The sequence below is a fragment of the Bradyrhizobium sp. BRP56 genome, assembly GCF_020194035.1.
GTDB lineage: Bacteria > Pseudomonadota > Alphaproteobacteria > Rhizobiales > Xanthobacteraceae > Bradyrhizobium > Bradyrhizobium australafricanum.
Window position 1 is genome coordinate 1 of the sequence record NZ_JADYVV010000016.1, and the last position, 56,816, is coordinate 56,816.

At 65.1% G+C, this 56,816-nt stretch carries 51 protein-coding genes and 1 pseudogene (1 of these 52 running past the window's edge); 23 read left to right on the forward strand and 29 right to left on the reverse strand.

All coding sequences use genetic code 11. From position 1 onward, the window contains the following. Positions 1–215: 215 nt before the first annotated feature. Both I6F38_RS13680 and I6F38_RS13685 read right to left on the reverse strand, forming a co-directional pair. Positions 216–689 carry a GFA family protein gene (locus I6F38_RS13680; RefSeq protein WP_225160701.1) on the reverse strand — a complete coding sequence of 158 codons (474 nt, stop codon included), beginning with the start codon at positions 687–689 and terminating at the stop codon, positions 216–218. Positions 690–709: 20 nt separating this feature from the next. Further along, entirely contained in the window at positions 710–1,984 is a 1,275-nt protein-coding gene (locus I6F38_RS13685) for an acyl-CoA dehydrogenase family protein (RefSeq protein WP_225160702.1), read from the reverse strand. Positions 1,985–2,204: 220 nt separating this feature from the next. On the opposite strand from I6F38_RS13685, the gene I6F38_RS13690 reads away from it, so the two are divergent. Next, on the forward strand, positions 2,205–2,984 hold the full coding sequence (locus tag I6F38_RS13690; protein ID WP_225160703.1) for an enoyl-CoA hydratase-related protein: 780 nt from the start codon (positions 2,205–2,207) through the stop codon (positions 2,982–2,984). 178 nt (positions 2,985–3,162) lie between these two features. Here I6F38_RS13690 and I6F38_RS13695 read toward each other — a convergent pair whose 3' ends face one another. From I6F38_RS13695 to I6F38_RS13705, 3 genes are read right to left on the reverse strand one after another with little or no spacing between them, the layout of a single operon-like run. Beyond that, positions 3,163–3,537 carry a DUF6285 domain-containing protein gene (locus tag I6F38_RS13695; RefSeq protein ID WP_225160704.1) on the reverse strand — a complete coding sequence of 125 codons (375 nt, stop codon included), beginning with the start codon at positions 3,535–3,537 and terminating at the stop codon, positions 3,163–3,165. Between the two features lie 60 nt (positions 3,538–3,597). After that, positions 3,598–4,581, reverse strand: a complete 984-nt coding sequence (locus tag I6F38_RS13700; RefSeq protein ID WP_225160705.1) for a phosphotransferase family protein — start codon at positions 4,579–4,581, stop codon at positions 3,598–3,600. Next, the gene (locus I6F38_RS13705; protein ID WP_018270541.1) at positions 4,578–5,369 is read right to left on the reverse strand and encodes an enoyl-CoA hydratase/isomerase; all 792 of its coding nucleotides are present in this window, start codon (positions 5,367–5,369) and stop codon (positions 4,578–4,580) included. Before I6F38_RS13705 ends, I6F38_RS13700 begins: the two co-directional genes overlap by 4 nt. A 163-nt stretch (positions 5,370–5,532) precedes the next feature. On the opposite strand from I6F38_RS13705, the gene I6F38_RS13710 reads away from it, so the two are divergent. From I6F38_RS13710 to I6F38_RS13730, 5 genes are all read left to right on the forward strand, one after another. Further along, on the forward strand, positions 5,533–6,315 hold the full coding sequence (locus I6F38_RS13710) for an SDR family oxidoreductase (RefSeq protein ID WP_016845858.1): 783 nt from the start codon (positions 5,533–5,535) through the stop codon (positions 6,313–6,315). Positions 6,316–6,762: 447 nt separating this feature from the next. Beyond that, positions 6,763–7,140, forward strand: coding sequence for a VOC family protein (locus I6F38_RS13715; RefSeq protein WP_225160706.1), 378 nt, complete (start codon positions 6,763–6,765; stop codon positions 7,138–7,140). 174 nt (positions 7,141–7,314) lie between these two features. After that, positions 7,315–8,589 carry an acyl-CoA dehydrogenase family protein gene (locus I6F38_RS13720; RefSeq protein WP_076827195.1) on the forward strand — a complete coding sequence of 425 codons (1,275 nt, stop codon included), beginning with the start codon at positions 7,315–7,317 and terminating at the stop codon, positions 8,587–8,589. 293 nt (positions 8,590–8,882) lie between these two features. Next, positions 8,883–9,497, forward strand: coding sequence for a flavin reductase family protein (locus tag I6F38_RS13725; protein ID WP_225160707.1), 615 nt, complete (start codon positions 8,883–8,885; stop codon positions 9,495–9,497). A gap of 11 nt (positions 9,498–9,508) precedes the next feature. Continuing rightward, positions 9,509–9,784 carry a GNAT family N-acetyltransferase gene (locus I6F38_RS13730; RefSeq protein WP_069276199.1) on the forward strand — a complete coding sequence of 92 codons (276 nt, stop codon included), beginning with the start codon at positions 9,509–9,511 and terminating at the stop codon, positions 9,782–9,784. A 68-nt stretch (positions 9,785–9,852) separates the two neighbouring features. On the opposite strand, the gene yghU is transcribed toward I6F38_RS13730, so the two are convergent. Then, positions 9,853–10,731 carry a glutathione-dependent disulfide-bond oxidoreductase gene (gene yghU / locus I6F38_RS13735; protein WP_076827192.1) on the reverse strand — a complete coding sequence of 293 codons (879 nt, stop codon included), beginning with the start codon at positions 10,729–10,731 and terminating at the stop codon, positions 9,853–9,855. 278 nt (positions 10,732–11,009) lie between these two features. Between yghU and I6F38_RS13740 the strand changes: the two genes are divergently transcribed. Then, the gene (locus tag I6F38_RS13740; RefSeq protein WP_225160708.1) at positions 11,010–12,143 is read left to right on the forward strand and encodes a nitronate monooxygenase; all 1,134 of its coding nucleotides are present in this window, start codon (positions 11,010–11,012) and stop codon (positions 12,141–12,143) included. Between the two features lie 144 nt (positions 12,144–12,287). After that, positions 12,288–13,799 (forward strand): acetyl-CoA acetyltransferase, encoded by a 1,512-nt coding sequence (locus I6F38_RS13745; RefSeq protein WP_225160709.1) that lies wholly within the window; start codon positions 12,288–12,290, stop codon positions 13,797–13,799. Between the two features lie 123 nt (positions 13,800–13,922). Here the strand turns inward: I6F38_RS13745 and I6F38_RS13750 are convergent, their stop codons facing one another. From I6F38_RS13750 to ltnD, 6 genes are all read right to left on the reverse strand, one after another. Continuing rightward, positions 13,923–15,125 carry an efflux RND transporter periplasmic adaptor subunit gene (locus I6F38_RS13750; RefSeq protein WP_057017653.1) on the reverse strand — a complete coding sequence of 401 codons (1,203 nt, stop codon included), beginning with the start codon at positions 15,123–15,125 and terminating at the stop codon, positions 13,923–13,925. Beyond that, positions 15,112–18,291 carry an efflux RND transporter permease subunit gene (locus I6F38_RS13755; protein ID WP_225160710.1) on the reverse strand — a complete coding sequence of 1,060 codons (3,180 nt, stop codon included), beginning with the start codon at positions 18,289–18,291 and terminating at the stop codon, positions 15,112–15,114. The genes I6F38_RS13750 and I6F38_RS13755 overlap by 14 nt, the downstream gene beginning before the upstream one ends. Before the next feature lie 384 nt (positions 18,292–18,675). After that, a complete protein-coding gene (locus I6F38_RS13760) occupies positions 18,676–20,367 on the reverse strand; it encodes a methyl-accepting chemotaxis protein (protein WP_225160711.1) in 1,692 nt (563 codons plus the stop codon). A 170-nt stretch (positions 20,368–20,537) separates the two neighbouring features. Beyond that, a complete protein-coding gene (gene otnK, locus I6F38_RS13765) occupies positions 20,538–21,827 on the reverse strand; it encodes a 3-oxo-tetronate kinase (RefSeq protein ID WP_225160712.1) in 1,290 nt (429 codons plus the stop codon). Then, the gene (otnI, locus tag I6F38_RS13770; protein WP_225160713.1) at positions 21,824–22,606 is read right to left on the reverse strand and encodes a 2-oxo-tetronate isomerase; all 783 of its coding nucleotides are present in this window, start codon (positions 22,604–22,606) and stop codon (positions 21,824–21,826) included. Before otnI ends, otnK begins: the two co-directional genes overlap by 4 nt. 12 nt (positions 22,607–22,618) lie before the next feature. Then, positions 22,619–23,548 (reverse strand): L-threonate dehydrogenase, encoded by a 930-nt coding sequence (gene ltnD / locus I6F38_RS13775; protein ID WP_225160788.1) that lies wholly within the window; start codon positions 23,546–23,548, stop codon positions 22,619–22,621. Positions 23,549–23,726: 178 nt separating this feature from the next. Between ltnD and I6F38_RS13780 the strand changes: the two genes are divergently transcribed. Both I6F38_RS13780 and I6F38_RS13785 read left to right on the forward strand, forming a co-directional pair. After that, the gene (locus I6F38_RS13780; RefSeq protein WP_225160714.1) at positions 23,727–24,383 is read left to right on the forward strand and encodes an aldolase; all 657 of its coding nucleotides are present in this window, start codon (positions 23,727–23,729) and stop codon (positions 24,381–24,383) included. A gap of 33 nt (positions 24,384–24,416) precedes the next feature. Continuing rightward, the gene (locus tag I6F38_RS13785) at positions 24,417–24,692 is read left to right on the forward strand and encodes a hypothetical protein (protein WP_225160715.1); all 276 of its coding nucleotides are present in this window, start codon (positions 24,417–24,419) and stop codon (positions 24,690–24,692) included. 263 nt (positions 24,693–24,955) lie between these two features. Here the strand turns inward: I6F38_RS13785 and I6F38_RS13790 are convergent, their stop codons facing one another. From I6F38_RS13790 to I6F38_RS13815, 6 genes are all read right to left on the reverse strand, one after another. Beyond that, a complete protein-coding gene (locus I6F38_RS13790) occupies positions 24,956–25,660 on the reverse strand; it encodes an ABC transporter ATP-binding protein (protein WP_018270525.1) in 705 nt (234 codons plus the stop codon). Continuing rightward, a complete protein-coding gene (locus I6F38_RS13795) occupies positions 25,644–26,375 on the reverse strand; it encodes an ABC transporter ATP-binding protein (protein ID WP_225160716.1) in 732 nt (243 codons plus the stop codon). The genes I6F38_RS13790 and I6F38_RS13795 overlap by 17 nt, the downstream gene beginning before the upstream one ends. Then, positions 26,372–27,349, reverse strand: coding sequence for a branched-chain amino acid ABC transporter permease (locus tag I6F38_RS13800; RefSeq protein ID WP_016842863.1), 978 nt, complete (start codon positions 27,347–27,349; stop codon positions 26,372–26,374). Before I6F38_RS13800 ends, I6F38_RS13795 begins: the two co-directional genes overlap by 4 nt. Next, positions 27,349–28,227, reverse strand: coding sequence for a branched-chain amino acid ABC transporter permease (locus I6F38_RS13805; protein ID WP_026192487.1), 879 nt, complete (start codon positions 28,225–28,227; stop codon positions 27,349–27,351). The genes I6F38_RS13800 and I6F38_RS13805 overlap by 1 nt, the downstream gene beginning before the upstream one ends. A gap of 191 nt (positions 28,228–28,418) precedes the next feature. After that, entirely contained in the window at positions 28,419–29,666 is a 1,248-nt protein-coding gene (locus I6F38_RS13810; RefSeq protein WP_076827180.1) for an ABC transporter substrate-binding protein, read from the reverse strand. Positions 29,667–29,753: 87 nt separating this feature from the next. Then, positions 29,754–30,572, reverse strand: coding sequence for a putative hydro-lyase (locus tag I6F38_RS13815; RefSeq protein ID WP_225160717.1), 819 nt, complete (start codon positions 30,570–30,572; stop codon positions 29,754–29,756). 120 nt (positions 30,573–30,692) lie between these two features. Between I6F38_RS13815 and I6F38_RS13820 the strand changes: the two genes are divergently transcribed. The 3 genes from I6F38_RS13820 to I6F38_RS13830 all read left to right on the forward strand — a co-directional run bounded on the left by I6F38_RS13820 (position 30,693) and on the right by I6F38_RS13830 (position 33,929). Continuing rightward, entirely contained in the window at positions 30,693–31,610 is a 918-nt protein-coding gene (locus I6F38_RS13820) for a LysR family transcriptional regulator (RefSeq protein WP_057017643.1), read from the forward strand. 125 nt (positions 31,611–31,735) lie between these two features. Then, positions 31,736–32,986 carry a Zn-dependent hydrolase gene (locus I6F38_RS13825; RefSeq protein ID WP_225160718.1) on the forward strand — a complete coding sequence of 417 codons (1,251 nt, stop codon included), beginning with the start codon at positions 31,736–31,738 and terminating at the stop codon, positions 32,984–32,986. A gap of 31 nt (positions 32,987–33,017) precedes the next feature. Continuing rightward, positions 33,018–33,929, forward strand: a complete 912-nt coding sequence (locus tag I6F38_RS13830) for an NAD(P)-dependent oxidoreductase (protein ID WP_225160719.1) — start codon at positions 33,018–33,020, stop codon at positions 33,927–33,929. Positions 33,930–34,318: 389 nt separating this feature from the next. Here the strand turns inward: I6F38_RS13830 and I6F38_RS13835 are convergent, their stop codons facing one another. Continuing rightward, positions 34,319–35,398, reverse strand: coding sequence for a tartrate dehydrogenase (locus I6F38_RS13835; RefSeq protein ID WP_225160720.1), 1,080 nt, complete (start codon positions 35,396–35,398; stop codon positions 34,319–34,321). Between the two features lie 167 nt (positions 35,399–35,565). Between I6F38_RS13835 and I6F38_RS13840 the strand changes: the two genes are divergently transcribed. After that, a complete protein-coding gene (locus I6F38_RS13840) occupies positions 35,566–36,342 on the forward strand; it encodes an SDR family oxidoreductase (protein WP_225160721.1) in 777 nt (258 codons plus the stop codon). 102 nt (positions 36,343–36,444) lie between these two features. Here the strand turns inward: I6F38_RS13840 and I6F38_RS13845 are convergent, their stop codons facing one another. Next, positions 36,445–37,296, reverse strand: a complete 852-nt coding sequence (locus I6F38_RS13845; RefSeq protein ID WP_225160722.1) for an alpha/beta hydrolase — start codon at positions 37,294–37,296, stop codon at positions 36,445–36,447. 88 nt (positions 37,297–37,384) lie between these two features. Here I6F38_RS13845 and I6F38_RS13850 point away from each other — a divergent pair, with 88 nt between their 5' ends. Then, positions 37,385–38,809: an amidase family protein gene (locus tag I6F38_RS13850; protein ID WP_225160723.1), complete on the forward strand. Its 1,425-nt coding sequence runs from the start codon at positions 37,385–37,387 to the stop codon at positions 38,807–38,809. A 203-nt stretch (positions 38,810–39,012) separates the two neighbouring features. Here the strand turns inward: I6F38_RS13850 and I6F38_RS13855 are convergent, their stop codons facing one another. Next, positions 39,013–39,645: a TetR/AcrR family transcriptional regulator gene (locus tag I6F38_RS13855; RefSeq protein ID WP_092083280.1), complete on the reverse strand. Its 633-nt coding sequence runs from the start codon at positions 39,643–39,645 to the stop codon at positions 39,013–39,015. 207 nt (positions 39,646–39,852) lie between these two features. Between I6F38_RS13855 and I6F38_RS13860 the strand changes: the two genes are divergently transcribed. The 5 genes and pseudogenes from I6F38_RS13860 to I6F38_RS13880 form a co-directional block, all read left to right on the forward strand. Continuing rightward, complete coding sequence (locus I6F38_RS13860; RefSeq protein ID WP_016842874.1) at positions 39,853–40,059, forward strand: ferredoxin; 207 nt, start codon at positions 39,853–39,855, stop codon at positions 40,057–40,059. A gap of 74 nt (positions 40,060–40,133) precedes the next feature. Further along, positions 40,134–41,360, forward strand: a complete 1,227-nt coding sequence (locus I6F38_RS13865) for a cytochrome P450 (protein WP_225160724.1) — start codon at positions 40,134–40,136, stop codon at positions 41,358–41,360. Positions 41,361–41,441: 81 nt separating this feature from the next. Beyond that, positions 41,442–42,764 (forward strand): MFS transporter, encoded by a 1,323-nt coding sequence (locus I6F38_RS13870; RefSeq protein ID WP_225160725.1) that lies wholly within the window; start codon positions 41,442–41,444, stop codon positions 42,762–42,764. 12 nt (positions 42,765–42,776) lie between these two features. After that, positions 42,777–43,439 carry a sulfite oxidase-like oxidoreductase gene (locus I6F38_RS13875; protein WP_225160726.1) on the forward strand — a complete coding sequence of 221 codons (663 nt, stop codon included), beginning with the start codon at positions 42,777–42,779 and terminating at the stop codon, positions 43,437–43,439. A 28-nt stretch (positions 43,440–43,467) separates the two neighbouring features. Then, positions 43,468–44,355, forward strand: a pseudogene (locus I6F38_RS13880) (alpha/beta hydrolase); the annotation flags it as partial. A 75-nt stretch (positions 44,356–44,430) separates the two neighbouring features. On the opposite strand, the gene I6F38_RS13885 reads toward I6F38_RS13880, so the two are convergent. Next, the gene (locus I6F38_RS13885; RefSeq protein ID WP_225160727.1) at positions 44,431–45,888 is read right to left on the reverse strand and encodes a PLP-dependent aminotransferase family protein; all 1,458 of its coding nucleotides are present in this window, start codon (positions 45,886–45,888) and stop codon (positions 44,431–44,433) included. A gap of 47 nt (positions 45,889–45,935) precedes the next feature. On the opposite strand from I6F38_RS13885, the gene I6F38_RS13890 reads away from it, so the two are divergent. The 3 genes from I6F38_RS13890 (at position 45,936) to I6F38_RS13900 (ending at position 49,230) form a co-directional block, all read left to right on the forward strand. After that, positions 45,936–46,877 carry a DMT family transporter gene (locus I6F38_RS13890; protein ID WP_225160728.1) on the forward strand — a complete coding sequence of 314 codons (942 nt, stop codon included), beginning with the start codon at positions 45,936–45,938 and terminating at the stop codon, positions 46,875–46,877. Between the two features lie 455 nt (positions 46,878–47,332). Beyond that, positions 47,333–48,046 carry a Bax inhibitor-1/YccA family protein gene (locus tag I6F38_RS13895; protein ID WP_225160729.1) on the forward strand — a complete coding sequence of 238 codons (714 nt, stop codon included), beginning with the start codon at positions 47,333–47,335 and terminating at the stop codon, positions 48,044–48,046. A gap of 341 nt (positions 48,047–48,387) precedes the next feature. Continuing rightward, positions 48,388–49,230 carry a metal-dependent phosphohydrolase gene (locus tag I6F38_RS13900; protein WP_225160730.1) on the forward strand — a complete coding sequence of 281 codons (843 nt, stop codon included), beginning with the start codon at positions 48,388–48,390 and terminating at the stop codon, positions 49,228–49,230. Between the two features lie 164 nt (positions 49,231–49,394). Here I6F38_RS13900 and I6F38_RS13905 read toward each other — a convergent pair whose 3' ends face one another. The 7 genes from I6F38_RS13905 to paaD form a co-directional block, all read right to left on the reverse strand. Next, positions 49,395–50,450: a YeeE/YedE family protein gene (locus I6F38_RS13905; RefSeq protein ID WP_225160731.1), complete on the reverse strand. Its 1,056-nt coding sequence runs from the start codon at positions 50,448–50,450 to the stop codon at positions 49,395–49,397. Positions 50,451–50,595: 145 nt separating this feature from the next. Then, positions 50,596–51,609 (reverse strand): zinc-binding alcohol dehydrogenase family protein, encoded by a 1,014-nt coding sequence (locus tag I6F38_RS13910; protein ID WP_225160789.1) that lies wholly within the window; start codon positions 51,607–51,609, stop codon positions 50,596–50,598. A 123-nt stretch (positions 51,610–51,732) separates the two neighbouring features. Further along, a complete protein-coding gene (gene iaaH, locus I6F38_RS13915; protein WP_225160732.1) occupies positions 51,733–53,163 on the reverse strand; it encodes an indoleacetamide hydrolase in 1,431 nt (476 codons plus the stop codon). A gap of 32 nt (positions 53,164–53,195) precedes the next feature. Next, on the reverse strand, positions 53,196–54,527 hold the full coding sequence (gene paaK / locus I6F38_RS13920; protein WP_225160733.1) for a phenylacetate--CoA ligase PaaK: 1,332 nt from the start codon (positions 54,525–54,527) through the stop codon (positions 53,196–53,198). Positions 54,528–54,546: 19 nt separating this feature from the next. Then, entirely contained in the window at positions 54,547–55,002 is a 456-nt protein-coding gene (gene paaI / locus I6F38_RS13925; protein WP_225160734.1) for a hydroxyphenylacetyl-CoA thioesterase PaaI, read from the reverse strand. 138 nt (positions 55,003–55,140) lie between these two features. Further along, complete coding sequence (gene paaE / locus I6F38_RS13930) at positions 55,141–56,220, reverse strand: 1,2-phenylacetyl-CoA epoxidase subunit PaaE (protein WP_225160735.1); 1,080 nt, start codon at positions 56,218–56,220, stop codon at positions 55,141–55,143. A 128-nt stretch (positions 56,221–56,348) separates the two neighbouring features. Further along, on the reverse strand, positions 56,349–56,816 hold the 3' portion of the coding sequence (gene paaD / locus I6F38_RS13935) for a 1,2-phenylacetyl-CoA epoxidase subunit PaaD (protein ID WP_225160736.1). It continues 36 nt past the right edge of the window; only the last 468 of its 504 coding nucleotides appear in the window; its start codon lies beyond the right edge, outside the window — the gene reads right to left on this strand; the stop codon is at positions 56,349–56,351.

Consider the following 56,816-nt stretch of genomic DNA (forward strand, 5'->3'; position numbering starts at 1 on the left):
CCATCGGCAGGATGCGCCGCTTTATTCCCCGCAAGACGGATCTCGTAACCCTCTCGACCGCCAGATTCCGCCAGTTCATCGCCGCCTACAACAACACCCCGCGCAAATGCCTTGACTACCGCACGCCCGCCGAGTCCTTTGCTCAAGTGTTGCACTTCGAATGTGAATCCACCTCCCCGCTTTCGCAGGGACGACGGTGGAGGGAGTGTCGCACTTCACTTGTTCCCCGTCCTCTCCCGCAGCACGCTCCAGCGCTCCTGCGCCTCTTTCGGCCAGACCTCTTTCCGATCGTAATACTCGGCGAACACTTTTGCGCCCGGCGGGAACGTCACCCAGGGCTGCTTCGACGAGGTGAAGATGTGCGCATCCGGCGGGCACTGGCTCGGATCGTCCAGCGTGCCGACGCGGACGAAGCGTACCGCCGGTCCCGCGCCCGGATAATTGCTCCACACCGCGACCTTGCAGATGGGGCAGCGCGCGATCTTCTGCCCCTTGCCGCTCGCCAAGGGCGTGTCGACGATCTCGGGCTCGGCCGCGATATGCTCGACCCGCTCGGCCTCGTACAACGCGTTGAGCGCGTGCACCGTGCCGGTCTCGCGCTGGCACCAGGTGCAGTGGCAGGCGTGCACGATCAGCGGCCTGCCGGTCAGGCGGTAGCGGACGTTTCTGCAGGTGCATCCACCTTCCATGTCGTGCCGCCTCCTCTGCGTTAGTGCTTGCCGGCCCCCATGTAGCCGAACAGGAAGCCCGCCACCTTGCGCTTCTGGATTTCCTCGCTGCCTTCCGTGATGCGATAGCGGCGGTGATGGCGGTAGATGTGCTCGAACGGCTTGTGGCGCGAATAGCCCATGCCGCCATGCACCTGCATCGCGCGGTCGGCCGCCTCGCAGCACAGACGGTTTGCCCAGAAATTGCACATCGAGACCCGGTCGGACAGCGTGTGCTCGACCTGGGCCTGGGTCAGTTGATCCATCTCCCAGGCGGTCTTGCGGATCAACAGCCGCAGCATCTCGGCCTGGGTCGCAAGCTCGACCAGCGGCCACTGGATCGCCTGGTTCTCCGCCAGCGCCTTGCCGAACGGCTTGCGCTCGCGGGCATATTTCACGCTCTCATTGATGCAGTACACCGCAGCGCCGAGCGAGCTCGCCGCCTGGCGGATGCGGTTCTCGTGCACGAAGCATTGCGCCAGCGACAGCCCGCGGCCGACCTCGCCGAACTGCGCATCCCCAGGCACGAACACATCGGTGAAGCTGACCCGCGGATGGTCGGTCGGCATGTTGAAGGTCCACATATACTCCTCGACCTTCACCCCCGCCGATTTCGCCGGCACCAGGAAGCAGCTGATGCCGCGCGCGTCGCCGTCATTGCCCGAGGTGCGGGCAAACAGCGCGCAGTGCGTGGCGACATGCATGCCTGTCGTCCACATCTTCTCGCCGTTGATGATCCAGCCCTTGACGTTGTCGCGCGTGGCCTGAACCGCTTTGGTTTCCATATGGGTGGCGTCGGAGCCGTGCTCGGGCTCGGTCAGACCGAACGTGATGCGGTACTTGCCAGTGATCGAGCCGTCGATCATCGCCTTCTGCTCGTCGGTTCCGTAGCGGTCGAGCATGGTCACGATCGGCAGATTGCCGACGATCGAGTGCTCGTTCTGCAGGTCGTTGTGCAAACCGAGACCCTTTGAGGCAAAATGTTCACGGATCACGGCCATCCACAGGTTGGAGCCGTCCTTGCCGCCATAGCGCTTCGGGATCGCGAAGCGCAGATGGCCGGCGGCATCGGCCAGGTTCTTGGCCTTGCGCAGCAGGAGCTCCCATTCATGGCGCGGCAGGCCGCCCTTGTCGAAATCGGTGCGCGCCCATTCACGGCGATGGTCGAAGAAGCGGATGTTGTCGTCAGCCTCTTCCAGCGGCTTGATCTCGCGTTCGATGAAGCGATCGAGCTCGGCGAGATAGGCTGTCAGGTCAGCCGGCAGATTGAAATCCAAGGCGGTCTCTCCCGGAAATATTGTTGATTCTGATTTTGCGTCTAGACGCTGTCGCGCATCCGCGTTCGGATTGATTAAGGTGAGAAGCCTGTCGCCAAGTCAAGCAGGCGAGCGAGGCTTGCACGCGCGGTCGCCTTGCGTAATTGGATGGCACGGAACGACGCGCAGGCGCTAGGATATCAGCAATATTCTTCGCCGCAGAAAATCGACGGGAGCAAACATGGATCTGAAATTCTCCAAGGTGACGCGCAAGGGTCCCATCACCATCGTGACGCTGTCGCGGCCCGAGGTCTACAACGCGCTGCATATCGACGCGCATTTCGAGCTCAACAAGGTGTTCGACGAGTTCTCCGCCGATCCCGAGCAGTGGGTGGCGATCGTCACCGGCGCCGGCGACAAGGCGTTCTGCGCCGGCAACGACCTGAAATGGCAGGCCGCCGGCGGCAAGCGCGGCTGGGACAAGGGCGGCTTCGCCGGCCTCACCACCCGCTTCGACTGCGACAAGCCAATCATCGCCGCCGTCAACGGAGTCGCGATGGGCGGCGGCTTCGAGATCGCATTGGCATGCGACCTGATCATCGCTTCCGAGAATGCGACCTTCGCCCTGCCCGAGCCGCGCGTCGGCCTCGCAGCGCTGGCCGGCGGCCTGCACCGGCTGCCGCGCCAGATCGGGCTGAAGCGCGCCATGGGCATGATCCTGACCGCGCGCCATGTCAGCGCCGAGGAAGGCCTCGAGCTCGGCTTCGTCAACGAGGTGGTGCCGCAGGGCGAGGCGCTGGCAGCCGCCGAGCGCTGGGCCGAGACCATCACCAAGAACTCGCCGATGTCGATCCGCGCCTCCAAGCAGACGATCCAGAAGGGCCTCGAAGTGTCGCTGGAGCAGGCGCTGGCCGAGCAGCGCGACTATCCGGCGGTGAAGGCGATGGCCGCCTCGCAGGATTACATCGAGGGCCCGAAGGCGTTTTCGGAGAAGCGCTCGCCGAAGTGGCTCGGGCGGTAAAGCCATCTTCGTCATTGCGAGCGAAGCGAAGCAATCCATCTCACAGCTTGCGGAGATATGGATTGCTTCGTCGCTTCGCTCCTCGCAATGACGGCCCTCTTGTAGGATGGGTAGAGCGTAGCGAAACCCATCGACGCTTGCCGCGTGTCGTGATGGGTCTCGCTTCGCTCTACCCATCCTACTTGGTTTCCAGCTCCCGCTTGTAGGACGCGTAGTTCGGCTGGTCGACGGCGAGCTTGTCCATCGTGGTCTGCCAGAGATGCTCCGATAGCCCCGGCGTTTTCAGATCGACCTCGCCACCTGCGATCTTCTCCGACAGCACGCGGTTCAGCTCGATCAGCGTCCCGTCGGTGCCCAGCAATTGCTTCAGCCGCGCGGCCTCGGTCGCATCGCCGGCCTCCGCGAGCGCGAGCTGCCGCGTCACCAGGTCGAGCGCGTTGATGCCGACGCGCAGCTTGAAGCCGTTGTGCCCCTTGATCGCGGGCGCGATCTCGCTGCGCAGGAAATCGGCGACGGCCTTGATCAGTTCGGTGGGTGTCGGTTCGTCCTGCATCTCACTTGCTCTCTTTCTTGCGCATGATCGATTCCGAAGACCGGTCTCCACGTTTCGGGATCATGCGCGCGGCGCCAGCAACCGCAGCAGATCGATCTCGGTCTCCGACGCGCGCCGCCCGATCATGGCGCGCTCCATCGAGTGATCCGGGCCGCTTCGGAAACGCTGCATCATGCCGCAACACATCACGCCCCAGCGCAGCGTGCCCATCACTTCCCAGAACATCACGCGCTCGGGGTCGGCCTTGCGGCCGGCTTCCTCATAGCCCGCGAACAGATCCTCGCGTGTGCCGAAGCCGCCGACCGGCTTGTCGATCTCGCCGAAGCGCCATGAGTTGACGCAGATCCATCCGAGATCCTCCATCGGATCGCCGGTATGCGCGAGCTCCCAGTCGAGCACCGCGCGCACCCCGTCGGGACCGATGATCAGATTGCCGTGGCGGAAATCGCCATGCACCAGCGTCGTCTCCGACGACGGACCGGGATCGTGATCGCGCAGCCAGCGCAGCGCCAATTCGAACACCGGCCGCGGCCAGTTGAAGCTGTGATACTCGCGGGCGAGATCCTCGATCTCCCTGGTCGCGGTCAGGCTGCGCAGCTTCGGCAGCTTGGCCTTCGGCAGGCCATGGATGCCGGCGATGACGCGGCCGAGCTGGCGAGCGAGGATCGGCCGCGCGCCGGCAAATTCCTCGTCGCGCAAAATTTTCCGCGCGATGGTCTCGCCTTCGACCCGCGCCATGATGAAGCCGCGGCCAAGGCCGTCCTCCGGCCTCAAGACATGCATCACCTTCGGCGACGGCAGGCCCGCGTCATGCGCGAGCTGCATCAGCGTCGCCTCGGCATCGAGGCCGGCGGCGCGGCCCGGCGCGGCACCGTAGCCCGGCGGCGCGCGGCGCAGGATCGCGCCGACAGTGCCGTTCGGGTGCACGATGTCGAACGACCAGGTCTCCTGGCTGGCGCCGCCGGAGAGTTTTGCCGCGCCGGTGACGCCGGTTGCGCCTGGATGAAACGAGGCGACGCAGCGGGTGAGCTCGGTCTCGATCATTTGCCCTTGAACTTCGCCGGCCGCTTCTCGAGGAATGCGGTGACACCTTCCTTGAAATCCTCCGCGCTACCGGCAAGGCGCTGCGACTCGAATTCCAGATTGAGCTGATCCTCGAGGGTATTTTCCGGGCTGTCCCAATAGAGCTTGCGGATCAGCGACAACGCCACCGTCGGGCCGTTGGCGAGATCGTGCGCGAGCTTCATGGTTTCTTCCATCAGCGCGGCGTCGTCATAGACGCGGTTGACGAGACCCCACTCCAGCGCCTTCTCGGCCGGCAGCCGCTCGCCGAGCAGCGACAGCTCGACCGAGCGCGCCTTGCCGATCAGCCGCGGCAACAGCCAGGTCGAGCCGCAATCCGGCACCAGACCGATGCGGCGGAACGCCTGCAGGAAATAGGACGAGCGCGCGCACAGGATGAGGTCGCCCATCAGGGCGAAGCTCATGCCGGCGCCGGCGGCCGGGCCGTTCACCGCCGTCACGATCGGACAGTGCAGCTTACGCAATCGGCGCAGGAACGGATGGAACGCGGTCTCCAGCGCCGCGCCGGCATTGCTCTTGCCGGGCTTCTGCTGGTTGCGGCCCTGCAGATTGGCGCCGGTGCAGAAGGCACGGCCCGCGCCCGTGATCACCAGGCAGCGCACCTCGTCGCGCTTGTCGTCGATCGCATCGAGTGCCTCGGCAAGCCCGCCCAGCATGTCGATCGAGACCGCGTTCATGACTTCCTGGTGGTCGAGCCTGAGGATCGCGACCGATCCGTCGAAGTCGAGCGTGACGTGTTTGAACTGCATGGTTTCCTCTTCACCTTGTTTCGGCGGTGGGTACCGCGGTAGGTCGATGGGTCGACCTATATTTGGACCCATATTTGATTTTTGTGCCGGGCTTGTCCATGGTCGGCGGCAAGCCCATCCGTGAACGCGTGATTAGCGCGCACCAAACCAAATGGAAACCCCAATGAGTGGCATCTTCGATCTCACCGGCCGCGTCGCTGTCATCACCGGCGGCAATGGCGGCATCGGCCTCGGCATCGCGCAGGCGCTGAACGCCGCCGGCTGCAACGTCTCGATCTGGGGCCGCAACGCGGAAAAAAATGCCAACGCCGCGGCCTCGATGAAGGCCGGCCCAGGCAAGGTCGCGACGCAATTCTGCGACGTCAGCGATCCCGGCTCGGTCAAGACCGCGATGAAGGCGACGCTGGACACCTTCGGCCGCGTCGACGGCTGCTTCGCCAACGCCGGCATCGGCGGCGGCGGACGTAGAGCCTTCATCGACCGCACCGAGGAGGAATGGCGCAAGATGTTCGCGACCAATCTCGACGGCGTGTTTCACGTATTCCAGGCTGCGGCACGCCACATGACCGACCGCGCCGAGGCCGGCGACAAGTTCGGCCGGCTGGTCGCGACCTCGAGCCTCGCCTCGCTGTTCGGCACCGCGCGCAACGAGCACTATGCCGGCACCAAGGCGGCGCTGAATGCGCTGTGCCGCGCGCTCGGCGTCGAGCTCGCGCGCCACGGCGTCACCGCGAACGCGATCCTGCCGGGCTGGATCAAGAGCGACATGACCGCCGGCATCATGGCCAACGACAAGTTCGTCGCCAATGTGATGCCGCGCATCCCCCTGCGCCGCTTCGGCGAGCCGAGCGATTTCGGCGGCATCGCCGTCTACATCATGAGCAAGGCGTCGTCCTATCATACGGCGGATTGCTTTGTGATCGACGGCGGGTACACGGCGTTCTAGCCCGGCTCTTGCCGCAACACTGATGTCGTCCCTGCGAAAGCAGGGACCCATAACCCCAGGACGCGGTTGTCGAACCAGGCTGGGGCCATAGCGTCGTCACCCAAGGAGCAACGGTGGTTATGGGTCCCGGGTCGCGCTGCGCTTGCCCGGGACGACAGCGAGAATGTGGCGCGAGCTTGAGTCATACATCCGCATCCTCGCGGCACTGCTGCGTCCGAGTCTTGCGTTTACTTGTCTCCTCCAAAGCAGAGGGCGCAGGGAAAGCCCGGTGCCGATCGCAGCATCGCGCGGGGTGCGCAGTTGCGTGGCGCGGAATGACGACCGGAGAGTGGCGGGTAGAACAACGCGCGACGCAGCGTCGCTTCCGTCGTGGCAAAACTGCTGCTAGCGTTTGAGCCGCAAGGGACGCAATAAGGCGGCTTTTAACAAGCAGGGAGGATATTTCAGATGTTTTCACACGTGATGGTTGGCACCAACGATCTGGACAAGGCCAAGGCGTTCTATGATGCGCTGCTCGGCACGCTCGATGTCCGGCCGGCCCGGGTTGACGGTCACCGCATCATGTACCTCACCAAGGCCGGCATTTTCATGGTGTCCAAGCCGATCAACGGCGAACCGGCGACGCATGCCAATGGCGGCACGATCGGCTTTGCCTGCTCTTCGCCGGAGCAGGTCCATGCCTGGCACGCGGCCGGCGTCGCCAATGGCGGCACGCCTTGCGAGGACCCGCCGGGCGTACGGGAAGGTTCTGGCGTGAAGCTCTATCTCGCCTATCTGCGCGACCTCGACGGCAACAAGATCTGCGCGATGCACCGGATGAGCTAACCGGCGTCCGCCGGAATCTTTCACGCTGCACGCGGCGGCGTTCAAACAACGTTTGAAACGCCGTCGCTAAATTCCGCGATGCGGTAGAGGTGATCGGAAAATCGGTACTCGCGCTTGGCGTCGCACGCGTCTATTGTCCGCCGCGAAACGCGCCTTCGCGAGGGAGAAAAGACAGTGAAACATGCCTATGTGCCGCGCACCACGAACTACACGCTCAGTCCGGGCGACGAGCTCAATGACCTACGCATGTCGGACAAGGTCCGCCCGCTCTACGACCATGTGAAGCAGTTCATCCGCGACACGGTCGACCCGATGTCGGTCGAGTTCTATCGCGCCGGCGAGAAGAAGACCAACCGCTGGAGCTTCACGGACGAGCAGCTCGCGATCCTGCAGAAGGCCAAGGACAAGGCCAAGGAAGTCGGCCTCTGGAACTTCTTCCTGCCCGATGCAGAAACCGGCGAAGGCCTCAACAACCTCGACTACGCCTACATCGCCGCCGAGCTCGGGAAGAGCCCGCTGGCCTCCGAGACCATGAACTGCTCGGCGCCCGACACCGGCAACATGGAGGTGCTGGAGCGCGTCGGCACCAAGGCGCAGAAGGAGAAGTGGCTGAAGCCGCTGCTCAATGGCGAGATCCGCTCGGCCTATGCGATGACCGAGCCGAACGTCGCCTCCTCCGACGCCAAGAACATCTCGACCACCGCAAAGCTCGTCGGCGACGAGTGGGTGATCAACGGCGAGAAGTATTACATCTCCGGCGCCGGCGATCCGCGCTGCAAGATCATGATCGTGATGGTGAAGACCAATCCCGATGCCGCGCCGAGCAAGCAGCAGTCGCAGATCCTGGTGCCGATCGACACCCCCGGCGTCGAGATCCTCGGGCCCATGCATGTGTTCGGCCACGACCACGCGCCGCGCGGCCACATGCATCTGCGCTTCAACAATTGCAAGGTGCCGAAGGAAAACATGCTGCTCGGCGAAGGCCGCGGCTTCGAGATCTCGCAGGTCCGCCTCGGACCGGGCCGCATCCATCACTGCATGCGCACCATCGGCAAGGCCGAGAAGGCGCTCGACATGATGGTGCAGCGTGGCCTGACCCGCGAAGCGTTCGGCAAGAAGATCGCCCACCTCGGCGGCAACATGCAGATCATCGCCCAGGCGCGCTGCGAGATCGAGGCGATGCGGCTGATGGTGCTGAAGGCGGCCAAGGCGATGGACGTACTCGGCAACAAGGAAGCCCGCGTCTGGGTCTCGATGGTCAAGGCCATGGTGCCCGAGCGCGCCTGCAAGGTGATCGACCAGGCGATCCAGATGCATGGCGCCACCGGCATCTCGCAGTGGTCGCCGCTCGGCGAAATGTACCAGGACGTCCGCCATCTCCGCTTCGCCGACGGTCCGGACGAGGTGCACTGGATGGTGGTCGGCCGCCACGAACTGAGCATGCCGTAGTCGCTTCTTCTCCTTCTCCCCGCTCTTGCGGGGAGAAGGCCGGGATGAGGGGCTGCCTCCGCAAGCACGGTGAGAGATAGTCTCGCGGAGAATCCCCCCTCACCCGGATCGCATCTGACGATGCGATCCGACCTCTCCCCGCAGGCGGGGCGAGGTAAGGGAAGAGCGCTCCAAGGAACAAACAAGCAAGTCTGCAAGGCGGGTTCGCGCGAGCGTAACCCGCCTTTTGCTTTGCGGTCCGCTCGCGGCGGGTTACCCTTTGCTAACCCGCCCCACGAACTTCCGGACATCCCATGGAATATTCCCCAAGCGACCTCACCCAGCGCGAACGCTACAAGGTGCTGACCTCCTTCGTGCTGCCGCGGCCGATCGCCTGGGTGACGAGCACGAGCGCGGACGGCGTGGTCAATGCGGCGCCGTTCTCGTTCTTCAATGTGTTCTGCGAGGATCCGCCGCTCTGCATGTTCGCGGTCAACCGCAGGCCCGACGGCCGCGAGAAGGACACCCTGGTCAACATCCAGCGTCTCGGCGAATTCGTGGTCAACCTGACCGACGAGCCGCTGGCGCGCGCGATGCATGAGACCTCCGGCGACTTCCCGCCCGAGGTCGGCGAGCCTGATTATCTCGGCCTGAAGCTCGCGTCATCGAGCAAGATCGCGGTGCCCCGGCTTGCGGATGCGCCTTTCGCGATGGAGTGCAAGACCTGGAAGCTGATCGACGTCAATGGCGACCGCCAGCTCATCATGGGCGAAGGCATCCATTTCCACATCCGCGACGAATTGTGGGACCGCGAGGCGATGCGCGTCCACATGGAGCGCTACCACCCGATCGGCCGCATGTTCGCCGACCGCTACTGCCGCACCGACGACCGCGTGGTGTTTCCCGCGGCCGAGGGCGCAAAGAAATAGAGGATCAGACAATGAGCGAAACATTCCGCGACAACGAAGCGCAGAGCCGGTTCGAGCTCGCCGTCGACGGCTCAACCGCTTTCGTGGTCTACCGCAAGACGCCAGACACGATCACGCTGGTTCACACCGAGGTGCCGGCGGAGCTCGGCGGCCGCGGCATCGGCTCCAAGCTCGCACGCGCCACGCTCGACGCCGTCCGAGCGCAGGGCATCAAGCTCGTCGTGAAATGCGAATTCATCCAGGGCTTCATGAAGAAGCACCCGGAGTATGATGATCTGTTGGGGTGATCGCAGGGCGGGTTGGCAAAGCTGTCATTTCGTCATGGCCGGACTTGTCCCGGCCATGACGCGTTTCGTCACGACGCCACCGGCTCGCCGATCTTGTCCTGCGTCTTCGTTTCGAAATCGCTGGCGTCGTGGCGCTCATGGAGCTGGCTCGACGGCTCGCCCCAGGTGCGGTTGACCATGCGGCCGCGCTTCACCGCGGGCCGTGCCGCGATCGCATCGGTCCAGCGCTGCACGTTCTTGTAGTCCTGCACCGAGAGGAATTCGCCGCCGCCGTAAAGCAGCCCCTTGGCAAGGCTGCCGTACCACGGCCACACCGCCATGTCGGCGATGGTGTAGACATCGCCCGCGAGATACTCGTTGTCGGCGAGCCGGCGGTCGAGCACGTCGAGCTGGCGCTTCACCTCCATCGCGAAGCGGTCGATGGCGTATTCGATCTTGGTCGGCGCATAGGCATAGAAATGCCCGAAGCCGCCGCCGAGATAGGGCGCAGCGCCCATCTGCCAGAACAGCCAGGAGAAGGTTTCGGCACGGGTCTTGACGTCGGTCGGCAGGAACGCGCCGAATTTTTCCGCCAGGTAAACCAGGATCGAGCCCGACTCGAAAACCCTGATCGGCTCCTTCCCGCTGCGGTCCATCAGCGCCGGGATCTTCGAGTTCGGATTGACCGCGACGAAGCCGCTGCCGAACTGGTTGCCGTCGATCTTGATCAGCCAGGCGTCGTATTCCGCGCCCTTGTGACCCGCCGCCAGCAGCTCTTCCAGCATCACGGTGACCTTGACGCCGTTCGGCGTCGCCAGCGAGTAGAGTTGCAGCGGATGGCGGCCGACCGGCAGTTCCTTGTCGTGGGTGGGACCGGCGATCGGCCGGTTGATGCTGGCGAAGCGCCCACCACTCTCCTTGTTCCAAGTCCAGACTTTCGGCGGCTCGTAGGCAGGAATGTCATTCACGTCGTTGGCTCCCGATTCATGTTCTTGCCGGGTGGCGCGGCGGCCGCCGTGCCCATCCCATGTCCGCACTAGATGGTGCGCAGGCTGCACTTTGCCCACCCCGCGCGATCGCATTTTCTATCCAGCGGAATGCACCGCGAGGGATGCAGCGGGAGCAGCGCCTGCACGCAAGATCGCCGTGGCCGAAACCCGCTTGGCTTCGCTAACCGTGATGCGCTAGCGTTGCAGGGGCTGATGTCAACAAGCACAAGAAGCAGCCGCCGGGAGAGAACCAGTCCATGAAATCACCGATCTGCGACATGCTGGGGATAGACTTCCCCCTGCTCGCTTTCAGCCATTGCCGCGACGTGGTGGCGGCGGTCAGCCGCGCCGGCGGCTTCGGCGTGCTCGGCGCGACCGCGCATTCGCCGGAGACGCTGGAGCAGGAGTTGAAGTGGATCGACGCGCATGTCGACGGCAAGCCCTATGGCATCGACGTGCTGATCCCGGAAAACATCTCGACCGCCGGCGAGAAGAACGTCACCTGGAAAAGCCTCGAGGCGCGGGTCTCGCAGGAGCATCGCGACTTCACCCGCAATCTCTTGAAGAAATACGACATCGAGCTGACCGGCCGGAACGTCGCCGACAACCAGCCGCAGCCGTTCGACGCCGAGACCGCGCTGCAACTGCTCGAGGTCTCGTTCCGGCATCCGATCAGGCTGATCGCGAATGCGCTCGGCGTGCCGCCGAAGGCGATGATCGAGATGGGCCGCAAGCATGGTGTGCCGGTGGCGGCATTGGTCGGCTCCAAGGAGCACGCGTTGCGCCAAGTCGCGGCCGGCGTCGATATCCTGGTTGCGCAGGGCACCGAGGCCGGCGGCCATTGCGGCGAGGTCTCGACCATGGTGCTGGTGCCCGAGGTGATCAAGGCGGTCAAAAAGATCCGCGACGTGCCGGTGCTCGCCGCCGGCGGCATCATGACCGGTAGCCAGATGGCGGCCTGCATGGCGATGGGCGCGGCCGGCGCCTGGACCGGCTCGGTGTGGCTGGCCACGGTGGAATCGGAGACCTCGGAGATCTTCCGCGAGAAGATGATCGCGGCCTCCTCGCGCGACGCGATCCGCTCCAAGGGCCGCACCGGCAAGCCGGCGCGGCAGCTCCGCTCGGTCTGGACCGACGCCTGGGATCGCTCGCCGGAGAGTCCCGGCGCGCTGCCGATGCCGCTGCAAAGCATCATCAGCCGCGACGCTTTCAACGCGATCGACCGCGCCGCCGCTGGCGGTAACGAGAAGGCCCGCGATCTCGTCAGCTATTTCGTCGGCCAAGGCGTCGGCCTGATCGACAGCGTCAAATCCGCCGGCGCCGTGGTGCAGGAGTTCAAGGAAGAATTTGTCGAGGCCGTCGAGCACATGAACGCGCTGGTGGCGGAGTGACGATCCCTCCCCGCCGTCACTGCGAGGAGCGAAGCGACGAAGCAATCCACCTTTCCCCGTGTCGGAACATGGATTGCTTCGCTTCGCTCGCAATGACGCCCATAACAACCATCGAGTCCAAGACCGCAGAGTGAACAAACAAGAATGTCGAACAGCATCCCCGAAGACCGCATTCCCGTCATCGTCGGCGTCGGCGAAATTGTCGATCGTCCGAAGGACATCGCCGCCGGCCTCGAGCCGCTCACGCTGCTGGAGGAGGCGCTGAAGCGCGCCGAGGCCGACAGCGGCGCCAGGCTGCTCTCCGCCGTGCAGTCGCTCGACGTCGTCAACTTCCTGAGCTGGCGCTACCGCGATCCCGAGAAGCAGCTGGCGCAGCGGCTCGGCATTGCGCCCGCGCATCTCTATTACGGCCCGGTCGGCGGCGAGAGTCCGATCCGCTATCTGCATGAGGCTGCGCAACGCATTGCGCGCGGCGAATGCAGCGTTGCCGCAGTCTGCGGCGCGGAGGCGCAGTCGACCGCGACCAAGGCGCAGCGCGCCGGCGTCGAGCTGCCGTGGACGCCGTTCGCGCACGACGTGGAGGAGCCGAAGCGCGGCGCCGCGTTCCAGAAGCCGATGGCCGTGAGCCTCGGCGTGTTCCGGCCGATCACGGTCTATCCGCTCTACGAGTCCGCAACATCTGCGCATTGGGGCCAGACGCCGCGCGACGCGCTGAAGGAATCGGGCGAGCTATGGTCGACCTATGCGCGCGTCGCCGCCGACAATCCGAACTCGTGGCTGAAGAAGACGTTCACCGGCGACGAGATCACCACGGCCACGCCCGACAACCGGATGATCGCCTGGCCGTATACAAAGCTGATGGTGGCGAACCCGACGGTGAACATGGGCGGCGCGCTGATCCTGACCAGCCTCACAAAAGCGCGCGCGGCCGGCGTGCCGGAGGACAAGCTGATCTATCCGCTCGGCGGCGCCTCGGCGGAAGAGCCGCGCGACTATCTGATCCGCGATCAGTTCGTCGAAAGCCACGCGCAGACCGCGGTGCTGAAGGCGGTGATGGATCTCGTCGGCGGCGACGGCAAGAAGTTCGACGCGATCGAGCTCTATAGCTGCTTCCCCTGCGTGCCCAAGATGGCGCGCCGGACGCTCGGCCTCGGTGCCGACGTGCAGCCGACCGTGACGGGTGGTCTGACGTTCTTCGGCGCGCCGCTCAACACCTACATGACGCACTCGGCCTGCGCGATGGTGCGCAAGCTCCGAAGCGGCGGCACGCTCGGCCTGCTCTATGGCCAGGGCGGCTTCGTCACCAAGCATCATGGCCTCGTGCTGTCGCGCGCGGCGCCGAACGTTGCGCTCAAGCAGGACACGTCCGTGCAGGCGGAGGCCGACCGCAACAGGCGCAACGTGCCCGACTTCACCGCCGAGGCTGCGGGAAAGGGCAAGGTCGAGGCCTTCACCGTGATCTATCGCGCCAATGGCGAAGTCGAGCATGGCGTCACCATGCTGCGCACCGAGGACGGCCGCCGCACGCTCGGCCGCATCCCGGCAAGCGACACGGCGACGCTGGCCTATCTGCAGGACATGGACCGCACGCCGGTCGGCACCACCGGCAACATCGTCACCGCCGGCGATGGCATGCTGGAATGGCGGGTGGGCTGACCTACCGACGCTGTCATGGCCGGGCTTGTCCCGGCCATCCACGTCTTTGCCTCGTGAAAGAAAGTAATACGTGGATGCCCGGGCCAAGCCCGGGCATGACGAAGTAAAGGGGCGGCTTCTGCCCTACCCCTTCACGTCCTGCTTTTCGGATGCCGTGGTCGGCTTGCCCTTGGCGCCGGCACCGGTGACGCGGACATGATCGCCGTCGGCGAGGCCGTCCGGCGGGGCGGTGATGATGCGGTCGTCGGGCGCGAGGCCGGTGGCGATCTCGATCTCCTTGCCGAGATCGCGGCCGATCTTCACGGTCTTGAACAGCACCTTGTCGTCAGGACCGACGGTTGCGACCCGCAGGCCGCTGCTGTTGAAGATCAGCGCGCTGGCGGGAATGCTGAGCGGCGTGGACTCGCGCTGCAGATTGAGCTTCACGCTGGCATAGCTGCCCGGCATCAATTCGCCGGAGGAGTTGTCGAGCCCGAGTTGCATTCGCGTCGTGCCGGAGGCGACATCGACCGCCTGCGAGGAGGCTTCAACCGTCGCCTGGAAGGTCCGGTTCGGGTAGTCCGGCAGTGCCAGCGTCGCCTTGGCGCCGATCTTGATCGCCGGGACGTAATTCTGCGGCACGTTGACATAGACGCGCAGCTTGGTGATGTCCGAGATCGTGAACATCGCCGGGCCCGAGTTGCCGCCGGCGTTGATCAGCGCGCCGACGTCGGTGTCGCGCGAGGTCACCACGCCGTCGAACGGCGCCGTGATCTTCTTGTATCCGGCGAGCGCTTCCAGCCGCTCGACATTGGCTTGGCCGGCCTTGACCGCGCCGTTCTTGTTGGAAAGGTCGGCGGTGCGCTCGTCGATCTCCTGGGCGGAGACGAAGTTCGAGGCCACCAGCGTCTTGCGCCGGTTCAGCGTGGCCTCGGAGAGCTTGGCCGAGGCCTGGGCGCTGGCGAGATCGGCGCGCGCCTGCAGCAATTGCTGGTCGAGGTCGGGCGCCTCGATCTCGGCGATCACCTGGCCGGCCTTGACGCGGGCGCCGATGTCGGCGTCCCAGTTCTTCAGGTAGCCCGACACCCGGGCATAGATCGGCGCGCGGGAATAGGCCTCGAGCCGGCCCGGCAGGTCGATCGTGGGGCTCAGCGCCTTCGCATTGGGCAGCGCCACCGCAACGGTCGGAATGGCCTGGTCGTCGGTCCATTCCTTCAGCCGCGTGTCCTGTTCCTCACGGGCGCGGATCCCGGTGCCGACGATCAGGCCCGCCCCGACCAGGGCCACCACGCCGAAGATGCCCAGCTTCCGGCGTGAGACCGGGGGGCGCTTTTCAGTGGGCGGCATGCGGAATCTCCGATGAGGCGGCGGCTTTGGCGCCTTGCTTCTTGTGTACCATACTGAATACCACGGGAACAAACATCAGCGTCGCGAAGGTGGCGAAGATCAGGCCGCCGATCACGGCCCGGCCCAGGGGCGCGTTCTGCTCGCCGCCCTCGCCCAGCCCCAGCGCCATCGGCGCCATGCCGATGATCATGGCGAGCGCCGTCATCAGCACCGGGCGGAACCGAACGAAGCCGGCTTCCAGGGCGGCCGCGACGGGATCGCCGAGTTCCTCATAGCGCTCGCGGGCGAAGCTGATCACGAGCACGCTGTTGGCAGTCGCCACGCCCATGCACATGATGGCGCCCGTCAGCGCCGGAACCGACAGCGTGGTCTCCGTCGTGAACAGCATCCAGACGATGCCGGCGAGTGCGGCGGGCAACGCCGTGATGATCACGAACGGATCCGACCAGGACTGGAAGTTCACGACGATCAGGAAGTAGATCAGCACGACCGCGCCGAGCAGGCCGAACAAGAGGCCGGTGAAGGCCGAGTTCATGGTCTGCACCTGGCCGAGCAACACCACGGACGAGCCCTTCGGCACCTCCTTGGCGGTGTCGGCGATCAGCTTGCGCACGTCGGTCGCGACGCCGCCGAGATCGCGGCCTTGCGTCGTGGCGTAGATCTGCACCAGCGACTGGATGTCATATTGCGACACCACCGCGCTCGAGGTCGCACGCTTGATGTCGGCGATGCCGCCGAGGATCGGCGCCTGGGTGTTGCCGGTCGCGGTGATCGGCAGGGTCTGCAGCGCGCTCAGCGAGTCGATCTGGTATTGCGGCGTCTGCATCACGATCGAATACGACACGCCGTTATCGGGATTGAGATAGTAGGTCGGCGCCACCTGCGAGGAGCCGGCGAGGTTGACCACCAGCGAGTTGGTGACGTCACGCTCGGTCAGGCCGACATATTGCGCGCGGGTGCGGTCGACATCGATGTTGAAAGTCGGGTTGTTCGGCGACTGCTGGATCCGCGCATCGGCGATGCCGGGGATGCGTTTGATCCCGGCCAACAGCTTGTTGGCATAGGCGAAGTTGGCATCGAGATTGGCGCCGCGGATCTGCAGGTCGATCGGCGCCGGCGCGCCGAAGTTCAGAATCTGGCTGACGATGTCGGCCGGCAGGAACGCGAAGCTGGTGCCAGGAAACAGCCGTGGCAATTGCTCACGCAACGTGCGGACATGCTGCTCGGTCGGCTTGTGGCCTTCCTTCAGGCGGATCTGGATGTCGCCATCCTGCGGACCGATCACGCCGGTGTTGTTGTAGGTCATGTTGATGCCGGAGATCGGCATGCCGATGTTGTCGGTCATGGTCTCGATCTCGCCGGGCACCAGCTTGCGGATCGCCTTCTGGATGTCGGCGAGCTGGTTGGCGGTCTCCTCGACGCGGGTGCCGACCTGGGTGCGGACATGCATCAGGATGTTGCCGGCGTCGACCGACGGGAAGAAGTTGCGCCCCAGGAACGGCACCAGCAGGAAAGACGCCGCGACCACCGCGAGGAAGCAACTCACGAAGACCGTGCGATGACCGAGCGCCATCGCGAGCAGGCCGCGATAGCCGCTGCGGATGCGCTCGAACCGCGCCTCGAAGCCACGCTGGAACCAGACCAGGGGATTGCGCGACTTCGGCGGCGCGCCCTCATGATGCACATGCGCCTGCAGCAGATAGTTCGCCATGGTCGGCACCAGGGTGCGCGACAGGATGAACGACCAGATCATCGCGAACATCACCGCTTCGGCCATCGGCACGAACAGGAAGCGCGCCACGCCGGTGAGGAAGAACATCGGCACGAACACGATGCAGATACAGAGCAGCGAGACGAAGGCCGGCGTCACGATCTGGTTGGCGCCGTCGAGGATCGACTGCTCGACCGGTTTGCCCTGCTCGAGGTGATAATTGATGTTCTCGATCGTCACCGTGGCGTCGTCGACCAGGATGCCGACCGCGAGCGCGAGGCCGCCGAGCGTCATGATGTTCAGCGTCTCGCCGATCAAGGACAGCATGATGATGGCGCCGAGCACCGACAGCGGGATCGACACCGCGATGATGACGGTCGAGCGCCAGCTGCCGAGGAACAAGAGGATCATGATGCTGGTGAGCAGCGCGGCGATCACGCCCTCGAACGCGACGCCGGTGATCGCGCCGCGGACGAACACCGACTGGTCGCCGATGAAGCCGATCTTCAGCGCGTCGGGCATCTGGTCCTTGACCTCGATTACCTTCTGCTTGATGCCGGAGATGATATCGAGCGTCGAGGTGGCGCCGGCCTTCAGCACCATCATCAAGACCGAGCGGTTGCCGTCGACATGGACGATGTTGGTTTGCGGCGGATTGCCGTCGCGGACCGAGGCGACGTCACGCACATAGACCATCGCGCCGTTGACCTGCTTGATCGGCAGGTCGCCGAGCTCCTCGAGCCGCAGCGGCGAGTTGTTGAGGTTGATGGTGTATTCGAAATTGCCGATCTTCTGCGTGCCGACCGGCGTGATCAGGTTCTGCGCGGCGAGCGCATTGGCGACGTCCTGACCCGACAGGCCGCGCGCCTGCAGCGCGGTCGAATTGAGATCGATCTGGACCTGGCGCTGCTTGCCGCCGAACGGATACGGGATCGCCGCACCAGGCACCGTGACCAGCGGCGTGCGCAGCTGGTTGATGCCGATATCGGCGAGGTTCTGCTCGGTCAGTCCCTCGCCCGACAGCGCGACCTGGATGATCGGAACCGTCGAGGCGCTGTAGTTCAGGATCAGCGGCGGCGTCGCGCCCGGCGGCATCTGCTTGAGCAGGGTCTGCGAGATCGCGGTGACCTGCGCATTGGCGGTGCGGATGTCGACGTTGGGCTGGAAGAAGATCTTGATGATGCCGACGCCGTTATAGGAATTGGCGACGATGTGCTCGATGTCGTTGACGGTCGTGGTCAGCGCGCGCTGGAACGGCGTGGTAATACGGCCGGACATCTGGTCCGGCGGCAGGCCTGTGTACTGCCAGACCACGCCGATCACCGGAATACGGATGTCCGGGAAGATGTCGGTCGGCGTGCGCAACGCCGCCAGCGGTCCGATAATCAGCAGCAGGATCGCGAGCACGACGAAAGTATATGGCCGGCTCAGCGCGATACGGACCAGTGCGATCATAAAAGAAGCGTTCCCGAAATGAAGCCCGCCCAGGCAGAGGAATCGACATTGCAAAAGCCGTTCCGCAGCGGCCGATTTACCCGATGGCGGGCAAAACGCCAACCCGCGGAGCCGCGGCGGCTTTCACTTCCTCGGCATAGTGCGTGAGGCTGCGCGCTCCGAGCGACCGTGCCGGGCGCCGTGCCGTCGATCGCGTGCGGATCATCGTCAAAAAGAGACGGCTCTGCTGCGAATGCGAGCCGGCCGAGGATGCTATTTCGGCCGACGCGAGGTTAACGCATCGCTGCCCTGCGAAAATGTAAAACGTGGTGGGCCGGGTCAGCCCACCACGTCGGCATCGGTTAGGCGAAGGATGGCGGCCGCCCGAGCAGCGGCGCCGCCGGATCAGGCGGCGCGGACGGCGTCGAGGAACTTGCTGACCTCGAGCTTGAGGCGGCTGCTGTCGCCCGAGAGCGATTGGGCCGCCGACAGCACCTGGCTCGACGCCGAGCCGGTTTCGTTGGCGCCATGCTGGACGTCGGTGATGTTGGCCGAGACCTGCTGGGTGCCCTGCGCCGCCTGCTGCACGTTGCGGGAGATTTCCTGCGTCGCCGCGCCCTGCTCTTCGACCGCGGCCGCAATCGTGGACGAGATTTCCGACAGCCGTTCGATGGTCGAGGAGATTTCCTTGATCGCGCCGACCGACTCCTGGGTCGCGGTCTGGATGCCGGCGATCTGCTGGCCGATCTCGCCGGTCGCCTTGGCAGTCTGCTCGGCCAGCGCCTTCACCTCGGACGCCACCACGGCGAAGCCGCGGCCGGCCTCGCCGGCGCGTGCCGCCTCGATGGTGGCGTTCAGCGCCAGCAGATTGGTCTGGCCGGCAATGGTGTTGATCAGCTCGACGACGTCGCCGATCCGCGCGGCGGCCTTCGACAGCTCGCTGACGCGATCGTTGGTGGTGCGCGCCTGGCCGACGGCATCGCCGGCCATCCGTGCCGACTCCTGCACCTGGCGGCTGATCTCGGTCACCGATGACGACAGCTCCTCGGTCGCCGACGCCACCGACTGGACATTGGTCGAGGCCTCCTCGGACGCAGCGGCAACCGAGGTGGTCAGCTCCTGCGAACGCCGGGCGGTCGACGACAGCGTGCCGGCGGAGGCTTCGAGCTGGGTCGAGGCCGACGACACGGTCTGCACGATCTCGCCGATCATCTGTTCGAAATTGCGGGTGATGGTGTCGACCCGGCGGCCGCGCTCGATCTTGGCTTCGGCGTCGGCAGCGGCGGCTTCATCGGCCGCCTTCTTGGCGACCAGCGCTTCCTTGAACACCTGCAGCGTATCGGCCATCGCGCCGATCTCGGTCTTCTCGCCCTGATGCGGGACGTTTGCGGTCAGGTCGCCGCGGCCCAGCGCCTGCATCGGGCTCACGATCGAGGCGATGCCGGCCGAGACGTCGCGGATCATCAGGAAGCTGACGCTGACGCCGACGATGATGGCGGCGCCAAGGATCATCGCAAGCAGCATGACGGCCGACGCGTAGCTGTTTGCCGCGTCCTGCGCCGCCTTGTCGGCGCCGGCATTGTTGAGCTCGATGTCCTTGCGCAGGATCTCGTCGGCCTCGAGGCCGATCTTGTTGACGGTCTTGGCGTTCAGCTCATGCGCTTCGTGCTGGGTCTTGCCGACATCCCGGCGCGACAGCGCCATCACCTCCTCGGTGCCCTTCTTGTAGCGGGTCCAGGCATCGACCCATTGATCGTAAAGCGCGCGCTCCGCGGGGGTCGCGATCAGCGGCTCATAGGTCGCGCGGACCTTGAGGTTGGCGTCGACCACCGAGGTCAGGGTCTTTTCCTGCGCGAGCTTCTCCTCCAGCGTCTCCGCCAGCATGTGTTCGCGGATCACGTTGCGATAGGTGATGACGCCGGCGCGCAGATCGCCGAGCGCACGCACGCTCGGCAGCCAGCTCGTCGTGATGTCGACAGTGTTGGCGTTGATCGACCGCAAATTCACGACCGCGAGCAGGCCCATGCCGGTCATCGCGACAAGCAGGAACGCAACCACGGCAATAATCTTGGCGCGGATCGAGAATTTGGCGAACATCGTGGGGGTCTCTTGATATCGGGCTCGCGAAGCCCGATCGAATGGCTGGGGGCGTGGCGGGACGCCGCAGACATCAAAGCCAGCCCCCGTCCTTAAGTAGGGTTAATTTGGTTCCCCGTTGAACTACGGAGGCGCTCTTCGACACCGTTGCATGATGCGCGCCAGCCGCATCAAGGCATCAACACGAGCGCATCCGAGAAAAACTCCGGCCCGCCGAAATTGCCTGATTTCAGGGCAAGCACCATCTCGCCTCTCCCGGCGCCGACCGCTCGCAGAACCGGCACGCCGGCAGCGATTTCCGCACCAACCAGGAATCCAGGAATGCGCAGGCGATCGACCACGGCGCCCGAAGTTTCACCACCGGCGACCACCAGCCTGTGCACACCCGACTGCACCAGACCATCCGCGATGTCGGCCATCGCCTGCTCGATGGCATGCCCGGCTGCATCACGACCATGACGGGATTGCACAGCTGCCACCTGATCCGGGGTCGAGCTGCTCGCAATCAGGATTGGCCCCGCCCCGAGCCGGTCTCTGGCCCAGGCGAGCGCACGCTGCGCCTCGTCCTTGCCGGCGACCACCCGCTCGGGATCGAGGTGCAGGACCGGCATCACCTTCTCGGCGTTTGCGATCTGGCGCAGGGTCGCCTGCGAGCAACTGCCGGCAAGGCACGCCGCCGGGCCGCCGACCGGCGTCGCCAGCATCGCATCCGCGCTGTCCGGTCTGGCTTTGCTCGCGGCGACCAGCGCCCGCGCCAGGCCGAGTCCGATCCCGGAAGCGCCGACCGAAAGACGGTGATCCAGCGCGACCTGCCCGATGGTCTCGAGGTCGCGGTCGAACACCGCGTCGACGATGGCGGCGCCGATGCCGCTTTGCGTGAGCTCGGTGAGCTTTGCCCGGACGGCGTCCGCGCCACGGCTCAGCGTCGCCAGATCGACCAGGCCGACCTTGGTCGTGCTTTGCCGCGCCAGCACGCGAACCAGATTGGAATCATGCATCGGGTTGAGCGGGTGGTCCTTCAGCGGACTCTCGTTTAGCGGCACCGTGCCGACGAACAGATTGCCCTGGTAGACGGTGCGGCCGGTCTCCGGGAACGCTGGCGTCACCAGCACGATGGCATCCCTGGAATCGGCGCGCAGCGCGTCCATCACCGGGCCAATATTGCCGGCATCGGTTGAATCGAAGGTCGAGCAGATCTTGAACAGGATATGTTTGGCGCCGCGGCCGCGCAGCCAGGCCTCCGCTGCGCGCGAACGCGTCACGGCGAGGCCGGCCTCGATCGAACGGCTCTTCAGCGACACCACGACGGCGTCGACCTCGGGCAGCGCGAGATCGTCCGCAGGCACGCCGATGGTCTGCACCGTGCGCAGGCCGGCGCGGGTCAGCGTGTTGGCGAGATCGGAGGCGCCGGTATAGTCGTCGGCGATGCAACCAAGAGACAGATGTCCCGCGAGCGTCACGGCTTCACTCCGGCATAGGGCTTGAACCAGGCGAGACCGTCGGTGGTCTTGCCACGCGGATTGTATTCGCAGCCGACGAAGCCGCCATAGCCGAGCCGGTCGAGCTCGCCGAACAGGAACGGATAGTACAGCTCCTCGCCGTCGGGCTCGTTGCGCGAGGGGATCGACGCGATCTGGATGTGGCCGATGATCGGCATCATTTCACGCAGCCGCATGGTGACGTCGCCATGGATGATCTGGCAGTGGTAGATATCGAACTGCAGCTTCAGGTTCGCGATACCAAGCTCGTTGATCAGATCGCGCGCGAAGATGAAGTCGTTGAGGAAATAGCCGGGCACGTTGCGCGGATTGATCGGCTCGATCACGACGTCGAGGCCGTGCGGCGCGAAGAACTCCGCGGCATGGGCGACCGATTTGCGAAACGCGGCGACCGCCCTGGCATCGCTGCGCTCGGCTATTCCCGCCATCAGATGCACCCGCTTGACGCCGGTCGCCTGCACATAGGACAGCGCGGTCTTCAGGCTTTGCTGGAGGTCGGCGAAACGGTCCGGCAGCGCGGCAAACCCCTTCTCGCCGGCGTTCCAGTCGCCCGGCGGCAAATTGAACAGCGCCTGCGTCAGCCCATTGCCTTTCAGCCGCTTGCCGACCTCCTCGGCCGGATGGTCGTAAGGAAACAGGAACTCGACCGCGGTGAAGCCCGCCTTCGCGGCCGCCTCGAAGCGGTCGAGGAACGGGACCTCGTTGAACATCATGGTGAGGTTGGCGGCAAAACGGGGCATTGCAAGATCCTCTTATTTCTCGCCGGGAAGCTTGGTGCCGGTAACCTGCGCATACATCCGCGCCACCGACGCATCATCGTCGCGGCCCATGCCGGCGGCGGCGGTCATCAGGAACATCTGCAAGGCCGCGGCCGAGACCGGCACCGGGAAGCGTGCATTGCGCGCCATGTCCTGGATGATGCCGAGGTCCTTCACAAAAATTTCCACGGCGCTGCGCGGCGCATAGTCGCCGTCGAGCACATGCGGCATGCGGTTCTCGAACATCCAGGAATTGCCGGCGGAGGCGGTGATCACCTCATAGACCTTGCGGATGTCGAGCCCCTGCTTGGCGGCAAAGGCGATCGCCTCGGAGGCGGCCGCGATATGCACGCCGGCCAGCAGCTGGTTGATCATCTTGAACGCGGCGCCCTGCCCCGCGGCATCGCCGAGCTCGTAGAGTTTCGCCGCCATCGCATCGAGTGCCGGCCGCGCCTTCGCAAATGCCGCGGCGCTGCCGGAGGCGAGAATCGTCAATTCGCCCTGCGCCGCGCGCTGCGCGCCGCCGGAGATCGGGGCATCGAGATAGTGCCGGCCGGTCGCCTCGAGCTGCTTTGCGAGGCGCCGCGCGATATCAGGGTCCATGGTCGCCGAGGAGATGAAGACGGCGTCCTTGGCCAAGGTCTCGGCGACGCCGTCCTTGCCGAACAGGATCGCTTCAGTCTGCGCGGCGTTGACGACGACGCTGACGACAATGTCGGCATCCCGGGCCGCCTCGGCCGGCGACTTGGCGCCCTTGCCGCCGTCGGCGACGAAGCGCGCCACCGCATCGGCCGACACGTCGCAGCCGGTCACCTCGAAACCGGCCCGCCTGAGCGAGGTCGCCATGCCGTATCCCATCGAGCCCAGCCCGATGACGGCGACACGTGATGTTGCGGAACTGGACATTTGGCGATCCCTGAACATTTTTAGTTGTTTGAGCATGACCTTTTCGGAAAACCGGCTGTCACTTTGCGCCAGCGCGGCCTTCCGGGCCCGGATCATGCTCGTTGCTGCTTGCCTATCACGGCTTGGCCGCGCTGCCAAAGCATGAGACAAAGCGGAAAACGGATAGCGCCAAAGATGGCGCCGCGAGCGAAACCGGATGAGCGAAACAAAGCTTCGTGAGGACATCTGCCGCTTCGGCCGCTCGCTGTTCGAGCGCGGCCTGACGCCGGGCTCCTCGGGCAATATCAGCGTCCGGCTCGCGGACGGCGGCTGGCTGGTGACGCCGACCAACGCCTCGCTCGGCTTCCTCGATCCGGCGAAAATGTCACGGCTCGACGGCAACGGCCGGCTCGTCTCCGGCGACGCCCCGACCAAGGAAGTGCCGCTGCACACCGCGCTCTACCAGACGCGCGCTTCCGCCGGCGCCGTGGTGCACCTGCACTCGACCCATTCGGTCGCGCTCTCGATGCTGCCCGAGATCGACCCGCGCGCCGCGCTGCCGGCGATGACCGCCTATTACGTCATGAAGTGCGGCCAGACCGCGCTGGTGCCCTATTATCGCCCCGGCGATCCAGCCGTTGCCGACGCGATCCGGGGCCTGGCCGGGAAATATTCATCGGTGCTGCTCGCCAATCATGGGCCCGTCGTGTCGGGCGATACGCTGGAAGCGGCGGTGTTCGCGACCGAGGAGCTGGAGGAGACCGCAAAGCTCTATCTGCTGCTGCGCGGGCTGAACCCGCGCTATTTGTCGCCCGACCAGGTGGCGGATTTGACCAGGACGTTCGGGCTCGTGCTGCCGGATCACCCTCACTAGATCAAGCGGAGGATCGATATGCGAAGGACAGTCATGATGAGGTTCTCAGGCTTGGCGTTAGCGGCACCGTTTGCCGTCGGCCTTGCGGCGTCGGACGGACGGACCGAAGAGACCTTGCAAGGCATGCTGGCAACCCAGCTGCGCGCGCAAGGCTATGCCTGCGACAAGCCGCTCAAGGCCGAGCGGGACGACAAGCTCTCGAAGCCCGACAACGAGGCCTGGACGCTGACATGCAGCAACGCGACCTACCGCGTCAGCCGCGTGCCGGACCTCGCCGCCAAGGTCGAGAAGATCGACGAGAGCAAGTAGGCTGCGTGGGCTGGATCAGTAGCCCGCATGAGCGCAGCGATATGCGGGACGCCCCGGATGTCGCTGCGCTCATCCGGGCTACGGGCTGGATTGCGCGCACCACATACACTGGCGTCATCCCCGCGCAAAGGCGAAGCCTTTGTCGCTGGAGGTGCGAGCGGAGCGAGCCTCGAAGGATGAGCCACGGCGCCCGCTGCCATCCTTCGAGGCGCGCCGAAGAGGCGCGCACCTCAGGATGACGTCGGTGTGCGCGGAGAATCCCGCTACAGACCCAGATACGCCTTGCGCACGTCGGGATTGCCGCTGATCTCGGCGGCGGTGCCCTGCATCAGCACGCGGCCGGTCTGCAGGATGTAGGCGCGGTCGGCGATCTCGAGGCATTCGGCCATGCGCTGCTCGACGATCAGGACCGTCATGCCGGCGTCGCGGATGCGCTTCACGGCCTGGAAGATCTCGTCGACCAGTTTCGGCATGATGCCCTGCGACGGTTCGTCGAGCATCAGAAGCCGCGGTCGCGTCATCAGCGCACGGCCGATCGCGAGCATCTGCTGTTCGCCGCCGGACAACGTCTCTGCGCGCTGGTCGAGCCGTTCGCCAAGCCGCGGGAACAGCTTGAAGACCAGATCGAGCGGCGCGTCGCGGTCGGACTGGCTGCGGTAGAGATAGCTGCCGAGGCGCAGATTGTCGCGCACCGAGAGCCGCGGAAAAAGCCGGCGATTCTCCGGCACGTAAGCGATGCCGCTTGATGTGATGACGTGCTGCGGCTGGCCGTCGATGCGCTTGCCGTCGAAGGTGACGGTCCCTGCGCGCGGCCGCTCGGCGCCGGCGATCGACTTGAGTAGCGTCGACTTGCCCGCACCGTTGGCGCCGGCGACGCAGACGATCTCGCCCTTGGTGACGTCGATCGACACCGAGGAGATCGCGACCAGGCCCTGATAGGCGGTGGTGACTTCACGCACCGACAGCATGACGATCCCCGAGATAGGCAGAAATGACTTCCGGATTGCGGACGACCTCAGTCGGCTTGCCCTCGACCAGCACCTTGCCGAGATTGAGCACGATGGCGCGGTCGACCAGCGGCATCACGATTTCCATCACATGCTCGACCATCAGCACAGTGATGCCGGCGGCGCGGACCTTGCGCACCAACTCGACCCCGGTCTGTGCCTCGACCGGCGTCAGTCCGGTGAGGACTTCGTCAAGCAGCAGCAGCTTCGGCTCGGTCGCGAGCGCGCGGGCCACTTCGAGCCGGCGCTTCTCCGACGGGACGAGGTCGGCGGCAAGCTTGTCGGCGCGCGCCGCAAGTCCGCAGAACTCCAGCACCTCATAGGCCTTCTGCCGCGCGACGCGCATCTTGGTGTTGCGGATCAGCGCGCCGACGATGACGTTGTCGATCACGGTCATGGTCTCAAAACTCTTGACGACCTGGAAGGTACGCCCGACGCCGCGCTGGCAGCGTTCCGCCGCCGGCAGCTTGGTCACGTCCTCGCCGTCGAAGATGATCGAGCCCTGGGTCGGCGGCAGCACGCCCGCGATCAGATTGAACAGCGTCGACTTGCCGGCGCCGTTGGGGCCGATCAGGCCGACGATCTCGCCGCGCCCGACCGAGATCGAGACATCGCTGTTGGCGACGAGGCCGCCGAAGCGCTGCCATACTCCGCGCGTTTCCAGCAGCGCCGTCATCGTGCGGCCCCCTTGCGCAGGGAGAACACGCTGACCAGGCCGCGCGGCAGCGCCAGCGAGATCACGACGATCAGCGTGCCGTAGACGATGAGGTCGACGCCGCGCCCGGAGCCGCCGATGAACGAGCGCGTCAGCTCGGTGAGCGGGATCAGGATGACCGCGCCGAGCACCGGCCCCCACAGCGTGCCAATGCCGCCAAGCACCGCGGGCAGCGCCATCAGCAGCGAGAACTGGAAGCCCATCACGCTTTCAGGATCGATGTAGGAGACGAACTGGGCGTAGAAGCTGCCGCCGACCGCAACGAGGAAGGCCGAAACCGCCGCCGCGCCCATCTTGGAATTGAACACGACCACGCCGAGGCTTTCGGCGGCATCGGGATTGTCCTTCACGGCGCGCCACCAATAGCCCCATTTGGAATCCTCCAGCCACCAGGTGACGAACCAGGCGATGCAGGCCAGCGCCAGCGCAAAGTAGAAGTAAGGCAGCTTCGAGCGGGTGAACTGGAATTTCAGCCAGCTGTCGCCGCGCACCGGGATGTCGATGCCGAGCGCGGCGCCGGCCCAATCCCAGTTCTGGATCAACAGCAGCGCGATCTCGGCGATCACGATGGTCGCGATCACGAAGTAATGCCCGCGGAGGCGGAAGCAGGGGTAGCCGAGCGCCATCGCGATCAATGCGGAGATCGCCCCGCCCGCCAGCATGCCGAACCACGGCAGCACGCCGAACTTGGTGAACAGCAGCGCGGTGGTATAGGCGCCGAGCCCGAAATACAGCGCATGGCCGAGCGAGATCTGCCCGCAATAGCCGGACAGGATGTTCCAGCTCTGCGACAGCGCCGCATACATCAGCGTCAGCACCATGATGTTCTGGACGTAGACGTCCTTGACGAACAGCGGGACCAGCGCGGCGATCACCGCGAGGCAGGCCGCCACGATCAGGTCACGCCTGCGGCGTTGGGCGAACTGGGTGTCCATCACATCGATCCGAACAGGCCACGCGGGCGGATGAAGACGACCAGCAGGTAAACGGCATAGATGCCGACCGATTTCAGCGACGGCGGCAGGATCAGCGCGGTGGTCGCCTCCACCAGGCCGACGATGATGCCGCCGGCAAAGGCGCCGAACACGCTGCCGAAGCCGCCGAGCGCCACGGTGACGTAGGCAATCAGAGCGAACGACGCGCCGACATCGGGATAGACGTAGAAGAAGATCGCCATGATGGCGCCGGCGAGGCCGACCAGCGCCGCACCGAGGCCCCAGCCGAGCGCGAACACCCGGTTCTTGTCGATGCCGACCAGCGCCACCGCGCCGGCGTCCTCGCGCGTCGCTTCGAGCGCGCGGCCGAAATCGGTGCGATTGATGAAGAAGTAGAGCGCGACAAAGGCCGCGATCGACAGCATCGCGCCGATCAGCTGCGGCTCCGGCAGATAGATGCCGGCGATCGACACCGTCTTGCCGCCGACCCAGGAGTTGGTGACGCTGCGGTAGTCGGGCGTGAAGAAGAACTGGGCAAGGCCCCGCATCACGATCGCCAGCCCGAAGGTCGAGAAGATCTGCACCATGCCGGCATTGGCCTTGGCGCGCATCGCGAAGCGGACGATCAACAGATAGACCACCGCGCCGAACACGAACAGCGCCGCGGCGACCAGCGGCGCCGAGAGCAAGGGATCGATCGCGAAGAACGCGAACAGGAAGAAGGTCGCGTACATCGCGATCATCAGGAACTCGCCGTGCGCGAAATTCACGACGTCCATCAATCCGAAGATCAATGCGAGGCCTGCGGCGATCAGTCCGTAGAGCAGCCCCATCAACAGGCCGCTCGCCAAACTCTGGATAATGGTCTCGGCTGTCACCGTCGACGCTCCATGTTCCGACCATTGTCTTTAGCCCCCGTCATTGCGAGGAGCGAAGCGACGAAGCAATCCATGCTTTCTTTTCGCGGAGACGTGGATTGCTTCGCTTCGCTCGCAATGACGGAACATGCGAGACTCTGAATGATGTCTTCGGCTGTCACCGCCGCTTGCCCCCTCTGGCGCCCGACCGATCAGCTGTTCATCGGCCAGATCGCCTCGGAGACGGCGGCCTGTTCCGGGAAGATCGTCACGAAGTTCTTCGCGGAGTACTGCAACAGCACCGGATCGGCGAAGTTGTTCTGCCCCATCTCGTCGAACTTGACGCGCCGCCACGGCATGATGGTCTGATCGCCCGGCATGTCGGTGGCGACCAGCGCCTCGCGGATCTTGTCGCCGTCGGTCGACTTGGCGCGGTTGATGGCGTCCGCCATCACGATCAGGCCCATGAACTGGCGCGACGAATAGTCGTTGAAGTCCTTGCCGGACTTGGCGCGGTACATCTCGTTGATGAGACCGACCATCGGCCGCTTCTGCGCCAGGTCGAGCGAGAAGCTGCCGCGCGAGATCACGCCCTCGAGCTTGTCGCCGACCGCGTCGTAGGTCGCCTTCTCGGAGAAGCCGGCGTCCTGCGCCATGATGTTCTTCGGCTTGTAGCCGAGCTCGGCCATGGTCTTGACCAGGAGGATCGCGTCGGTGGTGTAGCTCGACGGCATCAGCACATCGGCATTCGCCGCCTTGAGCTGCTGCACCTCGGCGGTCAGCGACGGCGAGTTGGCGCGGTACTTGATGTCGGCCACGATCTTGTAGCCGCGCTCGCCGGCGAGCTTGGTCTGCGCGTTCGCCGAATCGGTGCCGAAGATGGTGTCCTCGTGGAACAGCGCCAGCGTCTCGATCTTTTGGCCCTTCTTCTTCATCGCATCGAAGAAGTCGAACATCGCGGTCGAGAACATCTCGTCATGCGGCGAGGCGCGGAAATAGTATTTCAGGCCGCGGCGATGCAGGCTCGGCGAGGAATTGTCGGCCGAGAGGAACGGAACGCCGTAGCGCTCGCAGATTTGGCTGACGGTGACGGCGACCGCGCTCTGATAGGTGCCGATCACGGCGCAGACCTTCTCCTGCGTGATCAGGCGCTCGGCTTCGGCGCGGCCCTTTTGCGGATCGGCCTGGTGGTCGGCGAACACAAGCTTGACCTTGGCGCCGCCGAGGCCGGACAGGCCCTCGCCCTTGGCGAGCGGCAATGCGAAGTCATAGTTCTTGTTGATGATGTCTGCCGCGGTCTCGAACGCGCGCTGTGCGTCGACGCCGATCTGGGCGCTGGCGCCCGACAGCGGATAGATCACGCCGATTGCCACTTCACTGGTCTGTGCGCGCGCGGCCATCGGACCGAGCGCGGCGGCGGCAGTGGCACCCAGCAACACGTTACGGCGAGAGATCGTCATCGAAATTTCCCCTTGGTCAGCTTGTTATAATCGATGTGATGCTTGTAGCGCGCAGTAAAGCCTCAATGAATTGCACGAATTGCCTATTCAGAGCACAGCGAGCTGCTTGTTCCTGAGATCGGTCACCAGCATCAGGCCCGGCGAATGCGTGATCGCGAACGGCAGCTTCGCACTTGCGATCACCGATTGCGGCGTCACGCCACAGGCCCAGAACACCGGGATCTCGTCATCGGCGATCGGTACCGCATCGCCGTAATCCGGCTTGGCGATATCCTTGATGCCGATCGCATGCGGATGGCCGAGGTGGACCGGCGCGCCATGCACCGACGGGAAGCGCGAGGTGATCTGCACCGCGCGGATCGCATCCGCCGGCTTGAACGGGCGCATCGACACCACCATGGGTCCCGCGAACGGCCCCGACGGGCTGCAGGCGATATTGGTGCGGTACATTGGCACACGCAGATTGCGTTCAATGTGACGGATCGGCAGGCCCTCATCCAGCAGCGCCTCTTCGAACGAGTAGGAGCAGCCGAGCACGAAGGTGACAAGATCGTCGCGCCAGTACTTGGTGATGTCGGTCGGCTCGTCCGCCACCTCGCCGTCGCGCCAGACCCGGTAGCGCGGCACGTCGGTGCGGATGTCGAGGTCGAGGCCAAGCGAGGGAATGCGGGGATCGCCGACGTCGGACATGCCGATGATCGGGCACGGCTTCGGATTGAGCTGGCAGAAGCGGTGGAAGGCGCCGGCGAGCTTTTCCGGCAGGATCGCGAGATTGCCCTGGACGAAACCGTTGGCGAGACCGGCTGTGGTGGTCGAGGCCACGCCGTCACGGCAGGCGCGGCGCGCTTCGACGCTCGCCGGCACCGGCTCCCCCTGAGATCGCTGCACTGCCGCAAAAACAGTCATGGGATTCTCCTGCCCATAATCTCGACAAGGACGAACCAACACCAAGCGTGATATAATGTCTAATCGTCCTTTCTAATCAAAATCGATAAAGCAGATTTATCGATCGGGAAAATGCTTCCAATGACGGACTTCCGCTCGATCGAGACATTCCTCTGGGTCGTCAAGCTCGGCAGCTTCCGCGGCGCCGCCCAGCGGCTCAACACCACCCAGCCGGCGATCTCCCAGCGCATTGCCCAGCTCGAGCGCGAAATGGGCGTCAAGCTGCTCAACCGCGACCACCGGGTGGCCTCGCCGACCCCGAGCGGCCGGCTGATGATGATCTATGCCGAGAAGCTGATCGGCCTGCGTTCGGAGATGATGGCCGAGGTCGGCGACCGTTCGGCGATGCGCGGCGCGCTGCGGCTCGGTGTCGCGGAGACCATCGTGCACACCTGGCTGCCGCGCCTCGTCAAAAGCGTCAACGAGGTCTACCCGAACCTGTCGCTCGAGATCGAGGTCGACATCACGCCTAATCTGACGCAGCGGCTGCTGGCGCAGGAGATCGAGCTCGCCTTCGTGCTCGGGCCGGTCTCGGCGTCCGGCGCGCACAACCATGTGCTGTGCGATTACCCGATCGGTTTCCTGGCGAGCCCGGCGCTCGGCCTCGGCGACGGCCCGGTGGCGCGGCAGGACCTGGCGCGGTTTCCGATCATCACCTTTCCGCGCAAGACCCAGCCCTACGAGACCGTACGCGCATTGTTCAATGCCCCCGATCTGCCGCCGATCCGACTGCACGCCTCGACCTCGCTCGCGACCGTGATCCACATGGCCAATGAAGGGCTTGGCATCGCGGTGATCCCGGCGGCGATCGTCGAGAACGAGCTTGCCGACGGGCGCTTGCTGCTGCTCGACACCGACCTCAAGCTGCCGCCCCTCACCTTCACCGCGAGCTGGCTCGCCTCGCCCGATGCGGTCGCCATCGAGCGCGTCGCCAATCTCGCCAGGCAGATCGCGCAGACGAGCGTGGCGGTTGACGGCGCGAGAGTGGCGCGTCATTGAACGATTGCCGGATAATCGAACGTCATTCCGGGATGGTCCGAAGGACCAGACCCGGAATCTCGAGATTCCGGGTTCGATGCTGACGCATCGCCCCGGAATGACGAAAATAAAAATGGACTGACGACATGAGCCGAGCCGCCACCAACCTGCAGATCGATTCCGCCCGCCTCTGGGGCACCATCCACGAAACCGCGCAGTTCGGTGCAACGCCCAAGGGCGGTGTGCGGCGGCTGACCTTGAGCGCCGAAGACAAGCAGGTGCGCGACTGGTTCCGCAAGGCATGCGCGGACGCCGGCCTCGAGGTGCAGGTCGACGCGCTCGGCTCGATGTTCGGGTTGAGGAAAGGACGGGATATGTCGAAGCCGCCGATCGGCGTCGGCTCGCATCTCGACACCCAGCCGACCGGCGGCAAATATGACGGCGTGCTCGGCACGCTGGCGGCGCTCGAAATGGTGCGCACGCTGAACGATGCCGGGATCGAGACCGAGCTGCCGATCTGCATCTGCAACTGGACCAATGAGGAAGGCTCGCGCTTCGCTCCGGCGATGATGGCCTCGGCCGCCTATGTCGGCGACTTCACCACCGACGACATCCTGTCGCGCAAGGACGCCGAGGGCGTCACGGTGGCGCAGGCTCTGGACACGATTGGTTATCGCGGCGACGCCCCGGTCGGCCGCCAGAAGTTCACCAGCTTCGTCGAGCTGCATATCGAGCAAGGCCCGATCCTGGAGGCCGAGAACAAGACCATCGGCGTGGTCGATTCCGGCCAGGGCGTCCTCTGGTACGACGGCAAGATCACCGGCTTCGAGAGCCATGCCGGCTCGACCCCGATGCCGCTGCGCCGCGATGCGCTGGCGACGCTGTCCGAGATCGTGCTGGCGATGGAAAGCATCGCGAAGAAGCACGGCCCGAAGGCGGTCGGCACCATCGGCGAGGCCGTGATCGCCGCGCCCTCGCGCAACGTCATCCCCGGCGAGATCGCCTTCACGGTGGATTGCCGCAGCGCCGACGCTGCGATCATGGATGCGCTGGACCGCGACCTGCGTGCGGCCGTCGCCGAGATCGCAGCAAAGCGCAAGGTCGAGGTGCAGCTTGATCTCGTCTGGCGCAAGGCGCCGACGCATTTCGATCCCAAGCTGGTCGACGCGGTCGAGAACGCCGCCAAGCAGCTCGGCTATTCGCACCGCCGCATCACCTCGGGCGCCGGCCACGACGCCTGCAACCTCAATACGGTGATGCCGGCAGCGATGGTGTTCGTGCCCTGCAAGGACGGCATCAGCCATAATGAGCTGGAAGATGCCAAGCAGACCGACTGCGCCGCCGGCGCCAACGTCCTGATGCATACGGTGCTGGCGCTCGCCGGCGTCGCGTCCTGATCTTCCTTTCTCCTCATCGATGGAGGCTTTCGTGCGCGCAGTGTTTGTCGACGCCAATGAATCGCTTGCTGTCATCACGGAGCGCCTGGAAAAGCCCGGCGATCCGAGGATGCGGATCAACCGCAACCCGGACATCAAGTCCGACGACTATCCGGCGGTGCTCGACGGCGCCGAGATCGCGGTGGTCGACCACACTGCGCTGCCGACCGATGTTGCGAAGAAGTGCGCCGGCCTAAAGCACGTCGTGTTCCTCGGCACCGGCGCGCGCAGCTACATGAACCCGGAGGAGCTCGCCGAGCTCGGCGTCTCCGTGCACCTGATCAAGGGCTATGGCGACACCGCGGTCGCGGAATCCGCGATCGCGCTGATGTGGTCGTCGGCGCGCGTGATCGCGCAGATGGACCGCGAGATGCGCGCCGGCAACTGGCTGCGCGAGGACGGCATGCAGCTCACCGGCAAGACGCTCGGCCTGGTCGGCTTCGGCGGCATCGCCGCCGAGGTCGCCCGCATCGCGCTCGGCAGCGGCATGAAGGTGATCGCCTGGAACCGGTCGTCCAAGAGCCATCCGGGCGTCGAGTTCGTCGATCTCGACACCGTGCTGGCGAGCAGCGACGTGGTTTCGATCCACCTGCTGCTGAACGACGAGACCCGCGGCCTGATCACGCGCGACAAGATCGCGAAGATGAAAAAGAGCGTGGTGCTGATCAACACCGCGCGCGGCGCGATCGTCGACGAGCAGGCGATGATCGATGCGCTCAATTCGGGCCACATCCGCCACGCCGGCCTCGACGTCTACAACATCGAGCCGCTGCCGAAGGATCATCCGTTGACGAAGATCCCGAACGTGACGCTGTCGGCGCACTCCGCCTTCCGCACGCCCGAGGCGAGCGAGAATTTGATCCACGCGGCATGGGAGCACTGCCGCAGGATCGTGAAGGGATAATTTCACCGTCGTCCCGGCCAAGCCAACGGGTCGGCGCAAGGCGCCGCCCGATGACAGGCTCCGCGCGAGCCGGGACCCATAACCACCGCGCCACATTGTCACGAAGGCTGGGGCCACAGCGAGCACCAACAACAAGACCCTGTGGTTATGGGTCCTGCTTTCGCAGGGACGACAGTGGCCGTAGGGTGGCTAACCCGCCCTACGCAGACTGCGAAGCAATCAATAACGACGTCGTCCTGGACAAGCGAGCGTAGCGAGCGCGATCCAGGACCCATTACCACCGGCCTGCGTCATCGCGCAGGGCGGTTGTCAGATCCAGCGACACAACAAGCACTCGGGGTAATGGGTCCTGGCTTTCGCCAGGACGACCCCGTGCTTGACGGCGCAGCCTAATCCACCATCTCCGCGACGGCCTTGCCGCACGCCGTGGTGTCGGCATTGCCGCCGAGATCGCGCGTGCGCAGCGTGCGTTCGCCGAGCGTGCGCTCGATCGCGCCGACGATCGCAGCCGCCGCCTGCTTCTCGCCGAGATGCTCCAGCATCATCGCGCCCGACCAGATCATGCCGATCGGGTTGGCAATGCCCTGCCCGGCAATGTCGGGCGCCGAGCCGTGGACCGGCTCGAACACCGAGGGGAAATCGCCTTCCGGATTGATGTTGCCCGACGGCGCGATGCCGATCGTGCCGGTGCACGCCGGGCCGAGATCGGAGAGGATGTCCCCGAACAAATTGGAGCCGACCACGACGTCGAACCAGTCCGGATGCAGCACGAAGTTCGCGGTCAGGATATCGATGTGGTACTTGTCCCACTTCACGCCGGGATATTTCTTGGCCATCGCCTCCACGCGCTCGTCCCAGTAGGGCATGGTGATGGAGATGCCGTTCGACTTGGTCGCCGACGTCAGATGCTTCTTCGGCCGCGACTGCGCCAGATCGAACGCGAATTTCAGGATGCGGTCGACGCCGGTGCGGGTCATCACGGTCTGTTGCGTGACGAATTCGCGGTCGGTGTCGGGGAACATGCGGCCACCGACGGACGAGTATTCGCCCTCGGTGTTCTCGCGCACCACCCAGAAATCGATGTCGCCGGGCTTGCGGTTCGCCAGCGGCGACGGCACGCCGGGCATCAGCCGCACCGGGCGCAGGTTGACGTACTGGTCGAACTCGCGGCGGAATTTTATGAGCGACCCCCACAACGAGATATGGTCAGGTATTTTCGCCGGCCAGCCGACCGCGCCGAAATAGATCGCATCATGCTTGCCGATCTTGTCCTTCCAGTCGACCGGCATCATCTCGCCGTGCTTCTCGTAATAGTCGTAGGAGGCGAAGTCGAAATGGTCGAACTTCACGTCGACGCCGTGCTTCTTCGCCGCCGTCTCGATGACGCGCAGGCCCTCGGGCATCACTTCCTTGCCGATGCCGTCACCGGGAATGACCGCAATCCGATACTGCTTCTTTGCGCTGCTCATCGAGAACACCCTTGTGATTTGCCCGGCCGGCAATGCCGCCTATTCTGATGGCCCTGCAATGGACCAAACTTCGCGCGAGCGCAACGCTGCAGTGCAGTGTTGACCGCGGCGCGACCCTGCCCCACCAAATTCGCCGACACCACTCCTCATACCAAGCGAGACATCCCATGGATCTGCATCTGCGCGGCAAGCGTGTCCTGATCACCGGCGCCTCCAAGGGCATTGGCGCGGCCGCCGCCGAAGCCTTTGCCGAGGAAGGCGCCAATTTGCTGCTCGCCGCCCGCAACGGCGACCAGCTCAAGGCGCTCGCCGAGCGGCTGCGCTCCGCGCACCAGATATCTGCCGCGACCAGCGTGGTGGATCTGCGCAAGTCTGACGATCTCGCGCGTCTCGCCGGGGAGGCCGCCGACATCGATATCCTGGTCAACAATGCCGGCGATATCCCCGGCGGCTCGATCGACAAGATCGACGAGGCGACCTGGCGGCACGCCTGGGAGCTCAAGGTGTTCGGCTATGTCAACCTGACGCGAGCGATCTATGCCCAGATGAAGGCGCGCGGCGGCGGCGTGATCGTCAACGACATCGGCGCGGCCGGCGAGAAGTTCGACGCCAATTACATCTGCGGCAGCGCCGGCAATGCGGCGCTGATGGCCTTCACCCGCGCGCTCGGTGGCAAGAGCCTCGCCGACAACATCCGCGTCGTCGGCATCAACCCCGGCCCCGTCGGCACCGACCGCCACGTCACGCTGCTCAAGACCCGCGCCAGGAACCAGTTCGGCGACGAGAACCGTTACAAGGAATTCCAAAAGGGCCTGCCGCTCGGCCGGCCCGCACATGCACGCGAGATCGGCGACCTGATGGCGTTCCTCGCCTCCGACCGCGCGGGCTATACGTCGGGCGTGATCTACACGGTGGATGGCGGGCTGACGTCGGGGTGGGGCTGACGGCAGCTCTCCACGTCATTGCGAGGAGCGACAGCGACGAAGCAATCCATGGCTCTCCATATATGCGGACCGATGGATTGCTTCGCTTCGCTCGCAATGACGTCAACTCGCCGTCCGCTCGAACAGCTGCCGGATCAGCGTCGTGATGCGGCCCTGCGGCGCCAGCATCTGGTTCATGATGGAGAAGTGATCGGCGCCGGCGATCTCCTCATAGGTCACCGGCAAGCCGTAACGGGCGCGATGGCCGGCGAAATCGGCGGTCTGCTTGCGCAGCAGCGGCAATTCGGCGCTGCCGACTACCAGCGACAGCGGCTTTGCCGTGCCGCCCTCCGCCATCATCGGCGAGTTGCGCCACGACGCCGCTTCGTCGAGCCTCAGCTTTTCGTTGAGGTAGGAATGCCTGATCGGCTCGAGGTCGTAGATGCCCGAGATCGCCATGCCGGCCCGGACATGGCCGTTCGACAGCGCCAGCGATGTCAAATGTCCGCCGGCCGACCAGCCCGACACCACGATGCCCTCGGCAGCGGCCCCGAGCGCGGGCAACTGTGCGGCCAGAAAGTCGATGCCGGCATGGATCTCGGCGACGATGTCATCGAGCGTCGCATCGGGCGCGAGCGTATAGCCGATCAGCGCGACATTGATGCCGTGGGCCATCGGCCCCTCGGCGAAGATCGTGAACACTTCCTTGGCACGGGTCTGCCAATAGCCGCCGTGGATGAACAGCAGCGTCGGCGCGCCGTCGCGAACTTTCAGGAAGTCGATCCGGTTGCGCTCGCGCGAGCCGTATCTGAGGTCGAGACGGCCGGCGTGCTTTTGCCGCAGTGCCGCCGAGCGTTGCTCCCAGCCGGCGGCGATCTCGGCGCTGCCCTTGACGGCAACGCCGTTGTTCAAGCCGAGGTCACGCTCCTGCTGGCTCATCGCGCGCCAGTCCAGCGCGGAAAACAACGCTGCCATCCCTGCCCCTTCGGTTCTCGTCGCATTGCCACGACGGCAGGAAATGTTCTACAGCACAAGCAAACAGAAGGCATAGGAGCAACGGCGCATGGCTGATCAGGGCTTGGTGAAGGAAACGGCGTGTGCCGTCGTCGAGAAGCTGAAGGCCGGCGACGTCACGCCGCTCGATCTGCTCGACGTGCTGGAGACGCGCATCGCCGAGGTGGACGGCAAGGTCAACGCACTGCCGACGCTGTGCTTCGACCGCGCCCGCACCCACGCCAAGGCCCTGATGCAGAAACCGGTCAGCGAGCGCGGCCTGCTCGCGGGCCTTCCGGTTCCGATCAAGGATCTCACCGCCGTCTCCGGCGTGCTGACCACGCTGGGCTCGCCGATCTTCAAGGACAACGTCCCGGCGAAGTCGGACATCCTGGTCGAGCGCCTCGAAGAGAATGGCGGCGTGATCTACGCCAAGTCGAACACGCCGGAATTCGGCGCCGGCGCCAACACCTTCAACGAGGTGTTCGGCCCGACCCGCAATCCCTGGGACACATCGCGCTCGGCCGCCGGCTCCTCCGGCGGCGCCGCGGCGGCACTGGCGAGCGGCACTGCGTGGCTCGCGCACGGCTCCGACATGGGCGGCAGCCTGCGCAACCCGGCGAGCTTCTGCGGCATCGTCGGCCTCCGGCCGTCGATCGGCCGCGTCGCGCAGACGCCGAAATTCGGCGTCGACCGCACGCTCGGCCAGCAGGGACCGATGGCGCGCAATGTCGAGGACCTCGCGCTGCTGCTCGACGCGATGAGCGGCGAGCATGCCGCCGATCCGCTGTCGCTGCCCACGCTGCCGACGTCGTTCCTGTCGGCCGCGCGTTCGAACCAGAAGCCGAAGCGCATCGCCTACTCGCCCGATCTCGGCATCACGCCGGTCGATCCCGAGGTCAGGGCCGTGACGCGCAAGGCGGCGGAGCGGTTCGCGGCAGCCGGTGCGATCGTCGAGGAGGCGCATCCCGATTTCAGCGAGGCCCATGAATGCTTCCACGTGCTGCGCGCGTTCGATTTCGCGATCAGCAAGGCCGAATTGCTGCGCACCAAGCGCGATTTGCTGAAGCCCGAGGTGATCTGGAACATCGAGGAAGGGTTGAAGCTCACGGTCGAGAAGCTCGAACGCGCCGAGGCGCAGCGCGTCGCGATGACGGCGCGTGCGCTCGAATTCTTCGACAAGTACGACCTGCTGCTGGCGCCCGCGACCATCGTGGCGCCGTTTCCGGTCGAGAACCGCTATGTCGCCGAGTGCGACGGCAAGAAGTTCGACAATTACGTCGAATGGCTCGGCATCGTCTACGCGATCACGCTGGCCTGCTGTCCGGCGCTGTCGCTACCCTGCGGCTTCACCGCCTCGGGCCTGCCCGTCGGCCTGCAGATGGTCGCCAAGCCGCGTGCCGAGGCGCAGCTGCTGGCCGGCGCGAAAGTGCTGGAGGACATTCTGGGCGTGCGCGGCACCACGCCGATCGATCCGCGGCCGCCGCGATCCTGACCCTCATGGTGGAGAGGTGGGCAAGACCCTCCACTTCGTCATTGCGAGCGAAGCGAAGCAATCCATTGTCACCGAGCGCGCAGAACGATGGATTGCTTCGTCGCTTCAGCGCAAAATTGCTCTGCAATTTTGTCGCGAGCTCCTCGCAATGACGGGGCTATCTATCTCTATGGGACGAAGGGATAGGCTGCAGACGATCTGCCCTACGCCTTATCTTCGGTCGCCTGCAGCGCCACGGTGAGTGCCGCCTTGGTCTGCTCGACGATTTCGTCCAGCAACTCCTCGCGGCTGATCTGCGCGGACTCGCCGGTCAGTAGTCCCTGCTCGGCGAGCATCACGATGCCGTGCAGCCCGGCCCAGATCTTCAGCGCCTGCCGTTCGCGCAGCAGCCCGACCGCGGGCGCCTCGAACGACTCGATCAGCAGTGCCAGCGTTTCCATCGCCGCGGTGTGCAGCTCGCTGCCCTTGGGCGCGCAGGCCATGGTGCGGGACGCGAACATCAGCCGGTAGATGCCGTGGCGCTCGAGCCCGAAGGCGAGCGCGGCCTGGGCAAAGCGCGACAGCTTCGAGCCCTTGCCCGACTGCTCGATCGCCTCGCGCATGATCACGTTGAACTGCCGGAATGCTTCCGCGGTCACCGCCTCCAGCAGCGCCTCGCGGTCGGCGAAATGCCGGTACGGCGCCGGCTGCGAGACGCCGAGCTGCTTGGCCAGCGCCTTGATGCTGATCGCCTCGGGACCACCGAGCTCGACCTCGCGTAACGCGGCCTGGATCAGGGCTTCGCGGAGGTCGCCATGGTGGTAGGTTTTGAACGGCTTACGAACGATTTGTCCCATTGCGGCAATGATCGCTGAATTTTCGCTTGACGCGCAAGCGCGACGATAATGTAATATACTATAACTTGGCGATCCGGTTAAGAGGGCCGGCCGCCCAAGCAAGCCAAGAGCTTGCCTAAACAAGAACTTGCCTAACAAGGCTTGCATAAACCGGAATGAGGAACCCGGCGCAACCCACAATGCGCCAGAGCCGAGGGAGGTGCTTGCATGTCCAAGCTCAGAATCCGCGTCGACCAGGACAAGTGCCAGGGTCACGCCCGCTGCAAATCACTCGCCCCCGAACTGTTCGAACTCGACGAATACGGCAACGCCCATGAGGTCGGCGACGGCACTGTCCCGGCCGGGCTCGAGGACAAGGCCTGGCTCGCGCAGACCAATTGCCCGGAAATCGCGATCGAAGTCACCGAGGAATGACGGCCAGCCGGGGACGGCCGCGCGCCGCCCGTTGAGCCGACCAGCGTTTGATCGAACGAGAAGGAAACGAGCTGATGTCCGATTCCCCGTCCGCAAGCTATCTGCCCGAACATCCCCCGGTCTCCGACTGGGTCCATGATTTCGACCATACCGATCCGGTCTGGACCGACGATCCGTTCCCGATCTGGGAGACGCTGCGCGCGGCCTCGCCCGTCGTGCATACCGAGCGCTTCCTCGGATGCTACATGCCGACCACCTATCAGGCGGTGAAGGAGATCGCCTACGACACCGAGCACTTCTCCTCGCGCCGCGTCATCGTGCGCGACATCCGCCCCGAGATCACCGCCCGCGCGCCGCCGATCACCTCCGATCCGCCGGAGCACAAGCCCGCCAAGCAGGTGCTGCTGCCGCCGTTCACGCCGGACGCGATGAAGCGGCTGGAGCCGCGGGTGCGCGCGATCTGCAACGAGCTGATCGACGAATTCATCGCCGATGGCCATTGCGACGCCGCCGCGCGCTACACCAAGCACATCCCGGTGCGCGCCATCGCTCACATGCTGGGAATTCCCGAGAAGGACGGCGATCTCTTCATCAAATGGATCCACCAGATCCTCGAGCTCGGCATCAAGAACGAAGACGAGCTGATGAACGGCGTGCGCGAGATGACCGGCTACTTCGTGGCCCATCTCGAGCAGCGCAAGCTTGAGCCGGGCGACGATCTGATCTCGCAGCTGCTGCGGGCCAAGGGCCCCGGCGGCCAGCCGCTCACCGACGAGCACGTGCTCGGCTCGCTGCGGCTGCTTCTGATCGCCGGCATCGACACCACCTGGAGCGCGATCGGCTCCTCGCTCTGGCACCTCGCCAAGACGCCGGCCGATCGCGAGCGCCTGATTGCGGAGCCGGCACTGATCCCGACCGCGATCGAGGAATTCCTGCGCGCCTATTCGCCGGTGACGATGGCGCGCGAGGTGATGAAGGAGACCACGATCTCCGGCTGCCCGGTGAAGGCGGGCAACATGGTGCTGCTGTCCTTCCCCGCCGCCAATCGCGATCCCGCCATGTTCCCCGAAGCGGACAAGGTGGTGATCGACCGCAAGGAGAACCGCCACGCCGCATTCGGCCTCGGCATCCACCGTTGCGTCGGTTCCAACCTGGCGCGGATGGAGATGCAGGTCGCGATTGAGGAATGGTTGAAGCGAATCCCTGATTTCCGGCTCGATCCGGCCGGCAAGGTCACCTGGTCGGAAGGCACGGTGCGCGGCCCGCGTCAACTGCCCGTTCTGTTCGGCAACAACGCCTGAGGAACCGGACAGCGGTTACATCGCGTCACCCAATGAGGTAGCTTGCCCCGGAATCGAACCGACGAGCCCGGGAGCAATGCCATGTCCGAACAAACCGCTCAGCCCGCGAGCGATCATCTCGACATCCACGACGTCGAGCGGCGGGTGAAGGCGATCTTCATCGGCTCGGTCGGCAATCTCGTCGAGTGGTACGATTTCTACGCCTACACGGCGTTTGCGCTGTATTTCGCGCCGGCATTCTTCCCGCACAGCGACCCGGTGGTGCAGCAGCTCAATGCCGCCGTGCTGTTTGCCGCGACCTTCCTGATGCGCCCGCTCGGCGGCTGGCTGTTCGGCTTCATCGCCGACCGCTATGGCCGGCGGCTGTCATTGACGCTCTCGGTGGTCTGCATGTGCTTCGGCTCGCTGATCATCGCGGTGACGCCGACCTATGCCTCGATCGGCATCGCGGCCCCGGCGATCCTGGCGCTGGCCCGCGTGATCGAGGGCCTGAGCCTCGGCGGCGAATATGGCGCCAGCGCCACCTATCTCAGCGAGGTCGCCGATCCCAAGCACCGCGGCTTCTATTCCAGCTTCCAGTACGTCACGCTGATCGGCGGCCAGCTCACCGCGATCATCGTGCTGCTGTTGCTGCAAAAGGTGTTTTTGACGCCGGACGAGCTGAAGGCTTGGGGCTGGCGGATTCCGTTCGTGATCGGCGCCATGCTCGCGATCGTCGCCGCGGTCATGCGGCGCAGCCTGCATGAGACCGAGGCCTTCGAGGAGGCCAAGAAGGTTTCCAAGCCGACAGGCTCGATCGTCGGCCTGTTGAACTATCCGCGCGAATTGCTGCTAGTGGTCGGCCTCACCGCCGGCGGCACCGCGGCGTTCTATACCTTTACCACCTACATGCAGACCTTCGTGAAGCTGTCGGTCGGCCTCACCGAGGACCAGACCACGTTCGTGATCTTCGGCTCGCTGATCTTCGCGACCATCCTGCAACCGATCTATGGCGGGCTCTCCGACAAGATCGGCCGCAAGCCGCTGCTGATCTTCTTCGGCATCGCCGGCACGCTGGGCACGGTCCCGATCCTGACCGCGCTGAAGGACACCAAGTCGCCGTTCATGGCCTTCCTTCTGATCTGCGGCGCCTGGATCTTCGTCGCCGGCTACACCTCGATCAACGCGATCGTGAAGGCCGAGCTGTTTCCGACCAATGTCCGCGCGCTCGGCGTCGGCCTGCCCTACGCCATCACGGTGTCGATCTTCGGCGGCACCGCGCCGGCGGTCGCGCTCTACTTCAAGAGCATCGGGCATGAGGACTGGTTCTACTACTATCTCAGCGGCATGATCTTCCTGTCGCTGCTGATCTACTCGACCATGCGCGATACCAAGCGTGACTCCGCGATGCACCGCCACGAATGATCGCACGACGCCATGACTGATGATCAGGAACCGCCCGAGAGCAAGCTGACCCGCAGCAAGCAGCGCTGGGCACGCGAGGGCAAATTCCTCACCGGCAAGGTCACCCGCCCGGAGGAGCAGCGCCTGCCGCCGGGCCAGCATCTGACGGCGGATTGGCCGGTGCTCGATCTCGGGCTGATGCCGAACATCTCCCAGGAGCGCTGGCGGCTCGACGTCTACGGCGCGGTCGAGCAGACCATCTACTGGACCTGGCAGCAGTTCATGGCGCAGCCGCAAATGCAATTCGTCTCCGACATTCACTGCGTCACGACCTGGTCGCGCTACGACAACCAGTGGGAGGGGCTTGCGACCCGCGACCTGCTCGCCGCCTGCCAGCCGCGCGAGGATGCACGCTTCGTCGCGCTGCATTCTTATGACGGCTATACGACCAACCTGCCGCTCGAAGACTTCGCCGCCGAGGACGCGCTGCTCGCCCATAGCTGGTCGAGCAAGCCGCTGGAGCAGGAGCACGGCGGCCCGGTGCGGCTCGTGGTACCGCACCTCTATTTCTGGAAGAGCGCGAAGTGGCTTCAGCGCATCGAATTCCTCACCGAGGACGCGCCCGGCTTCTGGGAGGTCCGTGGCTATCACAATCGCGGTGATCCCTGGGCCGAACAGCGCTATTCTGGCGACTGACACACCAACAGGATGATGGAGCCTGCCCGTGCCGCACGAACGCTTTCAATTCACCGGTGTCGGCGGCCATCAGCTGGCCGCCGCGCTTGACACGCCCGACGGGCCGATCAAGGCCTATGCGCTGTTTGCGCACTGCTTCACCTGCGGCAAGGATGTGCTGGCCGCGAAGCGCATCGCGGTCGCGCTCGCGGCCAAGGGCATCGCCACGCTGCGCTTCGACTTCACCGGTCTGGGCTCCAGCGAGGGCGAGTTCGCCAACTCGACCTTCTCGTCGAACGTCGCCGATCTGGTCCGCGCCGCCGACCATTTGCGCGCGACGCACAAGGCACCTACGATCCTGATCGGCCACAGCCTCGGCGGCGCCGCGATCCTCGCCGCCGCGGGTCAAATCCCCGAGGCCAAGGCGGTCGCGACCATCGCCGCACCCTCCGATCCCGTCCATGTCACGCATTTCTTCAGGGACCGGATCGAGGACATTCGCACGCAGGGCGAAGGCGAAGTCTCGCTCGCGGGCCGCCCGTTCCGCATCAAGCGCGAATTCCTCGACGACGTCGCCGAGCAGAAGTTGATGGCGCAGGTGAAGCAGCTGCACAAGGCGCTGCTGATCATGCATTCGCCGACCGACGACACCGTCGGCATCGACAACGCCACGCATATCTTCAGCGCCGCCAGGCACCCCAAGAGCTTCGTCTCGCTGGCCGAGGCCGACCATCTCTTGAGCGGCAAACAGGATGCCGCCTACGTCGCCGACGTGATCGGCGCCTGGGCCGAACGCTATATCGATATCGCGCCGCAGCCGGCGGCAGATACCGGCAGTGCGCCGCGCAATGTCGTGGTGCAGGAGACCCGCGCCGGCAAGTTTCAGCAGATTGTCACGGCAGGCCCGCATCGCATGCTGGCCGACGAGCCGGTCGCGCGCTCGAAGGCAACTTGACACGTCGGGCAACTCAGGGATATTCTTCCATTATTCCGAAATCGTGCGAACGCCCCTCTATCCACGCGCCGCGCGCTTGCCGGTCAGGCAGTTCGCCATGATCCGCACCGCGGCGCCGATCTCGTTCTCGCGCCAGGCGGCGAAGCCGAGCAACAGGCCGTGGTCGCGCGGCCGCTCCAGCGCAAGGCTCGACAGTGCGCGCACCTCGACGCCGGCGGCGACCAGGCGCGTCACGGCATCCCGGTCCGCACGGCCGTCCTTGAAACGGGCAATCAGCTGCATGCCGCCCGGCGGCACCTCGGCGGTGAGCACCGGCTCGAGCTGCCGCACCAGCGCCGCCGCGAGATGGTCCCGGCGTGATCGGTAGATGCGCCGCATCCGCCTGACATGCGCCAGGAAATGCCCGTCGGCCATGAAACCGGCCAGCGCCTCCTGGACATGCACGGAGGCGATCAGCCCGAGATGGCGCTGCGCGATCTCCATCGTCCGCGCCAGTGATGGCGGCACCACCAGATAGCCGATGCGGATATCGGCGGTCATCGCCTTGGCGAAGGTGCCGAGATAGAGCACGCGTCCCTCGCGATCGAGCCCCTGCAGCGCCGGCATCGGCCGGCTGTCATAGTGAAACTCGCCGTCGTAATCGTCCTCGACGATCCAGGTCTTGCCGGGCTCGGCGGAAGCCAACAGCTCGGTGCGGCGTGCGACCGGCATCACGCGCCCTGTCGGGTGCTGATGTGACGGCGTCGCGAAGATGAGCTTCGGCGCGCGCGCCGCGCGCGTCCGCATCATGCCCCATTGATCGAGCCTGACACCGACGACGTTTGCACCGGCGGCACGAAACGCCGCCGCCGCACCGGGATAGCCGGGATCCTCGGTCCAGACCGCATCGCCGGCGACGATGGTGGTCGCGGCGATCAGCGTCAGCGCCGCCTGCGCCGTCGGCAGGATCAGGATCTGATCGGCCTCGGCGCGCACGCCGCGGCTGACTTCGAGATAATCGCGCAAGGCTTCGCGCAGGCTCGACCGGTTGACCACGGTCTGGTCGTTGAAGCGGCGGCGCAACGCGCTGCGGCGCAAGCAGCGCGCCCAGATCTCGTGCGGAAACTCGCGCGCATCCGCAAGCCCGGGCCGCAGCGGCCGGAAATCCGCCTGGTAGGACAGCGGCCAATCGCTATCGGAGAGCTGCAAGGCCCAGGGCGACAGCAACGGTTTGCGGGCGGCCTCGCGCTTCGGCGCCAGCGCAGGTTTGGCGAAGCGCGCTTCGATATCGTCGGTCACAACCGGCCGCCGCCGCGCCGCGACCCGCAGATATCCTTCGGCGGCGAGTTGCTCATAGGCATGCGTCACGGTGTTGCGCGCCACGTCGAGCTCGGCCGCAAGGCTGCGGCTCGACGGCAGCATGGCGCCGCTCCTGATCCGGCCGCTCGCCATCAGCGCGCGCAGTTGCTGGGTCAACTGCGCCGCCAGCCCGGCATCGTCCGATCGCTTCAGCGCGAGCAATTCGGCGAGGATCAATCTGGCTCCACTATTCTACCAAATCTGGCTCTTTCGAGAGAGCCAGCATGATCCTATTCACAAGCGGTATCGCCTGCAAGGATTCTGACGTGAACCAGTCACTCTCCCCCGCCAGGGCCGCCGCCCTGTTCATCGTCGTGGTGCTGGCCTGGGGCATCAACTGGTCGGTCACGAAATCGCTGGTCGAGGCGGTGCCGCCGCTGTGGACCGCCTCGATCCGCAGCTGGGTCGCCCTGATCGCCCTGCTGGTCATCCTGCGCGCCAGCGGCAATTTGATCATTCCGCGGATCGCCGATGTCCCGGTCGTGCTCAGCGTGGCGCTGCTGCACATGACGTTCTTCTCGACGCTGGTCGCCGCCGGCCTGCGCTATCTGCCGGCCAGCAAGGGCGTCGTGCTCGGCTACACCACGCCGCTCTGGGTCGCCCTTGCCGCGGCCGCCGCGCGCACCGAACGGCTCGGGATGCTCAAGCTTGTCGGCGTCGCGCTCGGACTCGCCGGGCTCTGCGTGATCCTCAACCCGGCATCGCTGGACTGGAGCAATCTGCATGTCCTCGCCGGCGCCGGCATGATCATCATCGCCGCGATCTGCTGGGCCGCCAACATCATCTATATCCGCTCGCACCGCTGGATCGCGACACCGCTGCAGCTCCTGCTGTGGCAGGTGCTGGTCGCGACGCTGGTGCTGACGACGTCGGCGCTGGTCACCGAAGGCGTGCCCGAGGTGACATGGTCGCCGCACCTCCTGCTGCTGTTCCTCTATTCCGGCTTCATCGGCACGGCGCTGGCCTATTGGGCAATGTCCATGGTCAACAAGAGCCTGCCGGCACTGATCACCTCGCTCGGCACCACGGCAACGCCGATCGTCGGCATCGTGACCGCGGCACTCTTGCTCGGCGAGCCGATCGATCTCTCGCTGGCGATTGCCGCGGCCTTGATCGTCGGCGGCATCGCGCTGAGCTCGCTCGCGGACGCGCCGTCGCGTGCGTAATTAGGGCCCGTACTCATAGATTCGTCACGTCCGCGTCGGTCTCGGAAGCCGACGTCGAAACCGACGTCGCTGCATGCCGGCCTTGGGCCAAATGCGGACATGGCCAGCTCAATCGATCGCCTCGTCGGCGCGCGGGCAACGACATCGCGAAACGGCAACGGGCGCGATTGAGCAATTAGTATTGATCCAGATCAAGACCGCTGCCACCGGCCGGCCACTACGCTGTCGGCTAGGAAGTGCCGCCCAACACGTACCGAAGGATGTTGGACTCAGGGATGAGCATTTTTGTTTTAGTTCATGAGCGCAATCTTCGGTACCAAGGCGGAGGCGACCTCGCCGGGCGTTACCGAAACGTGGGAGCGATCATGAGTGCACCGTCTCCCCGGTAATGAAGCCGCACATCACGAGTACAGTCGGCTACCTCCCACAGGAGCCTTTCAAGAAGGACACAACTCATGTCGAACTATGATCGAAATGCAGCTGCGCCGGGCTTCCCCGCAAACGGCGCCATAGCGATAGACGTCGGCCTTCGCGCTTTTATGCTGCGCGTATATAATTACATGGCCGCCGGCGTTGGCTTGACCGGCGCTGCAGCGTTTTTGACCTATCAGTTCACCGGCCCTGAATTGCTTCAAAGTCCGCTGATGTGGGTGCTAATGCTGGCGCCACTGGGACTAGTTTTCTTTATCAGTGCACGAATCAACACGCTGTCGGTGGAAGCTGCGCGAGGATTGTTTTTCCTCTATGCGGCCCTGGTCGGGATTTCATTGTCGACCATCTTCCACATTTACACACAGTCCTCGATCACCAGAGTGTTCTTCATCTCAGCGGCGGCCTTCGGCGCGCTCAGTATCTGGGGCTACAGTACCCAGCGAAGCTTGTCTGGATTTGGAACGTTCCTGCTTATGGGCTTGATCGGCGTCATTATCGCTAGCCTTGTCAATCTGTTTCTGAGATCGAGCGGGCTCGATTGGATGATTTCCATTATCGGAGTCGGCGTCTTTGCGGGGCTCACGGCCTACGATACCCAGCGGATCAAGGGGATGTACGACGGCGGCGATGACACCACTTCGGCCGGCCGCAAGGCAGTGTTGGGTGCGCTGTCGCTCTACCTCAACTTCATCAACCTGTTCATGATGATGCTGCGCCTGATGGGCGGCCGACGCTAGACTACGACGTCATTCTCGAGTGCGATCCGCTCGCGCCACTGCGCGATGAGGCGCGACGATTGAATAACAAGGACGCTTTGGCGTGGGAATGTCTGCTGAGGGTCAACTCGGAAGTCGGAACGCGCAACCGTAACGTCCGCTTCACTTCCGACACCTGACTTTCGATAGCCTGCGCGGCACTTCCGAAAAGGGCAGTGACCCGGGCGCCTACATTGATCCAGATCAACGGGCGGGGGCCGGCTACTATAGAGTTGCTGCGCTGAGATCGTTAGATACCCCCAACCCTGCCCGACATCGAGTGCTCGACGTATCATTGCTGCGCAAGCTGAAGGGATATTGAAATGATCACAGTTCCGGAACTGGTATCGCAAGCCTTGGGGTCGTTTCTAACGGCGGAAACGAAGGACCGGTTTGGCGCTTCACATGCCGGTTTGACTGAGCTGCTTCCGTTTGCGGCGAAGCTCACGTTGGAGTGCATTGGTAACAGCGACGCCCTGTACCACAACGTTGAGCATACATTGCTCGTTACCCTTGCCGGACACGACATCTTAACCGGACGTGCGCTGTTGCGGCCGACGACGGCAAACGATTATGCGAATTTCATTCTGGCGTGCCTCACCCATGACATCGGGTACGTTCGCGGCATTGTTCAAGGAGATGAAGACGAGTCCTTTATCGCGGATGTAAATGGCGGCACCATTCGTCTGCCTCGAGGATCGTCCGATGCCGCGCTTGCTCCGTATCACGTGGACCGCTCGAAATTGTTCGTCCTCGAGCGCCTGGACTCGGAAGAGCTGGATGCGAACCGCGTGGCCCGGGCAATCGAATATACCCGCTTTCCTTATACGCTATCCTCGAACGACAGTCTGATAGAAGAAGAGGGGTTGCTGCTGCGGGCCGCCGATCTTATCGGGCAGCTCGGCGATCCCCACTATCTGAGGAAGTCGAACGCGCTGTTCTACGAATTTGAAGAGGTCGGGCTCAACAAAACGCTGGGCTACGCGACGCCGGCAGACATCGTTTATAAGTATCCCCAATTTTACTGGAAGACCGTTGCTCCCCAAATTCAAACGGCGATACGCTATCTCAATGTCACTTCTCGCGGCCGTCGATGGATAGCAACTCTCTATGGTAACGTGTTTCGGGCGGAGCGTGAGATGAATCTGTCGGGACCGCAGCCGTAATTGGCGCCGTCTCGTGGCTGAACATGGTGACAGTACCGACCACGCGCGCAGGTAGTTTGCCAGAATCCACCAATGGGTCAGGTTCGGGTCATAAGCCGCCGACAACTACCGAACTGGGCAACTTCCGCTTTATGACTGGAAGCCGACGGTTATGAGTACACGCCCTAGGCGGCCGCAAGCGGCCTGACCCGCAAGCTCCCGCGCAGCCCCGCCCCGGTCCCGAGCATGATGCCGGCGATTGCGATGAGGGACGACAGCGAGAGCGTCGACAAGCCAGTGAGCCCCTGCCCGACCGAGCAGCCGAACGCCATCACGCCGCCCGCGCCCATCAACGCGGCGCCGCTCGCCGAGCGCAGCATATGCTGCGGCGACCGGTAGCCTTCGAGCTGGAAGCGCCCGGTGGCGATGGCCGTGATCAGGCTGCCGGCGAACACGCCGAACACGGTGACGATGCCGAAATTCAGCGTCGAGCCGGTCGACAGCATCACATACTGCAACGCGTCGGCGATCGGTGCGATGAAGGTCAGCGAGGTCACCGGCACCGGATTGAAATCATCGGCGCCGAGATAGCCTGTCGCGTACCAGCCGCCCGCCACCAGCAGGCCGACGATCAGGCCGGCCGCGATCTGGCCGGGCGATTTTCGGAACGGCGCATGGGCAAAGGCGAAGATGATCAAGACGGCTGCGAGCACCGAGGCCGCGACCATCCGCGCCGGCACCGTGCCGAGGCCGATCCCTGCCAGCAGCGCCGGCACCGAATTGGCTGACACCGTGGCCTGCGACGCCTGTACCATCGCGATCCGCAGCGGTGCGATCAGGCCCTTCAGCGTCATCTCGGCGAAGATGCCGAGCACGATCACGACCACGAAGGAGCGCAGATTGCCGCGCCCGAGCAGCACCAGCGCTCGGGAGCCGCAGCCGTTCGACAGCACCATGCCGTAGCCGAACAGCAGCCCGCCGAGGAACATCACCGGCGCCGAGAAGGACGGTTGCAGATAGATCGACTTGCCGAGATCGACGAGGCCTGCCGCCGCCAAAAGCTGCGAGGCCGCGATCGCGACGCCCATCGCCAGCGCATAGGTGCGCGCCAGGCGGCCGTCGCCCTCCGCCCACCAGCCGCGCAGGCCGCTCATCATGCAGAAGCCGCTGAGCAGCCCCACCGAGCCATAGATCAGGCCGATGGTCAGGGCGGCAATGATGACGATCGTGGCGGGGTCCATAGTGGTCCTTCAATTACGTTCGTCATTGCGAGCCAACCGGTCGGCGCGAAGCGCCGCCGGATGACAGGCTCCGCGAAGCAATCCATACTATCACACTGGAGAGAATGGATTGCTTCGTCGCTTCGCTCCTCGCAATGACGGTGAACTAGGGTCGCAAAATCACACGGTCGCGCGACGATCCTGCCACGGCAACAAACGCCGCCTTGGCCTGTTCCAGCGGATAGATCGCGCTCGGCTTGATCGGGAATGGCTTCAGATGTCCGCCGGCAAAGCCCGGCGCGAGCTCGCGCAACACCTCGCCGGTCGCAACCGACGACAGCGCAAGCGTGTCGATGCCGACATAGGTGTGCTGGCCGCGGTAGAATTCGAGGATGTTGAACTGCACGATGCGGTCGACCGCCGCGATCAGGATCTGGCGGCCGCGCAGCGCCAGCGACTTGTGCGCGGCCTGGAAATAGGGATCGCCGACCGTGTTGTAGACGATGTTGGCGCCCTTGCCGCCGGTCAGCTCGCGCACGCGAGCGGCGACGTCGGTGGTCGAGGCGTCGATCACCTCGACCGGCGAATTGCTGTGGCCTTCAAAGGGCTCGCTCTTGCGCACCACGCCGATCACGCGCGCGCCGTGCCAGCTCGCGATCTGCACCGCGGCCTGCCCGACCTTGCCGTTGACGCCCATCACGAGCACGGTCTCGCCCGCCTTCGGCAGGCCGGCGCGGCGCAGGCCCTCCATCGCGGTGACGAAGGGCACGCCGATCCCGGCGGCTTCGTCCCAGGAGAGGCCGGCGGGTTTTTCCACCACGGCATCGCGCTCGACCACCAGATGCGTGGCATGGGTGCCGTCGCGGCGGATGCCGAGGTCGCCGGACGAGCCGAACACCTCACGCCCGATGAATTCAGCGGGACCATCGATTACGACACCGGCGTAGTCACGGCCTGAGGTACGCGGGAATATGGCATAGGGCATCAGCCCGGTCGCGGCCTTGACGTCGGACGGATTGACCGCGGCGGCCCTCACCTCGATCAAGACGTCGTTGTCGCCACGCGAAAGTGCATGAGTCTCGACCGCTGGCGCCACCGCCGCCGCGTTCTCCGCCTTCGTCAGCAGGCGGACGCAGCGCGCGTCGACAGGATGACGATTTGCTTGCGGGGCCGGCGGCATCAGCGTTCCAGTCTCGGTCATAGAGCGCGCCGCAAGGCACGCGGATGGTGGCGGCCGGATGGCCTCGGGCCATGACTAATCGACTGACCGATCAATTCAAGGGGCTTGTTGCGACAGGCCGAGTCAGAGCTTCGGCGGCGGGGCCGTGCCCAGGATCGCCTCGATCGACAGGCCGAGCCCGAGCAGCCTGGCATCGCCGCCGACCGGACCGTCGAGCTCGAGCCCAACCGGCAGGCCATCGGGCGTCATGCCGGCGTAGAGCGACAGCCCGGGAAGGCCGGCATTGCTGCCGGGATCGGTGTTGCGGATCATGGTGCCGAAGGTCGGCACCTGCGCGCCGCCATTGACCGACATCTCGCCGGACCCGGTCTTTTCGTCGATCAGCGGCGCGGGCGCGACCGTGGTCGGAAACAGGATGGCGTCCAGCCTGTTGTTCCTGATGTAGGTGGCATAGATCGCCTGCAGCGCCGGCCGCTGCACGTTGATTGCATCATCATAGGCGGCGCCGAACGCATCCGTAGTGATGGCACCGAATGCGCCGACGACATCAGGACTGGCGACGCCGGCCGCGATGTCGGACAGCGTGATCCCCTCGATCCCTGAAGCGGCAAGCCAGGCCGGGATATCGGCGATCGGTTCGTGCAGCGCGACCACGAAGGACACCTTGCCGTTCTGCTCAAACAGATCGGGCATATCGACATCGACCAACACCGCGCCGGCCGCCGAGAGCCGGGCACAGGCTGCGCGGGCGACGGCTTCGACATCGCGATCGAGGCCGCTCCAGAAACAGGCGGGAATGCCGAGACGCACGCCGCGTAGCGGAACGGCTGACGCCAGCGGCGTGCCTGATATCACGGCATCGAGCAGCGCGACATCGGCGACCGTGCGTCCCATCGGGCCGACGGTGTCGCGGGTATGGCTGATCGGAACCACCTGATTGTCGTCGTGATAGCGCCGCTCGGCGCCGCCATTGCCGACCGAAGGCCGAAGGCCCACGGTCCCGGTCAACGCGGCGGGCACGCGGGTCGACCCGCCGGTGTCCGATCCGAGGCCACAGGTGGCGATGCGCGCGGCGATCGCCGCCGACGTTCCGCCGGACGACCCGCCCGGGATCCGGCTGGTGTCGTACGGATTCCGCACCGGTCCCGCGAACGGCGCGAGATTGGTACTGGTGATGCCGAAGGCAAGCTCGTGCAGATTGGTCTTGCCGATGACCACGGCGCCCGCGTCGAGCAGCTTTTGCAGCGACGGCGCATTGCGCGCAGGCCGCGCGTGTTGCAGCGCCGGCGTGCCGCCCGATGTCGGCAGATCCGATGTGTTGATGTTGTCCTTCACGACGATCGGAAGCCCGGCCAGCACGCCGGTCCGCGTCCCGGCATCGACCTCGCGCGCCGCGGCCAGCGCACCGTCGCGGTTCAACACGATAAAGGCGTTGAGGTGGTTGAGCCGCTCCGCACGATCGAGCGCGGCCTCGACGACGCTGACCGCCGTTACCTTGCCGGCGCGGATATCAGCCAGGATCTCCGCAGCGGTCGTTTCATTGGTGTCGGCCATACCCTGCGCCCTGTTGAATTGCAGGGATTAGGCTATTCTTTCGGCCGCTTGTCGTAAACACGTTTCGCCTTGCCGAGCGAACGCTCCAGCGTCTCGGGCGCAACGACGCGGACGCGGGTCGAGATGCCGATCGTGTTCTTGATGAAGGCGGAGACCTTCTCGGCGTGAACAACCAGCCCCTCGCCGTCCCAGCTCTCGGGCCGGGCTTCGGCGAGCACCGTCATCTCGTCCATACGGCCTTCGCGGGTCAGCTCGATGACAAAGTGACCGCCGCACCAGTCGGTCGCCAGCAGCGCTTCCTCGATCTGGGTCGGGAACACGTTGACGCCGCGCAGGATGATCATGTCGTCGGAGCGGCCGGTCACCTTCTCCATCCGCCGCATGCCGGGCCGCGCCGTGCCGGGCAACAGCCGCGTCAGATCGCGGGTGCGGTAGCGGATGATCGGAAAGGCTTCCTTGGTCAGCGAGGTGAACACCAGCTCGCCCTTCTCGCCGTCGGGCAGCACCTTGCCGGTCAGGGGATCGATCACCTCCGGATAGAAGTGGTCCTCCCAGATGTGCAGGCCGTCCTTGGTCTCCACGCATTCCTGCGCGACGCCGGGACCGATCACCTCCGACAGGCCATAGATGTCGGTGGCGTCCATGTCGAACGCCTGCTCGATCTCGACGCGCATCGCGTTGGTCCAGGGCTCGGCGCCGAAGATGCCGAACTTCAGCGACGATTTGCGCGGATCAAGGCCCTGCCGCTTGAACTCGTCGAGGATCGCCAGCATGTAGCTCGGCGTCACCGTGATGATGTCGGGCCGGAAGTCGTTGATGAGCTGCACCTGCCGCTCGGTCATGCCGCCGGAGATGGGGATCACCGTGCAGCCGAGCCGCTCGGCCCCGTAATGCGCGCCGAGGCCGCCGGTGAACAGGCCATAGCCATAGGCGTTGTGCATCAGCATGCCGGTGCGGCCGCCGGCGGCGCGGATCGAGCGCGCCATCACATCCGCCCAGGTGTCGATGTCGGCCCTGGTGTAGCCGACCACGATCGGCTTGCCGGTCGTGCCGGAGGAGGCATGGACCCGCACCAGCTGTTCGCGCGGCACCGCGAACATGTTGAAGGGATAATTGTCGCGCAGATCCGTCTTCACCGTGAACGGGAATTTGGCGAGATCGGGAAGCTGCCTGAAATCGGACGGATGCACGCCGGCGGCATCGAACGCCTCCCTGTAGTGCGCGACATTGTCATAGGCATGCTTGAGCGACCAGGCCAGTCGCCTGGTCTGCAGCGCCGTGATCTCGTCGCGCGAGGCGCGCTCGGCCGCATCGAGCTCGGCGTGATAACCACTGTCCTTGACCTTGAGCTTTGCCGTTGCCATCGACGTTTCCCCTGAAGCCTTATGCCTTGATGTCCGTGTCGGGCAGCCAGGTGCCCGGTATCACACGCGAATGCCCGCGGAATTCGGCGATCACGCTGTCGCCGGAGGTCACGCTCACGTCGTAGATTCCCGAGCGGCCATTGCGCGAGATCTCGCGCGCGGTCGCCACCAGACGGTCGCCGAGCTTGCCGGGCCGGATGAAAGTGACATTGCCCTGCGCCGCCACCGCGCGATCGTTGCGGCTGTTGCAGGCAAAGGCGAAGGCTGAATCGGCCAGCGTGAAGATGTAGCCGCCATGACAGATGCGCTGGCCGTTGACCATGTGCGCCTGCACCGTCATCGCCATCACCGCCTGCCCCGGCCTGATCTCGACGAGCTCCATGCCGAGGCCCTTGCTGGCGTCGTCTTCCTTCCACATCGCGTCGGCGCAAGCGCGGGCGACATCCTCGGACGATAGCGTGGCCTTCACGTTCACATCGAACTCCCTTTGCGCGGGCCCGTTGCGGAGGGCCTCTTGGTGTCAAATCAGTGTTGGGCGCGACGCACGAGGCGTCAACGCTACTTCCGTCATTCCGGGGCGATGCGCAGCAGCGAACCCGGAATGACGACAATCCTAGACGTGGTCGTAGTCGACCACGACCTTCTCAGAGCACGGCTTGGCCTGGCAGGTGAGGATGAACCCCGCCTTCAGCTCCCACGGCTCCAGCGAATAATTCAAATCCATCGGCGCCTCGCCTTCGACCAGCTTGGCGCGGCAGGTCGAGCACATGCCGCCCTTGCAGGCGAACGGCAGGTCCATGCCGGCGCGCAGCGCGGCGTCGAGGATCGACTCGCCGTCAGCCACCGGGACCTCGCGGCGCTTGCCGTCGATGATCAGCCCGGCAATCGCCTTCGGCGGCGCGCCGGCCGGAACGACGACCTTCGCCCGCGGCTTGCCGCCGAATTCCGACACGAAGCGTTCGACATGGATGCGCGCGTCGGCGATGCCGATCTCGCGGCAAGTCGCCTCGATGGTCTCGCTCATCGCGGCCGGTCCGCAGACGAAGACGTGATCGACGGTCGCAGCCGGCACCAGCGAGCGCAGCAGCACCCGCACCTTCTCGCCGTCGAGCCGGCCGTGCAGGATCGGAATGTCCTGCTCCTCACCCGAGATGACGTGGAATACCGAGAGCCGCTGCATGAAGCGGTCCTTCAGCTCCTCCAGCGCCTCGCGGAACATGACGCCCTCGGTCGAGCGATTGCCGTAGAACAGGAAGAAGCGGCTGTCCGGCTCGCGCGCCAGCACGCCCTTGATGATCGAGAGGATCGGCGTGATGCCGCTACCGGCGGCAAAGCCGACATAGGTCCGCGCCTCGCCGGGCACGTGGGCGACGCCGAAACGCCCGGTCGGCGTCATCACGTCGAGCTCGTCGCCGGTCTTCAATTCCTCTGCCGCCCAGTTCGAGAACGCGCCGCCGTCGACCTTCTTCACTGCGATGCGCAATTCGCCGTCGTCGGGACCGGAGCAGATCGAATAGGAACGGCGAACTTCCTCGCCGTCCATCGTGGTGCGCAGCGTCAGATACTGGCCGGGCGTGAAACTGTAGTCGCCTTGCAGATCGTCAGGGATCGCAAAAGTCATCGAGACCGCGTCCGACGCCTCGCGGCGCAGATCGCTGACGGACAGGCGGTGGAAGCGTGGTGTAAGGGACATCGCTTATCTCTCCCCGTCATTGCGAGGAGCGAAGCGACGAAGCAATCCATCGCTCAGCGTGCGCCGAAGCATGGATTGCTTCGCTTCGCTCGCAATGACGGCCTTGGCGGCAAATAACGACATCATAGTCAATGACACTTGAAGTAATCGAAGGGTTCACGGCAGCTCTTGCAACGCCACAGCGCCTTGCAGGAGGTCGAGCCGAATTCGGAGAGCAGCTCGGTATCGCCTGACCCGCATTGCGGGCACGCGACCGCCTGCTCACCGAACAGCGCGCGGCGCGAGGAGCCCGGCAGCGGCGGCGCGATGCCGTACTCCCTGAGCTTGCGGCGGCCGTCCTCGCTCATCCAGTCGGTGGTCCAGGCCGGCGACAGCACGGTGCGGACCTTCGGCTTATGAATGCCTTCGCGCTCCAGCGCGAGCTCGATCTCGAGCGCGATCATGTTCATCGCGGGACAGCCGGAATAGGTCGGCGTGATCGCGACCTCGACGTGACCGTCGTGGACCGCGACATCGCGCAGCACGCCGAGATCGGCGATGGTCAGCACCGGGATCTCGGGATCGACCACCTGCGCGGCCGCGCTCCAGGCGCGCCG

What these genes read in the sequence shown, in the direction of transcription:
- I6F38_RS13705 (WP_018270541.1), bottom strand. Translation starts at nt 5,369, where the DNA reads ATGCAGTTCAAACACGTCACGCTCGACTTCGACGGATCGGTCGCGATC.
- I6F38_RS13730 (WP_069276199.1), top strand. Translation starts at nt 9,509, where the DNA reads ATGAGCGAAACATTCCGCGACAACGAAGCGCAGAGCCGGTTCGAGCTC.
- I6F38_RS13680 (WP_225160701.1), bottom strand. Translation starts at nt 689, where the DNA reads ATGGAAGGTGGATGCACCTGCAGAAACGTCCGCTACCGCCTGACCGGC.
- I6F38_RS13815 (WP_225160717.1), bottom strand. Translation starts at nt 30,572, where the DNA reads ATGACTGTTTTTGCGGCAGTGCAGCGATCTCAGGGGGAGCCGGTGCCG.
- I6F38_RS13790 (WP_018270525.1), bottom strand. Translation starts at nt 25,660, where the DNA reads ATGCTGTCGGTGCGTGAAGTCACCACCGCCTATCAGGGCCTGGTCGCG.
- I6F38_RS13785 (WP_225160715.1), top strand. Translation starts at nt 24,417, where the DNA reads ATGATGAGGTTCTCAGGCTTGGCGTTAGCGGCACCGTTTGCCGTCGGC.
- iaaH (WP_225160732.1), bottom strand. Translation starts at nt 53,163, where the DNA reads ATGGCCGACACCAATGAAACGACCGCTGCGGAGATCCTGGCTGATATC.
- paaK (WP_225160733.1), bottom strand. Translation starts at nt 54,527, where the DNA reads ATGGCAACGGCAAAGCTCAAGGTCAAGGACAGTGGTTATCACGCCGAG.
- ltnD (WP_225160788.1), bottom strand. Translation starts at nt 23,548, where the DNA reads ATGTTCAGGGATCGCCAAATGTCCAGTTCCGCAACATCACGTGTCGCC.
- I6F38_RS13840 (WP_225160721.1), top strand. Translation starts at nt 35,566, where the DNA reads ATGGATCTGCATCTGCGCGGCAAGCGTGTCCTGATCACCGGCGCCTCC.
- I6F38_RS13810 (WP_076827180.1), bottom strand. Translation starts at nt 29,666, where the DNA reads ATGACGATCTCTCGCCGTAACGTGTTGCTGGGTGCCACTGCCGCCGCC.
- I6F38_RS13860 (WP_016842874.1), top strand. Translation starts at nt 39,853, where the DNA reads ATGTCCAAGCTCAGAATCCGCGTCGACCAGGACAAGTGCCAGGGTCAC.
- I6F38_RS13825 (WP_225160718.1), top strand. Translation starts at nt 31,736, where the DNA reads ATGAGCCGAGCCGCCACCAACCTGCAGATCGATTCCGCCCGCCTCTGG.
- I6F38_RS13700 (WP_225160705.1), bottom strand. Translation starts at nt 4,581, where the DNA reads ATGATCGAGACCGAGCTCACCCGCTGCGTCGCCTCGTTTCATCCAGGC.
- I6F38_RS13710 (WP_016845858.1), top strand. Translation starts at nt 5,533, where the DNA reads ATGAGTGGCATCTTCGATCTCACCGGCCGCGTCGCTGTCATCACCGGC.
- I6F38_RS13795 (WP_225160716.1), bottom strand. Translation starts at nt 26,375, where the DNA reads ATGACGGCGCTGCTGGAAACGCGCGGAGTATGGCAGCGCTTCGGCGGC.
- I6F38_RS13845 (WP_225160722.1), bottom strand. Translation starts at nt 37,296, where the DNA reads ATGGCAGCGTTGTTTTCCGCGCTGGACTGGCGCGCGATGAGCCAGCAG.
- I6F38_RS13755 (WP_225160710.1), bottom strand. Translation starts at nt 18,291, where the DNA reads ATGATCGCACTGGTCCGTATCGCGCTGAGCCGGCCATATACTTTCGTC.
- I6F38_RS13865 (WP_225160724.1), top strand. Translation starts at nt 40,134, where the DNA reads ATGTCCGATTCCCCGTCCGCAAGCTATCTGCCCGAACATCCCCCGGTC.
- I6F38_RS13745 (WP_225160709.1), top strand. Translation starts at nt 12,288, where the DNA reads ATGTCGAACAGCATCCCCGAAGACCGCATTCCCGTCATCGTCGGCGTC.
- otnI (WP_225160713.1), bottom strand. Translation starts at nt 22,606, where the DNA reads ATGCCCCGTTTTGCCGCCAACCTCACCATGATGTTCAACGAGGTCCCG.
- I6F38_RS13715 (WP_225160706.1), top strand. Translation starts at nt 6,763, where the DNA reads ATGTTTTCACACGTGATGGTTGGCACCAACGATCTGGACAAGGCCAAG.
- I6F38_RS13690 (WP_225160703.1), top strand. Translation starts at nt 2,205, where the DNA reads ATGGATCTGAAATTCTCCAAGGTGACGCGCAAGGGTCCCATCACCATC.
- I6F38_RS13695 (WP_225160704.1), bottom strand. Translation starts at nt 3,537, where the DNA reads ATGCAGGACGAACCGACACCCACCGAACTGATCAAGGCCGTCGCCGAT.
- I6F38_RS13725 (WP_225160707.1), top strand. Translation starts at nt 8,883, where the DNA reads ATGGAATATTCCCCAAGCGACCTCACCCAGCGCGAACGCTACAAGGTG.
- I6F38_RS13875 (WP_225160726.1), top strand. Translation starts at nt 42,777, where the DNA reads ATGACTGATGATCAGGAACCGCCCGAGAGCAAGCTGACCCGCAGCAAG.
- I6F38_RS13835 (WP_225160720.1), bottom strand. Translation starts at nt 35,398, where the DNA reads ATGAGCAGCGCAAAGAAGCAGTATCGGATTGCGGTCATTCCCGGTGAC.
- I6F38_RS13910 (WP_225160789.1), bottom strand. Translation starts at nt 51,609, where the DNA reads ATGCCGCCGGCCCCGCAAGCAAATCGTCATCCTGTCGACGCGCGCTGC.
- I6F38_RS13780 (WP_225160714.1), top strand. Translation starts at nt 23,727, where the DNA reads ATGAGCGAAACAAAGCTTCGTGAGGACATCTGCCGCTTCGGCCGCTCG.
- I6F38_RS13895 (WP_225160729.1), top strand. Translation starts at nt 47,333, where the DNA reads ATGTCGAACTATGATCGAAATGCAGCTGCGCCGGGCTTCCCCGCAAAC.
- I6F38_RS13855 (WP_092083280.1), bottom strand. Translation starts at nt 39,645, where the DNA reads ATGGGACAAATCGTTCGTAAGCCGTTCAAAACCTACCACCATGGCGAC.
- I6F38_RS13905 (WP_225160731.1), bottom strand. Translation starts at nt 50,450, where the DNA reads ATGGACCCCGCCACGATCGTCATCATTGCCGCCCTGACCATCGGCCTG.
- I6F38_RS13800 (WP_016842863.1), bottom strand. Translation starts at nt 27,349, where the DNA reads ATGGACACCCAGTTCGCCCAACGCCGCAGGCGTGACCTGATCGTGGCG.
- I6F38_RS13850 (WP_225160723.1), top strand. Translation starts at nt 37,385, where the DNA reads ATGGCTGATCAGGGCTTGGTGAAGGAAACGGCGTGTGCCGTCGTCGAG.
- I6F38_RS13870 (WP_225160725.1), top strand. Translation starts at nt 41,442, where the DNA reads ATGTCCGAACAAACCGCTCAGCCCGCGAGCGATCATCTCGACATCCAC.
- I6F38_RS13750 (WP_057017653.1), bottom strand. Translation starts at nt 15,125, where the DNA reads ATGCCGCCCACTGAAAAGCGCCCCCCGGTCTCACGCCGGAAGCTGGGC.
- I6F38_RS13900 (WP_225160730.1), top strand. Translation starts at nt 48,388, where the DNA reads ATGATCACAGTTCCGGAACTGGTATCGCAAGCCTTGGGGTCGTTTCTA.
- I6F38_RS13760 (WP_225160711.1), bottom strand. Translation starts at nt 20,367, where the DNA reads ATGTTCGCCAAATTCTCGATCCGCGCCAAGATTATTGCCGTGGTTGCG.
- paaE (WP_225160735.1), bottom strand. Translation starts at nt 56,220, where the DNA reads ATGTCCCTTACACCACGCTTCCACCGCCTGTCCGTCAGCGATCTGCGC.
- I6F38_RS13820 (WP_057017643.1), top strand. Translation starts at nt 30,693, where the DNA reads ATGACGGACTTCCGCTCGATCGAGACATTCCTCTGGGTCGTCAAGCTC.
- I6F38_RS13890 (WP_225160728.1), top strand. Translation starts at nt 45,936, where the DNA reads ATGATCCTATTCACAAGCGGTATCGCCTGCAAGGATTCTGACGTGAAC.
- I6F38_RS13740 (WP_225160708.1), top strand. Translation starts at nt 11,010, where the DNA reads ATGAAATCACCGATCTGCGACATGCTGGGGATAGACTTCCCCCTGCTC.